58 protein-coding genes (2 of these 58 cut by a window edge) are annotated in these 56531 nt (G+C 64.8%); 35 read left to right on the forward strand and 23 right to left on the reverse strand.

What is annotated here, in order from left to right; all coding sequences use genetic code 11:
- The 12 genes from C8J46_RS08460 to C8J46_RS08515 all read left to right on the forward strand — a co-directional run.
- Positions 1-79, forward strand: the 3' end of a protein-coding gene (locus C8J46_RS08460) for an ATP-dependent Clp protease proteolytic subunit (protein ID WP_132737506.1). 503 nt of this gene lie to the left of the window's left edge; 79 of the gene's 582 nt are visible here — the last part of the coding sequence; its start codon lies off the left edge, out of view; the stop codon is at positions 77-79.
- Positions 80-212: 133 nt separating this feature from the next.
- The gene (locus tag C8J46_RS08465) at positions 213-995 is read left to right on the forward strand and encodes a succinate dehydrogenase iron-sulfur subunit (RefSeq protein WP_107952059.1); all 783 of its coding nucleotides are present in this window, start codon (positions 213-215) and stop codon (positions 993-995) included.
- A 177-nt stretch (positions 996-1172) separates the two neighbouring features.
- Positions 1173-1640: a PaaI family thioesterase gene (locus tag C8J46_RS08470; RefSeq protein ID WP_132737509.1), complete on the forward strand. Its 468-nt coding sequence runs from the start codon at positions 1173-1175 to the stop codon at positions 1638-1640.
- A 97-nt stretch (positions 1641-1737) separates the two neighbouring features.
- Positions 1738-2829, forward strand: a complete 1092-nt coding sequence (gene zapE, locus C8J46_RS08475) for a cell division protein ZapE (RefSeq protein ID WP_132737512.1) — start codon at positions 1738-1740, stop codon at positions 2827-2829.
- 263 nt (positions 2830-3092) lie between these two features.
- On the forward strand, positions 3093-4055 hold the full coding sequence (mdh, locus tag C8J46_RS08480) for a malate dehydrogenase (protein ID WP_132737515.1): 963 nt from the start codon (positions 3093-3095) through the stop codon (positions 4053-4055).
- 75 nt (positions 4056-4130) lie between these two features.
- The gene (locus C8J46_RS08485) at positions 4131-4427 is read left to right on the forward strand and encodes a GIY-YIG nuclease family protein (RefSeq protein WP_347812376.1); all 297 of its coding nucleotides are present in this window, start codon (positions 4131-4133) and stop codon (positions 4425-4427) included.
- Positions 4428-4481: 54 nt separating this feature from the next.
- Positions 4482-5366: a succinate--CoA ligase subunit alpha gene (gene sucD / locus C8J46_RS08490; RefSeq protein WP_056047458.1), complete on the forward strand. Its 885-nt coding sequence runs from the start codon at positions 4482-4484 to the stop codon at positions 5364-5366.
- Positions 5367-5525: 159 nt separating this feature from the next.
- On the forward strand, positions 5526-8462 hold the full coding sequence (locus tag C8J46_RS08495) for a 2-oxoglutarate dehydrogenase E1 component (RefSeq protein WP_132737518.1): 2937 nt from the start codon (positions 5526-5528) through the stop codon (positions 8460-8462).
- Between the two features lie 101 nt (positions 8463-8563).
- Positions 8564-9826, forward strand: coding sequence for a 2-oxoglutarate dehydrogenase complex dihydrolipoyllysine-residue succinyltransferase (gene odhB / locus C8J46_RS08500; protein WP_056060656.1), 1263 nt, complete (start codon positions 8564-8566; stop codon positions 9824-9826).
- A gap of 94 nt (positions 9827-9920) precedes the next feature.
- Positions 9921-10208, forward strand: a complete 288-nt coding sequence (locus C8J46_RS08505; RefSeq protein ID WP_279388894.1) for a GIY-YIG nuclease family protein — start codon at positions 9921-9923, stop codon at positions 10206-10208.
- Positions 10209-10305: 97 nt separating this feature from the next.
- The gene (lpdA, locus tag C8J46_RS08510) at positions 10306-11700 is read left to right on the forward strand and encodes a dihydrolipoyl dehydrogenase (protein ID WP_132737522.1); all 1395 of its coding nucleotides are present in this window, start codon (positions 10306-10308) and stop codon (positions 11698-11700) included.
- Positions 11701-12485: 785 nt separating this feature from the next.
- A complete protein-coding gene (locus C8J46_RS08515) occupies positions 12486-13631 on the forward strand; it encodes a GGDEF domain-containing protein (RefSeq protein ID WP_132737525.1) in 1146 nt (381 codons plus the stop codon).
- An 840-nt stretch (positions 13632-14471) separates the two neighbouring features.
- On the opposite strand, the gene C8J46_RS08520 is transcribed toward C8J46_RS08515, so the two are convergent.
- Entirely contained in the window at positions 14472-15767 is a 1296-nt protein-coding gene (locus C8J46_RS08520; protein WP_132737528.1) for a hypothetical protein, read from the reverse strand.
- A gap of 143 nt (positions 15768-15910) precedes the next feature.
- Positions 15911-16201, reverse strand: coding sequence for a hypothetical protein (locus C8J46_RS08525; RefSeq protein ID WP_132737531.1), 291 nt, complete (start codon positions 16199-16201; stop codon positions 15911-15913).
- Positions 16202-16482: 281 nt separating this feature from the next.
- Between C8J46_RS08525 and uvrA the strand changes: the two genes are divergently transcribed.
- The gene (uvrA, locus tag C8J46_RS08530) at positions 16483-19389 is read left to right on the forward strand and encodes an excinuclease ABC subunit UvrA (protein ID WP_132737534.1); all 2907 of its coding nucleotides are present in this window, start codon (positions 16483-16485) and stop codon (positions 19387-19389) included.
- A 681-nt stretch (positions 19390-20070) separates the two neighbouring features.
- Entirely contained in the window at positions 20071-20643 is a 573-nt protein-coding gene (locus C8J46_RS08540) for a hypothetical protein (RefSeq protein ID WP_132737537.1), read from the forward strand.
- Between the two features lie 132 nt (positions 20644-20775).
- Here the strand turns inward: C8J46_RS08540 and C8J46_RS08545 are convergent, their stop codons facing one another.
- Together C8J46_RS08545 and C8J46_RS08550 are read right to left on the reverse strand one after the other, a co-directional pair.
- Positions 20776-21105, reverse strand: a complete 330-nt coding sequence (locus C8J46_RS08545; RefSeq protein WP_132737540.1) for a BrnA antitoxin family protein — start codon at positions 21103-21105, stop codon at positions 20776-20778.
- A complete protein-coding gene (locus C8J46_RS08550) occupies positions 21065-21337 on the reverse strand; it encodes a BrnT family toxin (protein ID WP_132737543.1) in 273 nt (90 codons plus the stop codon). Before C8J46_RS08550 ends, C8J46_RS08545 begins: the two co-directional genes overlap by 41 nt.
- A gap of 170 nt (positions 21338-21507) precedes the next feature.
- Between C8J46_RS08550 and C8J46_RS08555 the strand changes: the two genes are divergently transcribed.
- The gene (locus tag C8J46_RS08555; RefSeq protein ID WP_132737545.1) at positions 21508-21837 is read left to right on the forward strand and encodes a hypothetical protein; all 330 of its coding nucleotides are present in this window, start codon (positions 21508-21510) and stop codon (positions 21835-21837) included.
- Positions 21838-22380: 543 nt separating this feature from the next.
- On the opposite strand, the gene C8J46_RS08560 is transcribed toward C8J46_RS08555, so the two are convergent.
- Positions 22381-23031, reverse strand: a complete 651-nt coding sequence (locus tag C8J46_RS08560) for a hypothetical protein (RefSeq protein ID WP_132737548.1) — start codon at positions 23029-23031, stop codon at positions 22381-22383.
- A 116-nt stretch (positions 23032-23147) separates the two neighbouring features.
- Here C8J46_RS08560 and C8J46_RS08565 point away from each other — a divergent pair, with 116 nt between their 5' ends.
- The 5 genes from C8J46_RS08565 to C8J46_RS08585 all read left to right on the forward strand — a co-directional run bounded on the left by C8J46_RS08565 (position 23148) and on the right by C8J46_RS08585 (position 25849).
- Positions 23148-24122, forward strand: coding sequence for a hypothetical protein (locus C8J46_RS08565; protein ID WP_132737550.1), 975 nt, complete (start codon positions 23148-23150; stop codon positions 24120-24122).
- The gene (locus C8J46_RS08570; RefSeq protein WP_132737553.1) at positions 24082-24531 is read left to right on the forward strand and encodes a DUF3597 domain-containing protein; all 450 of its coding nucleotides are present in this window, start codon (positions 24082-24084) and stop codon (positions 24529-24531) included. Before C8J46_RS08565 ends, C8J46_RS08570 begins: the two co-directional genes overlap by 41 nt.
- Positions 24532-24608: 77 nt before the next feature.
- Positions 24609-25022 carry a glycine zipper 2TM domain-containing protein gene (locus C8J46_RS08575; RefSeq protein ID WP_207894139.1) on the forward strand — a complete coding sequence of 138 codons (414 nt, stop codon included), beginning with the start codon at positions 24609-24611 and terminating at the stop codon, positions 25020-25022.
- Between the two features lie 278 nt (positions 25023-25300).
- A complete protein-coding gene (locus tag C8J46_RS08580) occupies positions 25301-25513 on the forward strand; it encodes a cold-shock protein (protein WP_031394996.1) in 213 nt (70 codons plus the stop codon).
- 105 nt (positions 25514-25618) lie between these two features.
- The gene (locus C8J46_RS08585; protein WP_056060610.1) at positions 25619-25849 is read left to right on the forward strand and encodes a hypothetical protein; all 231 of its coding nucleotides are present in this window, start codon (positions 25619-25621) and stop codon (positions 25847-25849) included.
- Between the two features lie 384 nt (positions 25850-26233).
- On the opposite strand, the gene C8J46_RS08590 is transcribed toward C8J46_RS08585, so the two are convergent.
- The 8 genes from C8J46_RS08590 to hemW form a co-directional block, all read right to left on the reverse strand.
- On the reverse strand, positions 26234-27208 hold the full coding sequence (locus C8J46_RS08590) for a cell wall hydrolase (RefSeq protein WP_132737555.1): 975 nt from the start codon (positions 27206-27208) through the stop codon (positions 26234-26236).
- A 201-nt stretch (positions 27209-27409) separates the two neighbouring features.
- Positions 27410-30235 carry a pitrilysin family protein gene (locus C8J46_RS08595; protein ID WP_132737558.1) on the reverse strand — a complete coding sequence of 942 codons (2826 nt, stop codon included), beginning with the start codon at positions 30233-30235 and terminating at the stop codon, positions 27410-27412.
- An 8-nt stretch (positions 30236-30243) separates the two neighbouring features.
- The gene (locus tag C8J46_RS08600; RefSeq protein WP_197978314.1) at positions 30244-30441 is read right to left on the reverse strand and encodes a hypothetical protein; all 198 of its coding nucleotides are present in this window, start codon (positions 30439-30441) and stop codon (positions 30244-30246) included.
- Entirely contained in the window at positions 30438-31589 is a 1152-nt protein-coding gene (gene tgt / locus C8J46_RS08605) for a tRNA guanosine(34) transglycosylase Tgt (protein WP_132737561.1), read from the reverse strand. The genes C8J46_RS08600 and tgt overlap by 4 nt, the downstream gene beginning before the upstream one ends.
- Position 31590: 1 nt before the next feature.
- Entirely contained in the window at positions 31591-32046 is a 456-nt protein-coding gene (locus C8J46_RS08610) for an EF-hand domain-containing protein (protein ID WP_243643286.1), read from the reverse strand.
- An 8-nt stretch (positions 32047-32054) separates the two neighbouring features.
- Entirely contained in the window at positions 32055-33080 is a 1026-nt protein-coding gene (gene queA / locus C8J46_RS08615; RefSeq protein ID WP_132737566.1) for a tRNA preQ1(34) S-adenosylmethionine ribosyltransferase-isomerase QueA, read from the reverse strand.
- A gap of 7 nt (positions 33081-33087) precedes the next feature.
- A complete protein-coding gene (locus C8J46_RS08620) occupies positions 33088-33828 on the reverse strand; it encodes a peptidylprolyl isomerase (RefSeq protein WP_132737569.1) in 741 nt (246 codons plus the stop codon).
- Positions 33829-33973: 145 nt separating this feature from the next.
- Positions 33974-35146 carry a radical SAM family heme chaperone HemW gene (hemW, locus tag C8J46_RS08625; RefSeq protein WP_132737572.1) on the reverse strand — a complete coding sequence of 391 codons (1173 nt, stop codon included), beginning with the start codon at positions 35144-35146 and terminating at the stop codon, positions 33974-33976.
- 43 nt (positions 35147-35189) lie between these two features.
- On the opposite strand from hemW, the gene C8J46_RS08630 reads away from it, so the two are divergent.
- Together C8J46_RS08630 and C8J46_RS08635 are read left to right on the forward strand one after the other, a co-directional pair.
- Positions 35190-35747, forward strand: a complete 558-nt coding sequence (locus C8J46_RS08630; RefSeq protein ID WP_132737574.1) for a CAP domain-containing protein — start codon at positions 35190-35192, stop codon at positions 35745-35747.
- A 150-nt stretch (positions 35748-35897) separates the two neighbouring features.
- Positions 35898-36608: an EAL domain-containing protein gene (locus C8J46_RS08635; RefSeq protein ID WP_132738242.1), complete on the forward strand. Its 711-nt coding sequence runs from the start codon at positions 35898-35900 to the stop codon at positions 36606-36608.
- A 125-nt stretch (positions 36609-36733) separates the two neighbouring features.
- Here C8J46_RS08635 and rdgB read toward each other — a convergent pair whose 3' ends face one another.
- Positions 36734-37369 (reverse strand): RdgB/HAM1 family non-canonical purine NTP pyrophosphatase, encoded by a 636-nt coding sequence (gene rdgB, locus C8J46_RS08640; protein ID WP_132737577.1) that lies wholly within the window; start codon positions 37367-37369, stop codon positions 36734-36736.
- Positions 37366-38082, reverse strand: coding sequence for a ribonuclease PH (gene rph, locus C8J46_RS08645; protein WP_056055360.1), 717 nt, complete (start codon positions 38080-38082; stop codon positions 37366-37368). The genes rdgB and rph overlap by 4 nt, the downstream gene beginning before the upstream one ends.
- A 190-nt stretch (positions 38083-38272) precedes the next feature.
- Between rph and hrcA the strand changes: the two genes are divergently transcribed.
- The 4 genes from hrcA to C8J46_RS08665 all read left to right on the forward strand — a co-directional run bounded on the left by hrcA (position 38273) and on the right by C8J46_RS08665 (position 41632).
- A complete protein-coding gene (gene hrcA / locus C8J46_RS08650; protein ID WP_132737580.1) occupies positions 38273-39316 on the forward strand; it encodes a heat-inducible transcriptional repressor HrcA in 1044 nt (347 codons plus the stop codon).
- Between the two features lie 25 nt (positions 39317-39341).
- Positions 39342-39881, forward strand: a complete 540-nt coding sequence (grpE, locus tag C8J46_RS08655; protein ID WP_132737582.1) for a nucleotide exchange factor GrpE — start codon at positions 39342-39344, stop codon at positions 39879-39881.
- Between the two features lie 180 nt (positions 39882-40061).
- Positions 40062-41285 carry a threonine synthase gene (locus tag C8J46_RS08660; protein WP_132737585.1) on the forward strand — a complete coding sequence of 408 codons (1224 nt, stop codon included), beginning with the start codon at positions 40062-40064 and terminating at the stop codon, positions 41283-41285.
- 107 nt (positions 41286-41392) lie between these two features.
- Complete coding sequence (locus C8J46_RS08665; RefSeq protein ID WP_132737588.1) at positions 41393-41632, forward strand: hypothetical protein; 240 nt, start codon at positions 41393-41395, stop codon at positions 41630-41632.
- A gap of 123 nt (positions 41633-41755) precedes the next feature.
- Here C8J46_RS08665 and C8J46_RS08670 read toward each other — a convergent pair whose 3' ends face one another.
- Positions 41756-42220: a vgr related protein gene (locus C8J46_RS08670; RefSeq protein WP_132737590.1), complete on the reverse strand. Its 465-nt coding sequence runs from the start codon at positions 42218-42220 to the stop codon at positions 41756-41758.
- Positions 42217-42654 carry a copper chaperone PCu(A)C gene (locus tag C8J46_RS08675; protein WP_207894140.1) on the reverse strand — a complete coding sequence of 146 codons (438 nt, stop codon included), beginning with the start codon at positions 42652-42654 and terminating at the stop codon, positions 42217-42219. Before C8J46_RS08675 ends, C8J46_RS08670 begins: the two co-directional genes overlap by 4 nt.
- 168 nt (positions 42655-42822) lie before the next feature.
- On the opposite strand from C8J46_RS08675, the gene dnaK reads away from it, so the two are divergent.
- The 3 genes from dnaK to C8J46_RS08690 all read left to right on the forward strand — a co-directional run bounded on the left by dnaK (position 42823) and on the right by C8J46_RS08690 (position 46769).
- Positions 42823-44730 (forward strand): molecular chaperone DnaK, encoded by a 1908-nt coding sequence (dnaK, locus tag C8J46_RS08680; RefSeq protein WP_056055380.1) that lies wholly within the window; start codon positions 42823-42825, stop codon positions 44728-44730.
- A 116-nt stretch (positions 44731-44846) separates the two neighbouring features.
- On the forward strand, positions 44847-45980 hold the full coding sequence (gene dnaJ, locus C8J46_RS08685) for a molecular chaperone DnaJ (RefSeq protein WP_056055383.1): 1134 nt from the start codon (positions 44847-44849) through the stop codon (positions 45978-45980).
- A gap of 333 nt (positions 45981-46313) precedes the next feature.
- On the forward strand, positions 46314-46769 hold the full coding sequence (locus C8J46_RS08690; RefSeq protein WP_132737593.1) for a TM2 domain-containing protein: 456 nt from the start codon (positions 46314-46316) through the stop codon (positions 46767-46769).
- A 172-nt stretch (positions 46770-46941) separates the two neighbouring features.
- Here C8J46_RS08690 and C8J46_RS08695 read toward each other — a convergent pair whose 3' ends face one another.
- From C8J46_RS08695 to purB, 3 genes are all read right to left on the reverse strand, one after another.
- On the reverse strand, positions 46942-47205 hold the full coding sequence (locus C8J46_RS08695) for a hypothetical protein (RefSeq protein ID WP_132737596.1): 264 nt from the start codon (positions 47203-47205) through the stop codon (positions 46942-46944).
- Between the two features lie 228 nt (positions 47206-47433).
- Positions 47434-47661: a hypothetical protein gene (locus C8J46_RS08700; protein ID WP_165886495.1), complete on the reverse strand. Its 228-nt coding sequence runs from the start codon at positions 47659-47661 to the stop codon at positions 47434-47436.
- A gap of 91 nt (positions 47662-47752) precedes the next feature.
- Positions 47753-49051: an adenylosuccinate lyase gene (gene purB, locus C8J46_RS08705; protein WP_132737601.1), complete on the reverse strand. Its 1299-nt coding sequence runs from the start codon at positions 49049-49051 to the stop codon at positions 47753-47755.
- Positions 49052-49270: 219 nt separating this feature from the next.
- Here purB and C8J46_RS08710 point away from each other — a divergent pair, with 219 nt between their 5' ends.
- Positions 49271-49711, forward strand: coding sequence for an EF-hand domain-containing protein (locus C8J46_RS08710; protein WP_132737603.1), 441 nt, complete (start codon positions 49271-49273; stop codon positions 49709-49711).
- 70 nt (positions 49712-49781) lie between these two features.
- On the opposite strand, the gene C8J46_RS21400 is transcribed toward C8J46_RS08710, so the two are convergent.
- The 3 genes from C8J46_RS21400 to radC all read right to left on the reverse strand — a co-directional run bounded on the left by C8J46_RS21400 (position 49782) and on the right by radC (position 51034).
- A complete protein-coding gene (locus tag C8J46_RS21400; protein WP_279388895.1) occupies positions 49782-49907 on the reverse strand; it encodes a hypothetical protein in 126 nt (41 codons plus the stop codon).
- A 149-nt stretch (positions 49908-50056) separates the two neighbouring features.
- Entirely contained in the window at positions 50057-50269 is a 213-nt protein-coding gene (locus C8J46_RS08715) for a hypothetical protein (protein WP_132737606.1), read from the reverse strand.
- A 72-nt stretch (positions 50270-50341) separates the two neighbouring features.
- Positions 50342-51034, reverse strand: a complete 693-nt coding sequence (gene radC / locus C8J46_RS08720; protein WP_132737608.1) for a DNA repair protein RadC — start codon at positions 51032-51034, stop codon at positions 50342-50344.
- An 86-nt stretch (positions 51035-51120) separates the two neighbouring features.
- Between radC and C8J46_RS08725 the strand changes: the two genes are divergently transcribed.
- From C8J46_RS08725 to C8J46_RS08745, 5 genes are all read left to right on the forward strand, one after another.
- Complete coding sequence (locus C8J46_RS08725) at positions 51121-54288, forward strand: YdbH domain-containing protein (RefSeq protein WP_243643287.1); 3168 nt, start codon at positions 51121-51123, stop codon at positions 54286-54288.
- A gap of 44 nt (positions 54289-54332) precedes the next feature.
- The gene (locus tag C8J46_RS08730; RefSeq protein WP_243643306.1) at positions 54333-54512 is read left to right on the forward strand and encodes a YnbE family lipoprotein; all 180 of its coding nucleotides are present in this window, start codon (positions 54333-54335) and stop codon (positions 54510-54512) included.
- A 1-nt stretch (position 54513) separates the two neighbouring features.
- Entirely contained in the window at positions 54514-54891 is a 378-nt protein-coding gene (locus C8J46_RS08735; RefSeq protein ID WP_132737610.1) for a YdbL family protein, read from the forward strand.
- Between the two features lie 575 nt (positions 54892-55466).
- Entirely contained in the window at positions 55467-55787 is a 321-nt protein-coding gene (locus C8J46_RS08740; protein WP_132737613.1) for an AtpZ/AtpI family protein, read from the forward strand.
- Positions 55788-55857: 70 nt separating this feature from the next.
- Positions 55858-56531: the 5' portion of a F0F1 ATP synthase subunit A gene (locus tag C8J46_RS08745; protein ID WP_132738253.1), read on the forward strand. 85 nt of this gene lie beyond the right edge of the window; 674 of the gene's 759 nt are visible here — the first part of the coding sequence; it begins with the start codon at positions 55858-55860; the stop codon falls past the right edge of the window.

The raw sequence follows: 56531 nt of genomic DNA on the forward strand, positions 1-56531 counted from the left end.
GAAGAAGAAGGCCCCCTCCAACTGGTACATCGAAGCCGAGGAAGCCCGCGACCTCGGGCTCGTCCTCGACATCATCTGACCGTCCGCGAGCAGGCAGCGCGACAGCGGGTGTGACGCATGTTGCACCCGCGAAGCTAAGGATTTGCGGGGAGGGCCCCTGTCATGTATCGGCTCTGACAACCTATAATCACACCACGGACGGACCGCTCGCAATGGCCGAATTCTCGCTCCCGAAAAACAGCGTCGTCAAGAAGGGCGTCAAGCACGCCTCGACCAGCGGGGGTAAGCGTCTCAAATCGTTCAAGGTCTACCGCTACGATCCCGATAGCGGCGAGAACCCGCGCTACGACACGTTCGCGCTCGATCTCGACGATACCGGCCCGATGGTGCTCGACGCGCTGATCAAGATGAAGAGCGAGCAGGATTCCTCGCTCACCTTCCGCCGCTCGTGCCGCGAGGGCATTTGCGGCTCGTGCTCGATGAACATCAACGGCAAGAACGGCCTCGCCTGCACCACCGCGATCGAGGATTGCAAGGGCGAGGTCCAGATCACGCCGCTGCCGCACATGGATGTGATCAAGGACCTGGTTCCCGACTTCACGCATTTCTATGCGCAATATTCGTCGATCAAGCCGTGGCTGCAGACCGTCACCCCGCCGCCCTCGGGCAAGGAGCGCCTCCAGTCGCCGGAAGACCGCTCGAAGCTCGACGGCCTGTACGAGTGCATCCTGTGCGCCTGCTGCTCGACCTCGTGCCCAAGCTATTGGTGGAACGCCGACAAGTTCCTCGGCCCCGCGATCCTGTTGCAGGCCTATCGCTGGCTTGCCGACAGCCGCGACGAGATGACCGGCGAGCGCCTCGACGAACTCGAGGATCCGTTCCGCCTGTACCGCTGCCACACCATCATGAACTGCGCGAACGCGTGCCCTAAGGGGTTGAACCCCGCCAAGGCGATCGCCGAGATCAAAAAGATGGAAGCCGAACGGATCGTCTGATCCGGTTGGTCGGGGAGGAACCTATCTTCCCCGACTTTGTGGGGGATAAGACCTGCCTTCCCCCACCCCGTTCGTGCCGAGTAGAGATCGAGCGTAGTCGAGAGCTCGTATCGAGGTACATGTCCTTCGATACGCCATCTCGACAAGCTCGATGTCTACTCGGGACGAACGGAAATTATGACGGATAAGCCCGCTTCCACCCCCCATTTCGTCGAAGCCGAAGACCCCGCCAACCCAGGCTGGCGCAGCTGGTCGCTCTCCGACCCCACACGCTTCAACACGCTGCTCGGCCCCATGCTCTACCGCGTCGACGGCCACACCGTCCGCGTCCGCATCACCCCCGAGCATCGCCACTCCAACCTCCAGAACAACGTCCACGGCGGTGCGCTCCTCGCGTTCATCGACGTCGCGCTGTTCGCAGCCGCCAGAGGCTTCGGCCTGATCACCGCCGGCACCGCGGTCACGCTCGATCTCAACACGCAGTTCATCGGCGGCGGTCGCGTCGGCGAGCCGATCGAGGCGCAGGTCGAGGTCCTCAAGGAAACCGGCCGCCTCTTGTTCCTCCGGGGTCTCGTGGTGCAAGGGGACGACGAAGCAAAGATCGCTGCCTTCTCAGCCACGATCCGCAAGCCGACTGCCAGATAGCACCGGCATTTCTCTGTTCTCCCGCGCACGCGGGAGTCCAGGAGCTACACATACAACGCCTGGGGGCCTGGGCCCCCGCTTGCGCGGGGGAACGGAAATGACGGTACTCAAGGCCTATGAGGCGCTCGTAGCCTCAGGCGAACTCCGTCCCGACCCCGAACAGGCCGCCGCCGCCGCGCGCCTGAACACTCTCGCGACCGAACTCGCCACCCCCAAGTCGACCGGCTTCTTCGCCCGCTTCTCCAAGAAACCCGACCCCCGCGGCGTCTACCTCTGGGGCGGCGTCGGCCGCGGCAAGTCGATGCTGATGGACCTGTTCTTCGCCAACGCGCTCGTCGAGAAGAAGCGCCGCGTGCATTTCGGCGAGTTCATGCTCGAGGTCCACGCGCGCATCGCCGCCGAACGTCGCAAGGAAGTCGGCGACCCGATCGTCCCCGTCGCCACCGCGATCGCCGACGAGACCCGCCTGCTCGCATTCGACGAGATGATGGTCACCAACAGCCCCGACGCGATGATCCTGTCGCGGCTGGTGACTTCGCTGCTCGATTCCGGCGTGACGATCGTCACCACCTCGAACCGCCCGCCTGCCGATCTCTACAAGAACGGCCTCAACCGCGAGCATTTCCTGCCCTTCATCGCGACCATCGAACAGCGCCTCGACGTCCTCCCGCTCAACGGCCCGGTCGACTATCGCCGCGACCGGCTCGGCAGCCAGGACACGTGGCTCGTCCCCAACGGTCCCGAGGCGACCGCGCAGCTCTCCGCCGCATTCTTCCGCCTCACCGACTTCTCGACCGACGACAGCGAGCACGTCCCCGCTGAAGACCTGATCGTCCAGGGTCGCACGCTCCGGGTGCCGAAATCGCTCAAGGGCGTCGCGGTGTTCAGCTTCAAGAAGCTTTGCGGCGAGGCGAGGGGAGTGGCCGACTACCTCGCCATCGCGCGGAAGTTCCACACCGTCATCCTCGTCGGCATCCCCAAGCTCGGCCCCGAGAACCGCAACGAAGCCGCACGCTTCGTCGCGCTGATCGACGCGCTCTACGAGCACAAGGTGAAGCTCCTAGCCGCCGCCGATGCGCAACCCAGCGACCTTTACGAAAGCGGCGATGGCAGGTTCGAGTTCGACCGCACGATAAGCCGCCTCGAAGAGATGCGCTCCGAGGAATACCTCGCAGAAGGCCACCTCTGACACACCCCGAATACCACCCCGGCGAAGGCCGGGGCCCAATTGGAAAGGTCGCAGTAACAGCGCGTGGTGCGTAGTTAGCAGCGTTCCCCAATTGGGCCCCGGCCTCCGCCGGGGTAGTTCCAATTGAGCGGCTACACCTTATTGCACATGCGAACTAGTTGCAATAACAACCCGCTTTTGCCTTTTTAGCGGTTGCCGTAGCGGGATAATGCGCGTAACCGGCGTCACCAATCACCCCGCACATCAGACGGAGACGGATTGGAATGGCTCGCAAGAAGATCGCGCTGATCGGCGCCGGTAACATCGGCGGTACGCTCGCGCACCTCGCAGCACTCAAGGGCCTTGGCGATATCGTCCTGTTCGACGTCGCCGAGGGCATCCCCCAGGGCAAGGCGCTCGACCTGTCGCAGTGCGGCCCGGTCGAAGGCTTCGACTCGCAGATCACCGGCTCGAACGACTATGCCGACATTGCCGGCGCGGACGTCATCATCGTCACCGCCGGTGTAGCCCGCAAGCCCGGCATGAGCCGTGACGACCTGCTCGGCATCAACCTCAAGGTCATGAAGGCCGTCGGCGAGGGCATCAAGGCCAACGCACCCGGCGCGTTCGTGATCTGCATCACCAACCCGCTCGACGCGATGGTGTGGGCGCTCCGCGAATTCTCGGGTCTGCCGCACCACATGGTCGTCGGCATGGCCGGCGTGCTCGACTCGGCACGCTTCAGCCACTTCCTCGCCGACGAGTTCAAGGTCTCGGTCAAGGACGTCACCAGCTTCGTGCTCGGCGGCCATGGCGACACGATGGTCCCGGTCATCAGCTATTCGACCGTGTCGGGCATCCCGGTTCCCGATCTCATCGCGATGGGCATGTCGAGCCAGGAAAAGATCGACGCGATCGTCAAGCGCACGCGCGGCGGCGGCGGCGAGATCGTCGCACTGCTGAAGACGGGTTCGGCATACTACGCGCCGGCGACCAGCGGCATCGCGATGTCCGAGGCGTATCTGTACGACCAGAAGCGCGTGCTGCCGGCCGCGGCGTATGTGTCGGGCGAGTACGGCCTTACCGATCTGTACGTCGGCGTGCCGGTAGTGATCGGTGCTGGCGGCGTCGAGAAGATCGTCGAGATCAAGCTTGATGATGAAGCGAAGCAGAACCTCACCGTGTCGGTCGACGCGGTGAAGGAACTGATCGTGGCCTGCAAGGGCATCGATGGTTCGCTGAACTGATTTGAGGTGAGGTAACGAACCAAAAGGAGTAACCACCACCCCGGCGAAGGCCGGGGTCCAGTTGGGAAAGCCGAAATGATGGAAGAACAAGCGTTCGTCTACATCATGGCCAACTTCCCCAACGGTGCGATCTACCTCGGTTCGACCGTAAACCTGCCGAAACGTGTGTGGGAGCACCGCAACGGTTTCGGCGGTTTCACCAAGCGTTACGGCTGCAAGATCCTCGTCTGGTACGAGGCTTGCGGCGAATGGGAAGCGGCACGGCAGCGCGAGCTGCAAATGAAGGAGTGGAAGCGGGCTTGGAAAGTGCGTGAGATCGAAGGGTTCAATCCTGCTTGGGATGACCTGTACGATCGTATCGCGTTACCATGACCGCCTCCCAACTGGACCCCGGCCTTCGCCGGGGCGGACCGGACTGGAGATAGAATGAGCATCCTCGTCGACAAGAACACCAAGGTCATCACGCAAGGCATGACCGGCGAAACCGGCAGCTTCCACACCAAGATGGCGCTGGAATACGGCACGCAGATGGTCGGCGGCGTCACGCCCGGCAAGGGCGGTACGACCCACCTCGACCTCCCCGTCTACAACACCGTCGCCGAAGCCAAGGCGATGACCGGCGCGACCGCGTCGGTCATCTACGTGCCGCCCCCCTTCGCCGCCGATTCGATCCTCGAGGCGATCGATGCCGAGATCGAGCTGATCGTCGCGATCACCGAGGGCATTCCCGTGCTCGACATGGTCAAGGTCAAGCGCGCGCTGTCGGGCTCCAAGTCGCGCCTGATCGGCCCGAACTGCCCCGGCGTGCTGACCCCCGGCGAGTGCAAGATCGGCATCATGCCGGGCTCGATCTTCAAAAAGGGCTCGGTCGGCGTTGTCAGCCGTTCAGGCACGCTGACCTATGAGGCGGTGTTCCAGACGTCGAACGCTGGCCTTGGTCAGACGACCGCGGTCGGCATCGGTGGCGATCCGGTCAACGGCACGAACTTCATCGATGTGCTCGAGCTGTTCCTCGCCGACGACGAGACCCAGTCGATCATCATGATCGGCGAAATCGGCGGCGACGCCGAGGAGCAGGCGGCACAGTTCCTCCGCGACGAAGCCAAGCGCGGTCGGTCGAAGCCGATGGCAGGCTTTATCGCCGGTCGTACGGCGCCTCCGGGCCGTCGCATGGGCCATGCCGGCGCGATCGTGTCGGGCGGCAAGGGCGACGCAGAGAGCAAGATCGCGGCGATGGAAGCTGCCGGGATCAAGGTCTCGGAAAGCCCCAGCCTGCTCGGCGAGACGCTGCTGAGCGTGCTGAAGGGTTGAGCTGACTACCCCTCTCCCTTCGGGGAGAGGGAAGGAGCTGCCTCTTGGCAGCGGAAGGGTGAGGGCACGTGACCGCCCGTGCCCTCACTCTCCCACCCGCAAGTGCGGGCGGGCCCCTCCTTCTCCCCCGCGGGGAGAAGGACACTGAGGACGAGAACGATGGGCTACGAAGGCCAGGATTTCAGCGATATCGCAGCCGGCGTCAGCCCGGCGTTCGTGGAGACGCTCTACGCCAAGTTCAACGCGGACCCGGCCTCGGTCGAATCCGGTTGGCGCGCGTTCTTCGAGGGTCTCGAAGGCTCCGCGCAGGGCCCGAGCTGGGAGAGCGCCCGCTGGCCGCTCACCACCACGGACGACCTGACCGCAGCGCTCGATCCGACACAGATGGAGCCCGCGCCCAAGCCCGCAAAGGGTGGCAAGCCCGCTCCCGCTGCAGCAGCGCCCGCGCCCGTCTCTAAGGAAGAGATCGCCAAGGCCGCCGCCGACGCGATCCGCGCGCAGCTGCTTGTCCGCACCTACCGCGTCCGTGGCCATCTCGCCGCCAACCTCGATCCGCTCGGCCTTTCGAAGCGCGAGATGCCCGAGGATCTGAAGACCGAATATCACGGCTTCTCCGACGCCGACATCGACCGGAAGGTCTATCTCGGCGGCACGATGGGCTTCGAATGGGTCTCGATCCGCGAGCTCGTCGACACGTTGCGCAAGAATTACTGCGGCAATGTCGGCCTCGAATACATGCACATCTCCGACGTCGAGGAGCGCCGCTTCCTCCAGGAGCGCATGGAGGGCCAGGACAAGGCGATCGAATTCTCCACCGACGGCAAGAAGGCGATCCTGACCAAGGTGATCCAGGCCGAGCAGTGGGAGAAATTCCTCGGCAAGAAGTATGTCGGCACGAAGCGCTTCGGGCTCGATGGCGGCGAATCGATGATCCCCGCGCTTGAGAGCGTCATCAAGTATGGCGGCCAGATGGGCGTGCGCGAGCTCGTCATCGGCATGGCGCATCGCGGTCGCCTCAACGTGCTCGCCAACGTGATGGCGAAGCCGTTGCGCGTGATCTTCCACGAATTCGCCGGCGGCTCGGCCAACCCCGATGACATCGGTGGTTCGGGCGACGTGAAGTATCACCTCGGCACCAGCACCGATCGTGAGTTCGACGGCCACAAGGTTCACATGAGCCTGGTCGCCAACCCATCGCATCTCGAAGCCGCCGACCCCGTCGTGCTCGGCAAGACCCGCGCGATTCAGACGCTCAATAACGATCTCAAGGATCACGTGGCGAGCTTGCCCGTGCTGATCCACGGCGACGCGGCGTTCGCGGGGCAGGGGATCGTCTGGGAGTGCCTCGGCTTCTCGGGCATCCGCGGCTACAACACCGGCGGCTGCGTCCACTTCATTATCAACAACCAGGTCGGCTTCACGACCTCGCCGCAGTTCGCGCGCTCGTCGCCTTACCCGTCGGACGTCGCAAAGGGCGTCCAGGCGCCGGTCTTCCACGTCAATGGCGACGATCCCGAAGCGGTCACCTTCGCGACCAAGATGGCGATGGAATTCCGCCAGAAGTTCCACCGCGACATCGTCATCGACATGTGGTGCTATCGCCGCTTCGGCCACAACGAGGGCGACGAGCCGTCCTTCACGCAGCCGCTGATGTACGACATCATCCGCAAGCACCCCGGCGTCTCGTCGGTGTACGGCGATCGCCTGATCAAGGAAGGCGTGATCGACCAGCCCTGGATCGACGAGAACGTGAAGCAGTTCACGCTCCGTCTCGAGGGTGAGTTCGAAGCCGGATCGTCGTACAAGCCCAACAAGGCCGACTGGTTCGGCGGTCGCTGGACCGGCCTCAGCGCGCCGACCGATGGCGGCTCCGCGCGTCGCAACGTCGAGACGGGTCTCAGCACGAAGTTGTTCGACTCGCTCGGCCGTACGCTGACGACGATCCCCGACAGCGTGAAGATCCACAAGACGCTGAACCGCGTGATCGATGCCAAGCGCGAGATGTTCAAGTCGGGCAAGGGTTTCGACTGGGCGACCGGCGAGGCGCTCGCATTCGGCGGCCTGCTCTCGGAAGGGTATGGCGTCCGCCTGTCCGGCCAGGATTCGGGCCGCGGCACGTTCTCGCAGCGTCACGCGGTCTGGGTCGACCAGACCGATGAGCACAAGTACGTGCCGCTGCAGGAGATCGAACACGGCAATTTCGAAGTGCTCGACAGCCCGCTGTCCGAATACGGCGTGCTCGGCTTCGAATATGGCTATGCGCTCGCCGACCCGAAGACGCTCGTCCTCTGGGAGGCGCAGTTCGGCGATTTCGTCAACGGCGCGCAGATCATGATCGATCAGTTCATCACGTCCGGCGAGTCGAAGTGGCTTCGTGCCAACGGCCTCGTGATGCTGCTTCCGCATGGTTACGAAGGGCAGGGGCCTGAGCACAGCTCTGCACGTCCCGAGCGCTTCCTCCAGTCGTGCGCGGACGACAACATCCAGGTCGCGAACTGCACCAGCCCGGCGAACTATTTCCACCTGCTCCGCCGGCAGATGCACCGCAACTTCCGCAAGCCGCTGATCGTGATGACGCCGAAGTCGTTGCTGCGGCACAAGCTGGCGGTGTCGAACGCCGAGGATTTCCAGGGCGACAGCCACTTCCGCCGCCTGTTGTCGGATACCAATCCGGCCGCCGACGTCGATACGAAGCGTCTGGTCCTGTGCACCGGCAAGGTCGCGTACGACCTGATCGAGGCACGCGATGCGGCGGGCGACACCGACACGCAGATCGTCCGCGTCGAACAGCTCTATCCCTTCCCCGGCAACCCGATCGCCGAGCGCGTCGCACGGATGCCGAACCTGGAAGAGATCGTCTGGGCGCAGGAAGAGCCGAAGAACAACGGCTATTGGTTCTTCGTCGAGCCGCTGATCGAGGAGGCGCTGGCAACGGTCGATTCCCGCGTGAAGCGCGCGCGCTACGCCGGCCGCAACGCCTCGGCGTCGCCCGCGACCGGCCTGATGAAGCGTCACCAGGCCGAACAGGGCGCGCTCGTCGCCGACGCGCTCGGCCACTCCGTCCGCGACGAAATCCGCCGCACCCGCGCAAACTGATTGAACCCGAACCTTGTTTTCCTGCGAAAGCAGGAACCCAGGGTCCGGCAGAGTAACCCTAGGCCCCTGCGTCCGCAGGAGCACAAAAGGTAGAAGCAAACATGGCAACCGAAGTCACCGTCCCCGTCCTGGGTGAATCGATCACCGAAGCCACCCTCGGCGAGTGGCTGAAGCAGCCCGGCGATCCCGTCGCGGTCGACGAGCCGATCGCCAGCCTCGAGACCGACAAGGTCTCGGTCGAGGTCCCGTCGCCGGTCGCCGGCGTCATGGGCCAGCACGCGGTCGCCGTCGGCGACACCGTGCAGGTCGGCGCGATGCTCGCCACGATCGACTCCGGTGACGGCGCCGCCGCTGCTCCGGCCCCCGCTACCGCAAAGGCTCCCGAGCCCGCCGCGACCGCAACGCCGTCCGCGCCCGCCAAGGACGAGTCCGGCGCAGGGTACGGCGACCAGCCCGGTGCCGGCACCAGCGATTCACCCGCCGCACTCTCCCCGTCGGTCCGCCGCGCGGTGCTCGAGCACGGCGTCGATCCCGGCACCGTCAAGGGCACCGGCCGCGACGGTCGCATCACCAAGGAAGACGTGACCGCCGCCGCGTCGAGCAAGCCAGCGCCTGCGCCCGCCGCAGCACCCGCTCCGGCCGCAGCGCCTGCCGCCGCATCGGGTCGTGGCGAAGAGCGCGTCCGCATGACGCGCCTCCGCCAGACGATCGCCAAGCGCCTCAAGGAAGCGCAGAACACGGCGGCCATGCTGACGACGTTCAACGACGTCGACATGACCGCGGTGATCGAGGCGCGCGCCAAGTACAAGGACCTGTTCGAGAAGAAGCACGGCGTCCGCCTCGGCTTCATGGGCTTCTTCGTGAAGGCCGCGACGATGGCGCTGCGCGACATCCCGTCGGTCAACGCGTCGATCGACGGCGACGACATCGTCTATCACGATTACGCCGACATCTCGGTCGCGGTCTCGTCGCCGGGCGGTCTCGTCGTCCCCGTGATCCGCGATGCCGACCAGATGTCGGTCGCGACGATCGAGAAGACGATCGGCGACTTCGGCAAGCGCGCCAAGGAAGGCGCGCTCAAGATGGACGAGATGAAGGGCGGCACCTTCACGATCTCGAACGGCGGCGTGTTCGGCTCGCTGATGTCGACCCCGATCATCAACCCGCCGCAGTCCGCGGTGCTCGGCCTCCACCGCATCGAGGAGCGCCCGGTCGTCGTCAACGGCCAGATCGTCATCCGCCCGATGATGTACCTCGCGCTCAGCTACGACCACCGCCTGATCGACGGCCGCGAAGCCGTGACGTTCCTGGTGGCGCTGAAAAATGCTATCGAGGATCCGACACGTATCCTGATCGACCTCTGACCCACAACGGCTCCTCGTTCTCCTGCGAACGCAGGAGCCCAGGGTCACGGACATCACCCTCCGTAACCCTGGATTCCTGCGTACGCAGGAAAACATGAGGCCCGGTTTTGTCTACCTCATGGCGAGCAGCCGCAACGGAACGCTCTACCTCGGCGTCACCAGCGACTTGCTCGCCAGAGCCTACCAACACCGCAACCGCCTGATCGACGGCTTCTCCAAGGAGCATGGCTGCATCCTCCTTGTGTGGTTCGAGGCGAGTGACGACATACAATCGGCACGGCAACGCGAGTTGCAGATGAAGAAATGGAAGCGGGCCTGGAAGATCGACCTGATCGAACAGACCAACCCGCACTGGAAGGATTTGTACGAGACGCTCTTCTGACTTCTGTTTTCCTGCGAACGCAGGAACCCAAGGTCACGAACGGCGCCTCCCGTAACCCTGGGCTCCTGCGTTCGCAGGAGAACGACGGAGATGAAGAATGGCTGACTACGACTATGACGTCCTCGTGATCGGTGCGGGCCCCGGCGGTTACGTCGCGGCGATCCGTGCAGCGCAGCTCGGCCTGCGCACCGCTTGTGCCGAGAGCCGCGAGACGCTTGGCGGCACTTGCCTCAACGTCGGCTGCATCCCGTCCAAGGCGCTGCTCCACGCTTCCGAGATCTACGAGGAGGCCAAGGGCGGCCACCTCACCAAGTTCGGCATCGATTTCCAGGGCGTCACGCTGAACCTCGACCAGATGCACGCCGAGAAGGCCAAGGCCGTCAAGGAGCTGACCGGCGGCGTCGAATTCCTGTTCAAGAAGAACAAGGTGACGTGGCTCAAGGGCAAGGCCGCGTTCCAGGACGCGCACACGGTCGACGTGGCGGGCCAGAAGGTTACCGCGAAGAACATCGTCATCGCCACCGGTTCGTCGGTCATGCCGCTCCCCGGCGTCGAGGTCGACCAGAAGACCGTCGTCGACAGCACCGGCGCGCTCGAGATCCCCAAGGTCCCCGAGCACATGGTCGTCATCGGCGGCGGCGTGATCGGTCTCGAACTCGGCAGCGTCTGGCGTCGTCTCGGTGCGAAGGTCACGGTCGTCGAGTTCGTCGACCAGATCCTCCCCGGCTTCGACGGCGAAGTCCGCCGCGAGACCGCCAAGCTCTTCAAGAAGCAGGGCATGGAGCTGAAGCTCTCGACCAAGGTCACCGGCGTGACCGTCGACAACGGCGTCGCGACCGTCACCGTCGAGCCCGCCGCGGGTGGCGCATCCGAGACGCTGACCGCCGATGCGGTGCTCGTCTCGATCGGGCGCAAGGCCAACGTCGACGGCCTCAACCTCGAAGCCATCGGCCTCGAACTCAACAAGCGCGGCCAGATCGAGACCGACCACAGCTTCCGCACCAAGGTCGACGGCGTCTGGGCGATCGGCGACTGCATCCCCGGCCTGATGCTCGCGCACAAGGCCGAGGACGAGGGCGTCGCGGTCGCGGAAAACATCGCCGGCCAGACCGGCATCGTCAACGAGGACGTCATCCCGAGCGTCGTCTACACGATGCCCGAGATCGCCGGCGTCGGCCTCACCGAAGAGGCCGCGAAGGAAAAGACCGAGATCAAGGTCGGCAAGTTCCCGTTCGCCGCGAACAGCCGCGCCAAGACCAACCGCGACACCGACGGCTTCGTGAAGATCATCGCCGACGCCAAGACCGACCGCGTCCTCGGCGTCTGGATCGTCTCGAGCCTCGCCGGCACGCTGATCGCCGAAGCTGCCATCGCGATGGAATTCGGCGCTACCAGCGAAGACATCGCCTACACCTGCCATGCGCATCCGACGCATGCCGAGGCGATCAAGGAAGCGGCGATGGCGGTGCAAGGCAAGCCCATCCATATTTAGCCGCTGGCTAAATATGGATCCAAAGGGCGTGCCCGGCCGGCGGCGCTCCAGCGCCGTCCGACGACAGGGGCTTTGCCCCTGTCCGGCCAAGCCAGGGCTAAGCTGAATTTTGAAAGGGCGTCGGTGGTAATCCACCGGCGCCCTTTCTGCGTCTACAGAGCAAGGGGATAAGGTGGGCACCGGATTGAACCGCAGTTTGCCCGAAGCCCCGTACGTTTCTCAAAACCCATCCGACACGCATCCCCCAATCCTTCATCCCGGCGAACGCTGGGACCCACGGTTACGGCGGACCCGGCGATACGTGCTGCCATGACCCTGTTCGCGACCATGGGTCTTGGCGTCCGCCGGGTTGACGGAAGGAGTGATGAATGGGGAAGCCCGATTAAAGGGGACGCGAACTCGGGTGGATAATGATGGGCCTGGCCCTATCACGACGCCCAGCGTCCCCCGTTGCGCCCTCCGATCCGTCATCTCGGCGAACGCTGGGAACCCCCGGTTACGGCGAACCTGGCGATACCGTGCTGCCAAGACCTGGTCCGCTACCATGGGTCCCGGCGTTCGCCGGGATGACGGGGGAGGAAAGCGCGGCGAAAGCGGAGGGCGTATGCCTGACGAGGCGCGTCGCGCTAACGACCTCTCGCCCAAGCAATACCGCGCGCGCACCCCGCGCACCCCCCGAACACTCCAACCCCCAATCTCTAAACGTCCGCCGTTCCACCCAACCCAAACGAATCCTTAGCAAAGCCAGCCTATTAGCCGCCTAACGAACGAACAAGCAGGTGTCCGTGGCGCTCGATCTCACTACCCTTTACGTGGTTGCCGCGCTTGGCATGCTGGTGGCGGGGTTCGTCCACCTCGTGCCGGTGGCGACGGGGCGGTTCGGCACATGGGCGCTGCTATGGGGCGCAGGCCATCTCGTCGTCGGGTTCGGCACGATGATGGCGGTCCTGAACGACAGTATCGGCATCGCCTGGGCGCCGAATACCGGCAATCCCGCCGCGGTGATCGGGTATGCGCTGATCGCCGGTGCCGTGCTCCGGTTCGCTCGGCCCGAGGCTCGCCTGACGCCGCTTTTGGGAATTGCCGCCATTTTGGCCGTACCCTTGGTGTTTAGTGACGATCCCGCACATTTTCACCTCCGCGTCGCCTATCTCAGCGTCGTTCGCGCGAGCTTCGACGTGGTCGTCGTCATTGCTGCATTCCACCTGGCGCGGCGTGAATCACTCCAGACCGGCTGGATCGTGGCGGCTCTGTTCGCGATCACCGTGCCGCTCTTTCTCGGTCGCGCCTGGCTCGCCTATCACGATCGGATCGGCACGCAACTGACCGGCATGCACGATGGTCTCGCTGCTTGGCTCGCCGCAGGCCAAATCGCCTTCATCATCTTCCGCACCTTCTCGCTGCTGATCCTGCAAGCAGAGCGCGGCCAGACCGCCCTGCGCGACCAGATGGAGCGCGATCAGCTTACGGGTGCACTCAATCGCGCAGGCCTCGACCGCGTTAGCCGGACATTTGACCCGCAGACACCGCTCGCAGTCATGATGTTGGATATCGATCGGTTTAAAGCATTGAACGATACGCTGGGCCATGCCGCAGGCGACGCGGCGTTGTGCACGTTGGCAGACATTGCGAGGGCGGCGCTCGGTCGGAACGGTCATCTGGTTCGATGGGGTGGCGACGAGTTCGTCTGCCTGCTGCCCTATGCCGCTGTCGATCAGGCCATCACGCTGGGCGATGCCATCGCCGCGGAGTTTGCCTTGGCCATGCAACGCGACGCACCGGCGGCGGGTGCGATCGGTGTCAGCATCGGTACCGTCGTCGACGTCTGGGCTGGCCAGATTGCCGATCTGATCTCACGCGCCGACGCCGCAATGTATCGTGCCAAACGCGCGGATCGTCGCACACCGTTCGGGTACGAGAAGGCTGCCTGACGACACTGCGGCTTGACCAAGCCGCAGTCTGATTGTGACTACGCCAGCAATATCGGGCCGCAGGATGGGCTAAGATCAACGGGAAGGCGGCGTTTCCCTGTCCGGCTTGGCGCCTGCCCGGCTTGCGAACCCGGCAAATAGCCGTTCGAGTCCACCAGCGACGCTGTCGAGGACCTTTGCCATCTCGGGCGACATCGCAGGTGCGTCGCCGCGGGGCGGTTCGGGGGTATCTCCCGCGAACGGACCGGATCCTGCATTTGGTTCGGCTGTTGCAGGCTCCGGGTCCGGCGAACCTTGCTTGACGGTATCAGCATGGCCCGATCCCTGCCCGGGAGAAGACTTGTCAGCATGGGATGCAGCGACGTCGTCGGTCGCCCCAGTTGCGTGTGCGGCAGAAGCGGGGGCGGGGGGCGACGATCCAGCCCGGGACGGCGATCCGCCTCCACATGCCTGGTCCGACCCTGGCGAAGCAGGCCGCTCTCCCGTCGATCGCGTACCCTTGCTGGCGATCGCCGCGGCCGCCGCCATGAGCCCAGCGGCGAGGACCTGACGCCCGGCGCCCTTTGCCAGCACGCCGAGAACGATGTCCCGTCCTACCGGACTAGCCATGCTTTCGATCAGCGTGTTTCCCGTCTTTCGAAGGTCTTTCGGGATCTTCACGCCGCCGATCCGCTTGGGAATCCTGGCTGTCTTCGTCTTTGCCATATCAGTCTCTCACGCTGTGTCTGATATAGATAAGACACCGGACCTAGAGTGCAACACACGCGCTCAGCGGATCGGCTCCGTCGATGCTCCTGCGATTGCGGGCGCAGGGCGTTCATTAGTAAATCCGATCGGGCGTTACGACCCGAACACGCTGAACGGGACGCCGACGAACAGGCCAAGCGTAAAATCGTCTTCGCGGCCACCGGTGCCGTCGCGACGGTTCAGATAGACACCGCGTACGCCGCCGCGCAGCTTGCCGGTGCCGTCGCCGACGAAATACACGGGCACGTCCAGCGAAAAGGCCTTGGACTTCAGATCGACGCTGACCTGCGGCGCGATCGCCAGCGTCGCGAACTGTCCGACCGCTGCGCCAAAGCCATGCCGCGCTTCGACTGCGACGATCGCCTTGTCCTTCCGCACCGGTGCGCCGTCCGCGTTCGTCAGGCATTGCGTCTGTGGTGTCGTGATCGGTTGGCAGAGCGTCACCGGATCGTTTTCGGCATAGCGGCGGCCATACGTGAAGGACCCGGTCAGCGCCGATTGGCCCAGTCCGAGTAGGACACCGCCAAACGCGGTGGCCTTGAAACCCAGCCTCGACTGGTCGCGGGTCGTGAATGCGGCGCGATCGAGATAGGTAAAATCGATCTGGCTCGCCGCCACTCGCACACCATAAAAATCGACGTTTCCGGGCAACGCGGCCTTGATCATCGAGCGCAGCCCTTGCGGATAATAGCGTAAGACAAACATCGATACGCCGGTCGGAAAGCTATAGGGATCGCACAGCTGGGCCACGTCGTCCTTGTCGCCATTCGCGTTCAGGCAACTCTCCCGCGCACGCTCGACCTCTGGCTTTTCCGTACCATTCAAGTCCGCCTCGGTTGAATAATGGATATAGGATAGGGCGATCTCGGTGCCGCCCGAAAACCCGTCCAAACCTAATATCTTCGCTTCATGGCTCGAATCGAGATCGCTCGCGGCGGTGATCGTCAGATGATCGGCTGCCAGCCGCTTCCCGGTCTGCACACCGCTGATGTCGAGCGTCCAGGACAGGCTCGCGATCTTGTCCTCGCTTGATGCGATGAATTGCAGATCGGGCGTTGGGCTGGATTTCAGGAAGCGGTCATTGGGCCCGTTTGCGGAGCCGGATTCGACCGCTTCCACAGCCAGAAGCCTGTTGTCCGCGATATGATCGACGATCATGTTTCCAATTGTCGATCGCTTGCCCTGCGCATTGGCTCCCGTGACGACGGGCGCATCGGCCCCCGGCACGACCTTACCCACGGCCCCAGACGTTACCGACGATGCATCGGCCGTCATGCCGCTGGCGATCAGGCGCAGGTCCCGCGCCGCCGCCTCGGCAGCCCCGGCGGCTCGCGTCGCCGCCTGCGCCGCGCGCTCAACTGCGGCGAGTGCGCGGTGGTAATCTGCCATCGTCGGCGCCGTGACAGGCTCTGCCGGTTTAGCGCCGGCCGCAGCGGGTGTGGGAGGCGAAGACTGTGCCCAGGCATCGCCATGTCCCGCCAGGCCAATGGCGAAAGCGAGAGCATTGATCGCACGCATCCGGACCGGCAGCATCAGCGCACGTCGATCAGGAAAGCATCATAGGCCTTCCCGAGTGGGGGCGGGATCGTCGATGCATCGCGGGTATAGATCGCCGCGCCGTTGCGCAGGATTTCGACCTTCATGGTGGCACCGGGATCACCGATCATCACCCATTCGAGCAATTTCTTGCGGTCAGGTACGGCCTTGAAGATACCTTTGCCGCCGCTCGTCGCGACGGGTTGCCCGTCGAAGGCAAAGCCATAATCGGCGATGCCGTTCAGATGCGACACTACGATTTCGAGGACTATGCGCAGATCAGCCATGAAAATACTGCCCCTGTAGGGCCGAACGGGCGAGGACCGCGTCGAGTGTGCGGTGGGTCGAGGGTCGGCCGGTAAAATACACGCGGCACGCTACGAACTGGACGCCCTGTGGAGCGTTGACCCGTGGATACCCTATTCACCGCCAATCACAGCGGCGAGATAGGTCCGTTTCGGGGATTTGGCATCGAACGCGTAACGGACGTGGTGCGCTGGCGGAATCCCGTTGCCGTTCCTATCTCCCGCACTGGCATCCGGCCAAGAACAGAAGTAGAACTCACCTTATGCTGACCAAGATTTCCGTACGCGGCGCGCGCGAGCACAACCTCAAGGACGTCGACATCGACATCCCCCGCGACACGCTGACGGTGATCACCGGGCTGTCGGGTTCCGGCAAGTCCTCACTCGCGTTCGACACGATCTACGCCGAGGGCCAGCGCCGCTACGTCGAATCGCTCTCCGCCTACGCCCGCCAGTTCCTCGAACTGATGCAGAAGCCCGACGTCGACCACATCGAGGGCCTCTCGCCCGCAATCTCGATCGAGCAGAAGACCACGTCGCGCAACCCGCGCTCGACCGTCGCCACCGTCACCGAAATCTACGACTACATGCGCCTGCTCTGGGCGCGCGTCGGCATCCCGTACTCGCCTGCCACCGGTGAGCCCATTGCCGCGCAGACCGTGTCGCAGATGGTCGACCGCGTCATGGCGCTCCCCGAAGGCACGCGCCTGTACCTGCTCGCCCCCGTCGTCCGCGGCCGGAAAGGCGAGTACCGCAAGGAACTCGCCGAGTGGCAGAAGGCGGGCTTCGCGCGCGTCCGGATCGACGGCACGATCCACGACATCGACGAAGCCCCCGCGCTCGACAAGAAGTACAAGCACGACATCGAAGTCGTCGTCGACCGCCTGGTAGTAGGCGGCGAGATCGCCACGCGCCTCGCAGAGTCGTTCGAAACCGCGCTGAAACTCGCCGACGGCCTAGCCTATGTCGACCCGGCCGACCCGGTCGAACCGCACACCCCCAAATCCGAAATCCTCGGCAACAACGCCCCAGACGGCCGCATCGTGTTCAGCGAGAAATTCGCCTGCCCGGTCAGCGGCTTCACCATCTCCGAGATCGAGCCACGCCTGTTCTCGTTCAACGCCCCCCAAGGCGCGTGCCCGGCCTGCGACGGCCTCGGCGAGAAACTGCTGTTCGACGAAGACCTGGTCGTCCCCAACCACATGCTCAGCATCAAGAAGGGCGCGGTCGTCCCCTGGGCGAAATCCAACCCGCCGTCACCTTACTACATGCAGGTCCTCGGCAGCCTCGCGCGCGAGTTCAAGTTCGACATCGAGACGCCCTGGTCCGACCTCCCGCCGGAGGTCCAGAGCGTCATCCTGCACGGCTCGAAGGGCAAGCCCGTCACGCTCACCTTCATCGACGGCAAGAAGAAATACGACGTCAGCAAGCCGTTCGAAGGCGTCATCGGCAACCTCAACCGCCGCATGCTCCAGACCGACTCCGCCTGGATGCGCGAGGAACTGAGCAAGTACCAGTCCGCCGCCCCCTGCGAAGTCTGCGGTGGCGCGCGCCTGAAACCCGAAGCGCTCGCGGTCAAGATCGCGATGAAGGACATCTCCTACGCCACGCATCTCTCGGTGGTCGACGCGCTGCAGTTCTTCACCGACATGCCACAGCACCTCGGCGACCAGCAGAACGCGATCGCCGAACGCATCCTGAAAGAGATCGTCGAGCGTCTGGGCTTCCTCAACAATGTCGGCCTCGACTACCTCAATCTCGACCGCACCAGCGGCACGCTCAGCGGCGGCGAAAGCCAGCGCATCCGCCTCGCGTCGCAGATCGGCAGCGGCCTGTCCGGCGTGCTCTACGTCCTCGACGAGCCCTCGATCGGCCTGCACCAGCGCGACAACGACATGCTCCTCAAGACGCTCCGCCGTCTGCGCGATCTCGGCAACACCGTGCTCGTCGTCGAGCATGACGAGGACGCGATCCGCACCGCCGATTACATCATCGACATGGGCCCCGGCGCCGGCGTCCGCGGCGGCCAGGTCGTCGCGCAGGGCACGCTGAAGCAGATCCTCAAGTCGAAGGGCAGCATCACCGCCGACTATCTCAACGGGACCCGCGAAGTCCCGGTCCCGGCCACGCGTCGGAAAGGCAACGGCAAGAAGCTCACCGTCCACAACGCGGTCGCCAACAATCTGCGGGGCGTCACCGCCAGCTTGCCGCTCGGCACCTTCACCTGCATCACCGGCGTCTCCGGCTCGGGCAAGTCGAGCTTCACGATCGACACGCTCTACGCCGCCGCCGCACGCGAACTGAACGGCGCGCGCATCGTCCAGGGCAAGCACGACAAGATCACCGGCCTCCAGTATCTCGACAAGGTCATCGACATCGACCAGTCGCCGATCGGCCGCACCCCGCGCAGCAACCCCGCCACCTACACCGGCAGCTTCACGCAGATCCGCGACTGGTTCGCCGGTCTGCCCGAATCGCAGGCGCGCGGCTACAAGCCCGGCCGCTTCAGCTTCAACGTCAAGGGCGGCCGCTGCGAGGCATGCCAGGGCGACGGCGTGCTCAAGATCGAGATGCACTTCCTCCCCGACGTCTACGTCACCTGCGACGTCTGCCACGGCGCGCGCTACAATCGCGAGACGCTCGAGGTGAAGTTCAAGGGCCATTCGATCGCCGACGTGCTCGACATGACGGTCGAGGACGCCGCCGAGTTCTTCAAGGCGGTCCCCCCGATCCGCGACAAGATGGCGATGCTGGTCGAGGTCGGCCTCGGCTACGTCAAGGTCGGCCAGCAGGCGACGACGCTCTCGGGCGGCGAAGCGCAACGCGTCAAGCTCGCCAAGGAACTCTCACGCCGCGCCACCGGCAACACGCTGTATATCCTAGACGAACCCACCACCGGCCTCCACTTCGAGGACGTGCGGAAATTGTTGGAAGTCCTCCACGCGCTGGTCGAGCAAGGCAACACGGTCGTCGTGATCGAACATAATCTCGACGTCATCAAGATCGCCGACTGGGTCCTCGACCTTGGCCCCGAAGGCGGCGTCAAGGGCGGCGAGATCGTCGCCGAAGGCACGCCGGAGAAGGTCGCGAAGGCCAAGGGCAGCTTCACGGGGAAGTATCTGGCGCCGTTGCTGGAGAAGCGGATGGTGGCCGCTACAAAAATAAATTAGATCGAAATGTCGTCAAATCGAGTCTTATGTCGACTATTGAACTGGTAGCCTTAAAGATAATGGCATCTCAGATTTTTTTAACGGGGGCGATGGCGTGGCAGGTCTAAGAGTTTTCGTATCGTCGACATGCGTTGATTTGGAAGCCTATAGATTCCAAATTAGAGGGCTTCTTGCTAGACTTGGCTACGAGCCTCTAATGAGTGACCATTCCGAGATTTTATACGACCCAGGCCTTCATACGCATGCAAGTTGTCTGCGCGATGTTCAGGGTGCTGATCTTGTAATACTATTGATAGGGTCGAGACTCGGGGGCACGACGGCTACACAGGCAATGCCTCTTATCGATTTCGACCAAGCAACACGGGGCTCTGGCAGTACTACGTTACTCAACGAAAAAAATAAAATATCGATTACTCAGGCCGAAGCAATTCAGGCTTCAAATAATGATATACCGATATTTACATTCGTCGACAGTAAAGTTTACGCTGATCACCATATATACCAAGCAAACAAGGATAACCCTTCACTTTCTCAGATAAAATTTCCATCAATCCAGAAGCAGGACTCTGCAAAAATATATTCGAATTCATAAATTATCTTTCGCATCGATCATTTAATAATTCCATTATAACCTTTCAATCTTTTGCGGAAATTGAGGATCATTTGCTAAAGCAGTGGTCATTGCTGTTCCAGCGTATACTTCAAGAGCGCAAAGAAAGGGCGGGGGATAATAAAAAATCTATCGATATCGTTGGCAGGATTGAGGAGCTAAAATCGGCCGTGTTGCAGGCGCTGCCGAAGGGCCGAGAGAGAGACGTTGCAAGAGCGGTCGTGCGATATCGAAGATTGGCGGATTTTATCACGCGTCTTGCAAGTGCAATTGGTTACAAAGGGATTGCGCAATTCTCGGGATCATATCGCGAATTATTGAATGAAATGGGCGTAGTCGATCTTGTGTGGGATGATGAAGCAAATTCCCCGTATTATATGATCGCTATTCTAACTGACGGGGGCTTTGTGGGTTGCCACGAATATCTGTATCCTGAAGTTGATGACTTCGCCCAAGTCTGGAAAAGCTTTGTCTCTTTAGAAGATAGTATAAGGGAGGCAGTAATCGACGCGGCTGGGGAAATGGCTAACGACGAAAGCGAGTTCGAGAAACGGACAGAAAGTCTGGCCGATTATCACAATACTATCAGAGAAGCGGATGCCGCTGAGTCGGTCGTGAGGCGACGAGTGCGGAGATTAGAGTAGGAGTAGAATAATGTTGTCCGGTATTCTGTAAATAGTCTCCTAATTTAAAGATGGAAGGATTTTAGTATTACCGTGCCGATGCGGTGTTTTCGCTAAATAATCGCCTCCCTAAGTGTAGAGAAACTTCTTAATTTAATCATATCTGCGACTCGAAGAAGGCTGCTTCAAGTTGAGCGCATCACGCAATGCCGCATTGATCCGCCCCTGCCACCCCGGCCCGCCCTCGCGAAACTTCGCCAGCACATCCGGGTCGAGCCGCAACGTCACCTGCTGCTTGGCCCGGTCGCGCAGTGGCGGGCGGCCCTTCACGACGCCGTTCGGCCCCAGATAGCCCGTCGCCGGCCGGATCACCTTCCCGCCGACCGCTAGCTCGGCGTGTTCGAACATCTCGTCCGTCCACTCCGGCGCGTCGTCGTTCGGATCAAGCGAGGTAGCGTTCAAATCGCGTGCGTTCTCGGGCATTGGCCTTCCTCATTGATATGACGCGCCGACCATCTTCGGCATCGACCCATATTACCACGACCATGCGATCTTCGAGCATGCCGATCGTCGAATAGCGCCGCTCGGGATACGCGACGCGCTCGTCCTCGAACTCGAACACCGTCCCCGCAAACACCTTGCCCGCATCGGCGAAGTCCAGACCTCGCTCCGCCAGCGTCCAAGCGCGCTTTACCGGGTCGAAGCTGATCTCCACATCCGGCCCTTTATGTAACTACAACAATGTGACCGTCAATGAGAGCATAGCGCGTCATCACACCCAGCAAGGGTAATCGCATCGGTAACGGACGCATCTAGGTCGCGGGTGCCCGGCGGAACCCCTGCCACCGACCGTCCGTTTCCGAGGCTGCATCAAAGGACATTCCCATGACCAAGCCTCACCCGCAGAAGCCAGCCCCCAGCCCCAAGCCAAACGCCAAGACGTTCGGCATCAACGCGCTGTCGATCGGGGCCGCGGCGATCGGTCTCGGGGGTGCGTTGCTGGCGGTGTTCCTGCGCTCGAAGGCCAACCCCGCAGAGCATGCCGCGCCCGATCTCGCGCTCGACAAGCCCCGCCCGGGTGCGACCGATCGCGCGCCGGACGCCTTCCGCCCCGATCCCACCGCGGTCCCCACCAAGGCCGAGCGCGAGTCGCTCCGCCCCGCCACCGGCCCGGCCCCGTCATTCGCCGCGGATCGCGGTTCGACGCTCGGCTGAGACGCCTTCCTGATCCTCCCCCGCTAGGGGGAGGTGGCTGGCGCTTGCCAGACGGAGGGGGAGGGGGCGATCACCTTCGTTGCGTGTCCTCCCCCTCCGTCACCTGCGGTGCCACCTCCCCCTGGCGGGGGAGGATCGGAATGGCCCGACGGCCTACGTCGGTTCTGACGCCAACCCTCGCGCCGTCACCCCGGACTGGTTCCGGGGTCCACGGTTCCCCGAACTCGATAGGGGCGACGTGCGGAACGGTGGAACTAGGCTCTCCTGAGCAAGGCTGAAGGGTCCGGCATGACGGGGAGGGCGTAACCCCCATCCTCGTTCTCCTGCGAAGGCAGGAGCCCAGGATCAAGCAGGGCAGCGATCGTGGCTCCTGGGCCCCCGCGTGCGCGGGGGAACAGATCGCAGTCCAGGCACCGAGCCATCCTGCACCCAACCCCCGAAACCGCTGTCCTACACACCCCGATCCGGCATACCTGATCGGTCCTCTCCGCAACGAGGATCGATCATGGCGAACGCACCCACCCCGGCCGACCCGCCCCCATGCTACATCGCAACGCGCGCCACGCCCGCACCCCGGCCCCGGTACGAACCCCCGATCCCCGACCATCTCCCCGACGCGGACCGCCACGTCATGGCTTGGCAAGCGCATGTCGACGCCGGCCGGATCGGCGCCCGCATCCCCGTATCGCCCGAGATCGCCGCCAACCGCGACCGCTGGATCGCGCTCGCCCGGACCATGCGCAAGTGACCGCCGCTCTCCAGGACCACGGCCTCGACCAAGCCACCGAGCAACCCGGCGAACCCGAAGCCCCCTCGCAAACCGCCCCCGATCACCCCGTACCCCCGCAAGCCGATCCCGCCACGCAAGCCGAGAACGCCCCGCGCGCCTACATCCCGGCAACCCCGACCCGCTACACCCAGCGCAGCGACGGCTGGACCCCGGATCGCCAGCGCGGCTTCCTCGAACGCATCGCCGAGGGCGCCACCGTCGACGAAGCCAGCGCCAGCGTCGGCCTCTCGCCCGGTGCCGCCTACACGCTGCGTCGCCGCGCGACGGGCGCTGCGTTCGCGCTCGGCTGGGACGCCGCCAAGCTCGTCGCGCGGCCGATCGTCGCCGAAACGCTGTTCCTCCGCGCGATCGCCGGCCAGACCGAGCGCGTCACCAGGCCCGACGGCGAAGTGATCGAGCGCCACCGCTACGACAACCGCCTCGCCATGTCCTTGCTCAACCGCCTCGATCGTCCCCTCGCTGCTCGCAGCGATACTGCGAATGGGCCGACGCCACCGAGACCGCCAACGCCGCCACTCGCATGGTCGCCGCCGAGTTCGACGCCTTCCTCGACATCATCGGGCGCGACGCCGGCCCCGCCCGCGCCGGCCTGTTCCTCGGCGAACGTCTCGACGCCGACGCCATACAGGCGGGGGCGGGGGCGGGGCCAGGAACGGGATCAGCCCCGAGCGCAGCCGAAGCGGCAATGGCGCCGATCCTCGCGCTCGCCCGCGCCGACCGCTGGCTGCGCAGCGCCGCCGGCGTCGCCTCCGGGATCGACGTCAGCGATCTCGATCCCGCCGCCCGCGCCGGCTGGACCGCCGCGCAATGGTCGCGCGCCGAAGCCGCCGGACTGCTGCAACTGGCGCCGGAACCCGCGCCCGAACCGGCACCCGATCCGGTGCTCGATCCGGACCTGAAGCCCGCTGTCGAAAACGCGCCAGCGTCTGCACTTCCTGTACTTCACTTTGACCAGGATGGTCGCGACGGCGTTCATCCGGTCTGGTTCGACTCGATTTCGCAGGGCTGGCGAACCTGTTTTCCGCCGCCGGATCCGTATTTCAACACCGAAGACGGCCTGTTCGGCGAAGACACGTACAGCCGCGAGTGTTTGGACGAAGAGGCGATCATCCTCGACGCGCCACGCGACCGCGAGATCGCCGAGCGGACGATCACCGAGGGCGTCGACCGCGATACATGGTTCGTCGCCTATGCGATCGGCGGCGGTCTCGTCGACGAAGCGGGCGCCGAGGCGGCCGGCGCCACCGATGCGGATCGCATCACCACGTTGGCGGCTAGCTTCGATCCTCTCGGCTGCGACGAACCGGTCGCACCGGCGCCCGGCGCGTGCGCGGGTCTCGATCCCGTCCAGTCGCAGCGCCCGGACGTTCCGTCGCCCCCGGTCGCGGCGCCTGCACCCAAATCCCCGATCGGGCGTTCTCCCGCCGTCAGACTCTTATACGACAGGGACCCCCATGAGCATCTTCAGCAAGATCAAGTCCGCAATCTTCGGTGAGAAGGGCCCGCTCGGCAGCGGCCATTTCGGTACGCCCAAGGCCGACGCGCCCGCACCAGCGCCTGCGCCGCAGACCACTGCCGCACAGCCCGCGCCGACGCCAACGCCCGCCGCCCCGACTCCGCAGGCCGCGCCCGCAGCGCCGGCCCAGGCTGTCGACGTCGAGGCCGTCCTCTCGGGCATCGCATCGAAGAAGGGTTCGGACCTCAACTGGCGCACCTCGATCGTCGACCTGATGAAGCTGCTCGATCTCGATTCGAGCCTCGACAACCGCAAGGAGCTCGCCACCGAGCTCGGCTATACCGGTGCGAAGGACGGCAGCGCCGAGATGAACATGTGGCTGATCAAGGCCGTGATGCGCGAGCTGGCAAAGAACGGCGGCACCGTGCCGGCCAATCTCAAGGATTGAGCCGCAATCGGCGCCGGCAACCAAACCCCGGCGCCGATCATTACGCCTTCAGTATCAACCCACTGAAAGGACACGAAATGCGCGTTGCGATGCTGGGCCTGCTGGCCGCCTCTACCCTGGTTGCCGGCTGCGTCGGCGACGGAGGCAGCCGCTACGGCGTCGACCCGCGCTATCGCTCCTACGACTATAACCGCGTCGACCCCGCGTACGGCGGCTACGATGCCGGTCGCTATTACCGTGACGATGCACGGTATCGCGAGCGCCGCCTGTCGCGCAACGACCGCGTCTATCGCGGCAATGACGGCCGCTATTATTGCCGCCGCAACGACGGCACCACCGGCCTGATCGTCGGCGGAGTCGCGGGCGGCGTGCTCGGTAACGTCATCGCTCCCGGCGGCTCGGGCCTGCTCGGTACCGTGCTCGGTGCAGCCGGCGGCGCGCTTGCCGGCCGTGCGGTGGATCGCTCCAGCAACGACACGCGTTGCCGTTAAATTCCTCGACCGGCGCCGAAATATCGGCGCCGGTCGTGCTAAATTCTCGCCGTTGATGGCGGCGCGCACGAAAATATTATCTGCGATAATCGACGCAGTTCTTGACCCATTTTACCGGCAAGATTTGCAATTCAGGCGGTCTTGGCCCATATAGCGATCAGCTACAGTCGCATATCGACGGTTCTTGGCGCTTTGCGGCACCTTTCTCCTTCTTTCCCTGCTCCGCGGCACGGGTCGCCCGAACGTCGGGTTACTCTCTACTAAGAAGGAGCCACTTCATGGCTATCACCGGAACCGTCAAGTTTTTTAACGCCGACAAGGGCTATGGCTTCATCGCGCCGGATGGCGGCGGCAACGATGCATTCGTGCACATCACCGCGGTTGAGCGCGCCGGCATGCCGACGCTGAACCAGAACCAGCGCGTCACCTACGAGCTCGAGCCCGACAAGCGTGGCAAGCAGTCGGCCGTGAACCTCCAGCCAGCCGATTGATCTCGCTGGCGGATTACGGTCCGCCAACCTGATCTCGGTTGCGATGCGGCGGCCATAACGGTCGCCGTATCACCCCTTTGAAATTTCCCGCAGGAGCGCACCAGCATGGCCGATAATCCAGAATTTTACCGGGCCCGCGCTGATGAAGAGCGTCGCAACGGCGATGCCGCCCTCCTCGACAACGTCCGCGATCGCTGCCGTCGCGCCGAAAAGGCTTGGGACGACATGGCCTCACGCGCCGAACGCACCCAAATCCTCCGCGCCGCTCGCGAAGCTGCCCCTCCCGGTGGCGAGCGCATGATGATCGGCACCCCGTCGATGGTCCCCGCTGAATAAGTGCGTACGGATCTCGGTTGAGGTAAATTGAACCCGGGTGCAGCGATGCGCTCGGGTTTTGCTTTGGTAGCTCGGAAGTAAAAAGCCAAAAATGGGTTCGCGCAGAGGCGCAGAGGCGCAGAGAGCGCGGAGGTTCCAGCCGAACCGGAGGTTCCCCAAACTCTGGTAACGCCAGCTCCATCACCCCGAGCGAACCACCTCAGCGTCCTCTGCGCCTCCGCGCGAACCAATCTTCTGTCAGACTGAGCGGCACTGCGGTGACCACCGGAAGCTGAACGAGCATTCTCCCTATCTCAACAGGGGGAGGAGCGCCCGCAGCGAAGTTCGGCAGCAAGGTTGGGGGGCGTTCAGAACGCCCTAGTCAGGTGAAGATCGACGCCGCCGCTATTTCAGCGGCTTACCGGAGTCTTTCCACCGGTCGAGGATTTGCGATTCAGGTGGCAGCATGTCAGCGGCAACGGCGGCAGTCGTCTTGGCGTAAGCGGGCTTGGCGTCGGCAACCACCACCGGTGCAGACGGTGCAGAGACCGTAACCGCCGCCGCCGTTGCCGCGGCGATCATTTGCGGCGTCGGCGTCGAGGGAGTGATCGGCTGCACCATCATGTGCGGTCCCGGCAGCGGTTCGCCCCCTGCATAGCGTTGGGTGAACGCCGCCGAGGTGCCCCAATACCCCTTCCAGCGATGGAAGAAATGCGCGCCGACCACGTCGGTCATCACCATGCTGCGGTTCCATGCCGGCGTCACCGCATAGGTATGGTAATGCGTTGCGAGCCCGACCGGCGCGTAGACATAGCCCGCGAGCGCCATGCCCGCCGCCCGCGCCGCGCGCAGCCACGCCGCCCGCGCCGGGATACGCGCCATCGCCCCGTCGCAGGCGAAGCTGAACTGGCAGCCGGCATGCTCGGAGCCTTGGTACACCACGCCGCATACCGTCCCTGGAAAGGCAGGATGGCGCGCGCGGTTGAGGATGACCTGCGCCACCGCCTGCTGCCCTGAATCGGGTTCGGAGGCGGCTTCGTAGTAGATTGCGGCGGTCAGGCACTGGATCGCGCGGTCGCGGTCGATCGCCGACGCGCCCGCCATCGAGAAGGGCCGCGCCGGGACCACGCCGGCATCGAGCGCCGCCCCGGCTGGAATCGGCAAGGCGGGCAGGTCGATCGTGCCGGTGACACCGCTCGCAGGTGCCGCGATTTCCTGATCGGGGGAGGGGGCCGAGACCGATACGGGCGTCGCCGTGGCGACCATCGCCCGGTCCCGCGCGGCATTCCGGGCAGAGATCCCGCGCAGCGCGGCGTGCGCAGACATGCCGGCGCCGATCACCAGCACCGTGGCGACCATCGCCAACCAGATGCGATGCATCGCCCGAACCGTCTGCACCCGAACGCGCACCGTGCTACCTCGAAATCTGCTCACGGGGGAAATGCCCCGACGAGCATGAAGATTCCGTGTAGCCGATATCGCGCGCAGGATCGCGCACCGATTCAGTCCGTCCCACCGCGGGACGATCGTCCCAATCGGCAGCGGGATGCTACACGAGGCGGTGCGTTCAGGCGGAGATCGTCAGCGCAAGTTTGCGGTATCGAGTTTCAAGGCAGCTTCGGGGATCACCTCGACGTTCGGATAGGCCTTGCGCAAGGGTTCGATGAACTGCTTGGCGTCGCCGACCACGACGATGCTGGCCGCTTTCGGGTCGAGCAACGCGACCGCAGCGGCCTGCACCGACGCCGGATCGACCGCACCGACCGCACCGGTATAGCGTTGCAGTTCGCCCAGCGGCACGCCGTTCTGGACATACGCCCCGAGGATCCCGGCAACCCCCGACGTCGTCTCGATTCCACGCCCGAAATTGCCGACCAGCACCGCCTTGCGCGTGTCGAGTTCAGCGGCAGGGACGGGGGCGGACCCCATTCGCGTCATCTCGGCGGCGATCAGCGTCACCACCTCGGCGGCGGTCGGGTTCTTGGTCTGCGTCCGCGCCGCGACGGTGCCCTGCGTCTTGCCCGCATCGAGCCCGCTGCCCGCGCCATAGGCCAGCCCGCGCTTGATCCGGATTTCCTGGTTCAACCGCGACGAGAAGCCCCCGCCAAGCACCGTGTTGCCGACCGCCAGAGGATAATAGCGCGGATCGTTCCGCGCGATTGCCGGCCGCGCCACCACGACGCCCGCCTGACCCGCTTCGGGCATGTCGACGACGATCACGCGAGGCTTCGGGTAGGTGACCTGGGGCGCCGCGGCCGCCACGACGCTGCCCGACGTCCACCCGCCGAACTGTGCCTCGGCAAGCGTCTTCGCCTGCGCCGCGGTGACGTCGCCGACCATGATCAGCGTCGCCTGACCCGGCTGGAAACTCCGTGCATACGCCGCAGTGATGTCATTTCGCGTGATCGCCTTGAGCGACAACGGTGTGCCTCCGTTCGGTGCGCCATAAGGCGACGCGCCGAGGACGGCCCGATCCGCGACGAGCCCCGCGACCTGCGCCGGGTCCTTCAACGCCAGTGTCACTGCGTCGATCTGTTGCGTCCGCGCACGCTCGATCTCCTCGGACGCAAACGCCGGGTTGATCGCGACATCCGCGAGGATCGCCATCGCCGGTGCGAGCTGGTCCGACTTCACCGTCACGTCGACCGCTGCGCCATCGCTGCCAGCCGAACTGCCGATTGAGCCGCCAAGCCCCTCGACCGCCCGCGCGATCTGCGTAGCCGAGCGCGTCTTCGTGCCCTTGGTGAGCAACTCCGCCGACAGACTGCTGACCCCTGCGCGGTTCGCCGGATCGGTCGCCGCGCCGCCCGCGGTCACCAGATAGGCGGTAACGATCGGCAGGTCGTGTCGCTCGACCGTCACCAGCCGCATGCCGTTCCTAAGCCGCGTCTCCACCGGCTGCGGGATCGTCGGCGATACCGGTGCGCTAGGTGCTGGCGGCCGGACGCGCTGGCCTTCGGACGCAGGCGTCACGATCTCGATATTCGCAGGCGCCTTCAGGTCGGCAACCTGCACGGTCGGCGCTATCGCGATCGTATCGGTAACGCCGGCCGCAGGCTTGGCGGCAAGCGGCATGTACCGGATCGTCGCCGACTGGCTCTCGCCCAGATATTTCCGCGCCACGCGCTGGATATCCGCCGCCGTTACCCGTGCAATCGCCGCAAGTTGCTTGTCCGCAGCTTGCGGATCACCGTCGACCAGCACCGCGGACGCCAGCGTGCTCGCCTTACCCTCGGCGGTCTCGCGCGACTGGATCGACTGGGTCAGAATCTCATTCTTGGCCTCGGCCAGTTCGGCGGCGGTCACCGGCGTATCGCGGAACCGCGCGATCTCGCGCTTCAACGCGGTTTCGCCCGCCTCGACCGTCTTGCCGCCCGCAAGGATGGCGTAGACGACCATGTTGCCGGTCGCCTGCTTGGTATCGAGGAACGCCTCGGCCGACTGCGCGAGCTGGTCACGGTACACGACGCTCTCGTACAGCCGCGAACTCTCGCCCGTCGCCAGCACGGCCTTCAGCACCATCAGCGCGGGAATGTCGGCGTCGCGATCCGGCGGCAGGTGATAGCTGACCAGCACCGCGGGCAACGGCGTGTTCGGTTCGTACACCGTCCGCGTGACGGCCTTGGTCCGCGCGGGCTCCGCTACCGTCACGCGCGGGATCGCTGCGGTCGGCTTCTTGATGCGCGCGAAATACTGGTCGACCCAGCCGTTGAGCTGCGCCGGATCGAAATTGCCGGACACGACGAGGATCGCATTGTCGGGTCGGTAATAGGTCGCATGGAACGCGCGGACGTCGTCGATCCCGGCCGCTTCCAAATTCTCGAGGCTGCCGATCCCCGGCCGTGCGTAGGGATGAACCTGATAGGCGAGCTCGGGATAGTAGATCGAGAACAGCTTGCCGTAAGGCTGTGCGAGTGTCCGCTGGCGCAGTTCCTCCTTCACCACGTCGCGCTCCGAGCCGAAGCTCTTCGGCTCGACGACGAGGCTCGCCATCCGGTCGGCTTCCGCGAACAGCAGCCGCTGGAGGTGGTTGGCGGGGATCACCTCATAGTAATTGGTGTAGTCGTCGTTGGTCGACGCGTTGTTGTAGCCGCCGACATCCTCGGTCAGTCGGTCCATCTGCTCCGACACGAGGTTGCGCGTCGACTTGAACATCAGATGTTCGAACATGTGCGCAAAGCCGGACTTGCCCTTGGGGTCGTCCTTCGAGCCGACGTCGTACCAGACCTGCACCGATACGTTCGGCGTGCCGGTATCGCGGATAGCATAGACACGCAGGCCATTCGGCAGCGTGCGCTCGGTATAGGCGATCGGCTTGACCGAAACCTGGGTGGGAGCGGTCTGCGCCACCGCCGCTACGGAGAAACATGCTGCGGTCAGCAGCAGCGCGGAGCGGAGGAGGCGCATCTGGATCCTTACTTGTTGCGGTTCGCGAACAATACGGCGCCCGCGATCGCCGCCGAGCCGATGCCGACGCCCAGACCGATCTTCGCGAGCGGCCAGCTCTTGGCCTTCTCCGCGGCGTTGTGCGCCGCGGCCTCGGCCTGCAGCTTCGCCTCCTTCGCGGCGGCGAGGATCTCGTTCGGGGTGTCGCTGTCGATCTTGATGGTCACTTGGGCTCTCCTTCACTCTTCCGGGCATACACGCCACGGAAATCATTCGCGAACTGCGTCAGCGCGCCCGAGGCGATCGCCGCCCGCAGATCCGCCATCAGCGTTTCGTAGAACCAGATGTTATGCTCCGTCATGAGCATTGCGCCAAGCATTTCGCCCGACCGGACGAGGTGATGCAGATACGCCCGACCCCAGGTCGCGCAGACCGGGCAGGGGCAGGCGGGGTCGAGCGGCCCCATGTCCTCGGCGAACTTCGCATTGCGGATGTTGATCGGCCCGGTCCGCGTGAACGCCTGGCCGGTCCGCCCGGACCTAGTCGGCATCACGCAGTCGAACATGTCGATCCCGCGCTCGACCGCACCGACGATGTCGTCGGGCTTGCCGACGCCCATCAGGTAGCGCGGTTTGTCCACCGGCAACTGGTCCGGCGCGAAGTCGAGGCACCCGAACATCGCCTCCTGGCCTTCGCCGACCGCCAGCCCGCCGACCGCATAGCCGTCGAAGCCGATATCGATCAGCGCATCCGCCGACGACTTCCGAAAGCCTTCGTTCAGCGCACCCTGTTGGATCCCGAAGATCGCGTTGTTCTCGGCATGCGCTTCGCCGCTATCGAACGCCGCGCGCGACCGCTTCGCCCAGCGCATCGATCGCTCCATCGCCGCCGCCTGCACCTCTCGCGTTGAGGTCGTCGGCACGAGTTCGTCGAACGCCATGACGATGTTCGAGCCGAGCAGCCGCTGGATCTCGATCGACCGCTCGGGGCTGAGCAAATGCCGCGTGCCGTCGAGATGCGACTTGAACGACACGCCCTCCTCGGAGCGCTTGGTCAGGTCGGCAAGGCTCATAACCTGATAGCCGCCGGAATCGGTCAGGATCGGTTTCGACCATCCCGAGAACGCGTGCAGCCCACCCAGCTGCGCAACCCGCTCCGCACCCGGCCGCAGCATCAGATGATAGGTGTTGCCGAGGATGATGTCCGCGCCTGCACCGACCACGTCGGCGGGCTTCATTCCCTTGACGGTCGCGGCGGTGCCGACCGGCATGAACGCCGGCGTGCGGATGTCGCCGCGCTGCATCGCGATGACGCCGGTGCGCGCCTTGCCGTCTGTGGCGGCAATGGTGAAGTCGAAGCGGGGACGGGTGGTCATATTACTTTTTCTTGCGGATGCCGTAGCGATCGCCGACCGGCGCGCCGCGGATGATGATGAGTTCGGCGCGAGTCAGCACGCCGTCCTTGTCGCGGTCGAACCGCGTGAAGAACTGCGCGAACCGCGCCTGGAGTTCGGCGAGCGTGATTCGGTTATCGCCGTCGCGATCGATTTCGAACGGGCTCGGTAACGCGTTGCGATCGCCTAGCCAAGCTTGTGCCCAATCCGCGTAGGCGATGTACCCAATAGAGCCGGTCGAAGCGCCCTCGGCAGTGGCGTAGCTGCGCGCGACGCACGCGGTCAGCTCGGCCTGCGTCACGCGGCCATCGCCATTCGCGTCGCACGCGGCGATGAACAGCGCGGCAGGCTCGGCGAAGATCGTCGCGGGCGGCTGCGGCGTGCCGGCGGGCGGCGGTGCGGCGACGATGGCCTGGAGCAGGGCGAAAGCAAGCAGCATGCCGCCCGTCATGGCAGCAGAAGCGAGGCGTCGCCATAGCTGTAGAAGCGATACTTTTCAGCGATCGCATGCGCATACGCCGCCTGCATCCGCTCGCGACCCATCAGTGCCGACACCAGCATGAACAACGTCGAGCGCGGCAAATGGAAATTGGTCATCAAGCCATCGATGCCGCGGAACCGATAGCCCGGCGTGATGAAGATCGCGGTGTCGCCGTCGAACGGCCGGATCACGTCGTCCTCGCCGGTCGCGCTCTCGATCAGCCGCAGCGACGTCGTCCCGACCGCGATCACACGACCACCGTTCGCGCGAACCGCGTTGAGCCGATCGGCGGTCGCGGCATCGATCCGACCCCATTCCGCGTGCATCTTGTGCTCAGTCGTGTCGGTCGCCTTGACCGGCAGGAACGTTCCCGCACCGACATGCAGCGTCAGCGTCGCATGCTCGATTCCCGCCGCCTCAAGCGCCGCCATCAGCTTCGGTGTGAAATGCAGCGCCGCCGTGGGCGCGGCGACCGCCCCCGGCTCGGACGCGAACATCGTCTGGTAATCGTCCGCATCGCGTTCGTCGGTCGGGCGTTTGCCGGCGATATACGGGGGCAGGGGCATATGGCCCGCGCGTTCCAGCAACAGCTCGACCGGCTCGTCACCCGCGAACACCAGCGCGTAGCTGCCATCGTCCTCGCGATCGACCGCCGCCGCGCTGACGTCGTTGCCAAAGTCGATCACGTCGCCGTCACGCAGCCGCCGCGCGTTGCGGATGAACGCGCGCCATCGCCGCGGCCCCTCGCGCTTGTGCAAGGTCGCGCCGATCTTCGCGTCGCCGCGCCGCCCGTCCAACTGCGCCGGGATCACGCGCGTATCGTTGAACACGAGCATGTCGCCGCGCCGCAACAGCGACGGCAGGTCGGACACGCCCGCATCCAGCGTGCGATCACCTTCGAGCACCAGCATCCGCGCAGCATCGCGCGGCGCCGCGGGGCGTAGCGCGATGTTGTCGGTCGGCAGGTCGAAGTCGAAAAGGTCGACGTTCAACGGAGTCTCACTTCTTGGCGGGGGCCTTCTTGGCCGCAGGCTTGGCAGTGGGCGCCTTGCGAGCAGCTGGCGCGAGCTTGGGCGCTGCCGCGTTCGGACCAGACGCCGTTCCCGGCAACGTCACCGGCGCACCCAGCGCAGGGGCGGGCGGGCCAGCGACATACGCCGGGGGATTGTCCGCCGCGATATACGCATGGACGATCCGCGACGGGTTCGCCGGCGGCTCGCCGCGCTGGATAGCGTCGACATACTGCATCCCGTCGATCACGCGACCGAACACGGTGTACTTCTTGTCGAGGCTCAGGCGCGGCTGGAAGACGATGAAGAACTGGCTGTTCGCACTGTCCTCCTTGTCCGACCGTGCCGCCGACACTGCGCCGCGGACATGCGGCAGGTAGTTGAACTCGGCCTTGAGATCGGGGAGCGTCGAGCCACCGGTGCCGTCGCCCTTGGGATCGCCGCCCTGCGCCATGAAGCCGTCGATCACGCGGTGAAACGCGAGGCCGTCATAGAAATGCTGGCGGGTCAGCGTCTTGATCCGCTCGACCATCAGCGGCGCGACATCGGGCCGCAGCCAGATCGTCACGCGCCCACCTGTCGACAGGTCGAGCAGCAGCAGATTCTGCGTATCCGTGGTCAGCGGCGGCGTCGCGCGAACGGCAGGCGCCACGACTTCCTTCTTCTGCGCCGCGACCGGCACCGTGACCAGGCACCCGAGCAACGCGAACATTCCGACGAAAAAGCGCATCAAATTCCCACTCGCAAGAGGCCCGGCGCAACCGGGCTGCCGCCACTTAGAGCAAATCCCCGCTTGCGCCAATCTGAACGTGACCGCGTCTCGGACGCCGACGAGGCAGGTTCGAAGGTGACGGGTCAGGTTTGAGGGCGACGGGTCAGGCGGTGACGATCTCGGGCAGGATCGCGTCGAGCAGCAACGCGCCCGCGTCGGTGACGCGCAGTCGACCGGGGGTATGCACGATCAAACCAAGAGCCTCGAGCCGTGCCACTGCGGCGATATCCACCGGCACGATGCTGTCGTTGAGCGCGGTGATGCGGTCGAGATCGACGCCTTCCGCGAGCCGCAATCCCATCAGCAAAGCCTCGGTAGCGCGCGTCGATGGCGTCAGTGGATCCTCGATTTCCATGCCGTGACCATTGCGCTCGATCGCGGCCAGCCAGTTCTCCGGCTTCTTGCGCCGCACCGTCGCCAGCCCGCCCCGCCGGCCATGCGCACCCGGCCCGATCCCGGCATAATCCTGGTAGCGCCAGTATGCGAGATTGTGGCGGCTCTCCGCTCCCAGTCGCGCATGGTTCGACGTCTCGTACGCGGGCAATCCGGCCGCTGCGGTATCGGCACGCGTTGCCTCGAACAGATCCGCCGCCGAGTCGCCGTCCGGGATCACGATCCGTCCCGCCAAAGCCTCGGTGGCGAACCGCGTGCCGGCTTCGATCGTCAGCTGGTACAGCGAGAGATGCTCCGTCCCCAGGCTGAGCGCGCGCGCCAGTTCAGCGCGCCAATCGTCGAGCCGCTGGCCGGGGAGCGCGTAGATCAGGTCGAAACTCACGCGCGGGAATACGCTCTGCGCGGTAGCGAGCGCGGCTTGGCCCTCGTTCACGTCATGCGCGCGGCCGAGGAATTTCAGCGCTTGGTCATCGAGTGATTGTAGCCCGAGAGACACTCGGTTCACGCCAGCGTGCGCCAGGTCCGCAAATCGCGCTGCCTCGACCGAAGATGGGTTTGCCTCCAGGGTGATCTCGATCCCGTCAGCGAATCCCCAAGCCTTCTCCGCTGCATTCAGCACGGCAGCCACGGTCGAGGGCGGCATCAGCGAGGGCGTGCCACCGCCGAAGAAGATCGACTGCAACTTGCGCCCCGGCAACACCCGCGTTTCATGCGCGAGGTCGGTGAGCAGCGCATCCCGCCAGGCTGCCTGGTCGACCTCTTCGCGGACATGGCTGTTGAAGTCGCAATACGGGCATTTCGACACGCAGAACGGCCAATGGACGTAGAGCGCGAGGTCGCCCGGGGAATCAGAGCGGGGGCTTGGTGTTTCGAAGACGGGCATTATCTCGCGCATATGGTCGCACGGAGCGGTCGAAGGAAGCGCAATGACGGCACGGATGGGTTTGGCGATCGTCGGGGCGTTGTTGCTGGCAGGCTGTGCGCAGGGACCCGAGCGAGTCGTCGAACCGCGCGAATCGATGGCGCCGGCATCGCGCGGGGCGAGCCTGCTCAAGACCGCGATGATGGACGGCCACAACGCCGCACGCGCTGCCGTCGGCGTGGCGCCGCTGACCTGGAGCGACACGCTGGCCACCACCGCCCGCGCCTATGCCGAGGAGATGGCGCGCACGCGGAAATTCGCGCACGCCCCGCAACCGCAGGGCATGACGCGCGAGGGCGAGAATTTGTGGACAGGTACGCGCTACGCCTATGCGTACACGGAGATGATGGGACACTGGGTCGCCGAGAAGCGTGATTTCATCAACATGCCTACGCCCGGATTCAGCCGCACCGGCAAATTCGAGGACGTCGCGCACTATACGCAGATCGTCTGGCGCGGCTCGACCCAGGTCGGCTGCGCGATGGCGAGCAACAAGACCGACGACTATCTGGTGTGCCGTTACTCCCCGCCCGGCAACGTGTTCGGCGAGCGCGCTTATTGATCTGAAGCAAGCTGGTAGTTCTGGAGCGGTGGTATTTTATTAAGTGGTTTCGGCTAACCTGCTTTAATGAAACCACTACCCCAACCCGATGTTCCCCGTATCGGTTGCGTCGGATGTCGTGATGGCGCTGGCCTGTCGTTCGCCTTCTCGATGGCGTTCCAACCGATCGTCGATGTCGAGACGGAGACGGTCTTCGCCTACGAGGCGCTGGTGCGCGGGCCCGAGGGGCAGTCGGCGGCGAGCGTCCTAGGCCAGGTCGACGGGCAGAACCTGTACGCGTTCGACCAGCAATGCCGGGTGCGCGCTATCGAGGCCTCGGTGAAGGCCGGGCTGCTCGACACGCCTGCACGGCTGTCGATCAATTTCCTGCCGAACGCGGTCTATTCGCCGGCGGCCTGTATCCAGTTGACGCTCAAGACCGCGGGCGCGGTTGGGATGCCGACCGATCGGCTGATCTTCGAGTTCACCGAGAACGAGGAGATGCTCGATCCCGCGCATGTCGCGAACATCATCGCGACCTATCAGAAAATGGGTTTTGGCACCGCGCTCGACGATTTCGGTGCGGGGCATGCGGGGCTCAACCTGCTCGCGCGGTTCCAGCCGGATATAATCAAGCTCGACATGGAACTGATCCGCGACATCGACACGAGCCTGCCGCGGCGGATGATCGTCGAGGGGATGCTGCGGATGTGCGCGGGGTTGGGGATTGCGGTGATTGCCGAGGGGGTCGAGACGCTTGGCGAGTACGACGCCCTGCGCGCATTGGGCGTGCGGTACATCCAAGGGTATCTGCTGGCGAAACCGGCGTTCGAGGCTTTGCCGGCGGTGAACTGGCCAGTGAAGCAGGCGATTGCAGTCTGAACCACACCCCTCCGTCATCCTGACGAAAGTCAGGACCCAGGGAAATCAAGGGCAACGCCCGTTACCCTGGGTCCTGACTTTCGTCAGGATGACGGGACGGCGAGGGGGCTCCCCCGCCGGGCCTCTCAGAACACCGCGGCTTCCAGCAGCTTGAACGCCTCGTTGCGGTGGCTGATCGCGTTCTTCGTCTCGTGCGGGAGTTCGGCATAGGTCTGGTCGTAGCCGAGCGGCACGAACACGGGATCGTAGCCGAACCCGACATTGCCGCGCGGTGGCCAGACGAGCGTACCCTCGGCTCGACCTTCGAACCATTCGACATGACCATCGGGCCACGCGAGCGCCAGCACGCTGACGAAGTGCGCGCCGCGGGTGACGTCGGGGCCCTTTGCAGCGACCGCGTCCTCGACCTTCTGCATCGCCATCATCCAGTCGCGACCGTTCGGGGTCTCCGCCCAATCCGCCGTGTAGACGCCCGGATCGCCGTTCAGCGCATCGACGCACAACCCGCTGTCGTCGGCGAGCGCGGGGTAGCCCGACAGGTCCGCCGCCGATCGTGCCTTCAGTTCGGCGTTCGCGAAGAAGGTCGTGCCCGTTTCGACGGGTTCCGGCAGGTCGAGTTCGGCCGCCGAAACGACCTCTAGCCCACGCCCTTCGAGCAGAGCGGCGATCTCGCGGACCTTGCCTTTGTTGTGGCTGGCGATGACCAGTTTGCCCGGCTGGAGCTTGCGGATCGCCTGCGGCTCTTTCCCCTCGCCGCTCACTTGGCGACGGCTTTCGCCTGTGCCGCGAAGATGTCGGTGCAGCCGATCCGTGCGAGACGCAGCAGGCGGAGCAGCGCCTCCTCGTCATAGGTCGCGCCCTCGGCGGTCGCCTGTGCCTCGGCGATGTTGCCGTTTTCGAGCAGGACGAAGTTCGCATCCGCATCCGCGCCCGAATCCTCGATATAGTCGAGGTCGAGCACCGGATTGCCCTGGTAGATCCCGCAGCTGATCGCCGCGACCTTCTGCGTCAGCGGGTCGGCGGTCAGCTTGCCGCTCGCGAGCAGACCGTCGATCGCGAGCCGGAGTGCAACCCAGCCGCCCGAGATCGATGCGGTGCGCGTGCCGCCATCGGCCTGGATCACGTCGCAATCGATCACGATCTGGCGCTCGCCGAGCAGCTTCAGGTCGACGACTGCGCGGAGCGAACGACCGATCAGCCGCTGGATTTCCTGCGTGCGGCCCGACTGCTTGCCCTTGGCGGCCTCGCGGTTGTTGCGCGTGTTGGTGGCGCGCGGGAGCATGCCGTATTCGGCGGTCACCCAGCCTTCGCCCTTGCCGCGCATGAACGGCGGCACCTTCTCCTCGACGCTGGCGGTGACGAGCACCTTGGTGTCGCCGAAGCCGATCAGGACGGAGCCCTCGGCATGCTTGGTGAAGCGCGGCTCGATCGTGATCGCACGCATCTGGTCTGGGGCGCGGCCGGATGGGCGCATAGTCTTATCCTAACGGGAGTGAGTGGTTGCCCGCTGCCTAGCCTTTCGTTTGGTCGCTCGCCAGCCTTCCCCGTCATCCTGACGAAAGAGCCCGTCATCCTGACGAAAGTCAGGATGACGGCGTGTGGGACGGGTGGTGGTGGCGCGCATTCCCCGTTGTAGGACGCGCGATCCGCCCTAGATCAAAGCGATGGCCACGCCCCCCGTCACCGAACTGACCGATCGCGCGCGCGACATTTTTCGTGCGGTGGTCGACAGCTATCTCGCCAGCGGTACGCCTGTCGGGTCGAAGACGATCGCGCAGCTTACCGGTCTCAGTCTCTCGCCCGCGTCGATTCGCGGCGTGATGGGCGAACTCGAAGGCCTCGGCCTGCTCGCCAGCCCGCATACCAGCGCCGGTCGCATGCCGACCGACCGGGGCTTGCGGCTGTTCGTCGACGGCATGATGCAGGCGATGGAGCCATCGTTCGAGGAGCGCCAGACGATCGAGGCGCGCGCCGGCGTCGGTGGTCCGGTCGAGGAGGCGCTCGCTGCGACCACGCTCGCGCTGTCGGGGCTGTCGGCCTGCGCCGGGCTGGTGATGGTGCCCAAGCGCGAACTGAAACTCCGCCAGATCGCCTTCGTCGCGCTGTCGCCCGAACAGGCGCTGGCGGTGCTGGTCAGCGAGGACGGCTCGGTGGAGAACCGCGTGATCGCGCTGCCCAAGGGCATGTCGCCGTCTGCGCTGGTCGAGGCGGGCAACTACATGTCGGCGACGCTCGGCGGGCTGACGCTCGCCGAGGCGCGGGGCCGGATCGAGCGCGAGCTGGCGGACGGGCAGGCGGCGCTCGACGGCGCGGCGCGGACGCTGGTCGAGCGCGGGATTGCGGTGTGGAGCGAGGATGCGGATCGGCGCCCGGTGCTGATCGTGCGCGGGCAGGGCCGGTTGATCGATGCCGCTGCCGCCGCCGATCTCGACCGGGTCCGCGACCTGCTCGACGATCTGGAGGGAAAGCAGGAAGTCGCATCGCTTTTGGACAGTGCGCGGGCCGGCGATTCGACACGGATTTTCATCGGCGCGGAGACCAAATTGTTCGCGTTATCAGGGTCTTCGGTCATCGCGCGACCGTTCCGCGGGCTGGACGGCCGGGTGGTCGGTGTGGTCGGTGTCATCGGCCCGACGCGGTTGAACTATGCGCGCGTCGTGCCCATGGTGGATTTCACGGCTGCAACGCTCGCCCGGTTGATGGGTTGAGCCGGCCCAATTTATAGGGAAAACCATGTCCGAGACCGATCAGAACACGCCTGCAGACCTGCGCGAAGAAACCGCCGAAGCCGCGCCTGAGGTGGCCTCGAACGACCGCGTCGCGGAGCTTGAGAACCAGCTCGCCGAGGCCAAGCAGAACGTCCTCTACGCGCAGGCTGAGATCCAGAACGTCCGCCGTCGTGCCGAGAAGGAAGCCCAGGACGCTCGGGCCTATGCCGCTACCGCGTTCGCGCGGGACGTGTTGTCGGTCGCCGACAACCTGTCGCGCGGGCTGTCGGCTATTCCGGCTGATCTGCGCGCGGACGACAAGATGAAGGGACTCGTCACCGGGCTCGAGGCGACGGGTCGCGAGCTGGAGAGCGTGTTCCAGCGCCACGGCATCACCAAGATCGCCGCTGAGGGCCAGATGCTCGATCCGAACAAGCACCAGGCGATGATGGAGATCCCGAGCGACCAGCCTGCGGGGACGATCGTCCAGGAGATGCAGGCTGGGTACATGATCAAGGACCGCCTGCTGCGCCCCGCAATGGTTGGCGTCGCCAAGGCGGGGTAATCCTCCCCGGAACGGGGAGGGGGACCGCCAACCGCTTGGTTGGTGGTGGAGGGGATTCACCTCCCGAGTACCATCTGCGGCCGGGGCGCGTTTACGTCGAGCGTTATGAACGCGGCACGCCCCCTCCACCAGCTGCGCTGGTCCACCTCCCCTTGCAGGGGAGGATTTGAAAGTTAGTTCATGAACCAGAACCTCACGACCGATCGCCAGACCTTCGTCACGCATCTCGAATGCTCGATTACCGGCGAGCGGTATGAGGCGGACCAGCTTCATGGGCTCTCGCGCGCCGGGCGACCGTTGCTCGTGCGCTATGACCTCGACGCGGTGAGGTCGTCGGTTTCGCGCGATACGATCGAGGCGCGGCCGACCGATCTGTGGCGGTGGCGCGAGTTGCTTCCCGTCCGCCACACGTCCAACATCGTCAGCCTTGGCGAGATCGAGACGCCGCTGGTGCCGCTGACCAAGTCCGGCGGCCCCAACGTTCTCGTGAAGGACGAAGGCCGCCTTCCGACCGGCAGCTTCAAGGCCCGCGGCCTCGTCATGGCGGTCGCGATGGCGAAGGAACTCGGCGTCACCAAGATCGCGATGCCGACCAACGGCAACGCTGGCGCGGCGCTCGCGGCGTATGCGACGCGGTGCGGGATCGAGACGATCGTGTTCTGCCCCGACGACACCCCCGAGATCAATGTCCGCGAGATCGCGATGCAGGGCGCGCGCGTCTGGCGGGTCAACGGCCTGATCGACGATTGCGGCGCGATCGTCGGCAAGGGCGCGGCGGAAGGGCGCTGGTTCGACTTTTCGACGCTCAAGGAGCCCTATCGGATCGAGGGCAAGAAGACGATGGGGCTCGAACTCGCCGCTCAGTTCGGCTGGAAACTTCCCGACGCGATCTTCTACCCGACCGGTGGCGGCACCGGCTTGATCGGGATGTGGAAGGCGTTCGACGAACTTGAGAAGCTCGGCTGGATCGGTTCCCAGCGTCCGAAGATGTTCGCGGTGCAGGCGAGCGGCTGCGCGCCGATCGTCCGCGCGTTCGAGGCGGGCGAGGAGCATGCCGAGCGTTGGGAGGATGCGAGCACCGTCGCAGCGGGCATTCGCGTGCCGAAAGCGGTCGGCGACTTTCTGATCCTTCGCGCGGTTCGCGAAAGCGGCGGGCAAGCGCTCGCAGTTGGCGATCCCGCAATCCTGAAGGCAGTCGATGCGGCGGCGAAGCAGGACGGGTTGCTGCTATGCCCCGAGGGCGGCGCGACGCTGGCGGCGTATCACCAGGCGTTGAACACCGGGTTGGTCGACGAGGAAGACAAGGTCGTACTTTTCAACTGCGCGACCGGGTTGAAATATCCGATGCCCGAAGCACCGCAAGCGCTTGATAGAACACGACCTATCGATTTCGACGCGCTGTAATCGGCGGATTTCTGCCGATAGGGTGGATCGCGATCTACCAGATCGGTGGTTGAAATTGATCCATGTTGGCTGCAACGGGGCGCCCTTATTTACAAAAGGGGTCTTCAATGCAGAAAATCGTCCAGGTCGTTTGCGTCGTGCTCATCGCGGCGGCGGTGATGTTCGGCGGGCGTTGGTACATGTACGTCGCGCAGGGCTCGAGCCCGTATGATGAGGTCGGTATCGCGTTGAACGGCTATGCGCCGGGGCCCATGCGGGCTTGGGGCTGTCACAAGATGCAGGCGCGGTTCCCGGGCCAGTTGCCGCCTTACGGGTGTGGTGGTCCGGATGGTCGTAACTGGCTGTAACAAGCGTCCGTCATCCCAGCGAAAGCTGGGATCTCCCCGTAATAGCGCGCACCCTTGCCGCTTGAGATCCCAGCTTTCGCTGGGATGACGGTGGGGGAGTGGACGGGGACGGGGTAGTGGGCGTCAGGCCGACACTAACGGCGTAAACGGCAACACTGTCTCGTATTGCTCAAGCGGCGGTGCGCCTGCCACCTTCGCTCCAGCACGCAGCAAGAAGGCATGCCGCACGATCTCGCACTGCTGCTCGATGCCATAGCGGTGCAGCGCCACCCCCGGCCGGAATGCATAATCGTACCGACACCAGGGATGTCGCGCCAACGGCAGGAACACGCCGCGCTGGTGTTGCCAGATGTGCGTCATCTCGTGAATGAACAGCCCCTGCAACGTCAGGTGCGCATGCGCGAAGTCGTCGCACCACAGGTCGCCCTTGGGGTGGAAGTGGATGCATCCGCGCGGTGCCATCACCGTGTCGCGCGGTTGGAAGAACGCCCATTTGGTGCGTGACAGGCTGACCTCGGAATACTCGATTGCGCCGCCGAACACAGATGCGGCCAGCGCCGTCTCCCCCTCGGTCAGCCAGCGCTTCACTTGCCCGCCGGCGTCCCCGCCGCGACCACGGTCGCATTGTTCAAGATCCGCGTCCCGTCCGCAAACGCGAACGTCAGCATCACGCGATCCGCGGGCTTGATCCCCGAGTTCATGTCGAACAGCATCACGTGCCGTCCCCCCGGCGCGAACGCCACATCGGTGTTCGCCGGAATGTCCACGCGCGCGAGCGGCGTCATCGAGGTTACGCCGTTCTTCGCCATCGTCTCGTGCATCTCGGACTTGATCGCGACGTCGGTCGTGACCGAGATCAGCGTCGTCGGCGTCGGCCCCCCATGCACCGTGAAATACGCCGCCGCAGGCCGCCCGGTGACCGCGCCGAGCCGAACCCAGGCGCCGTCGACCGACAGTTCCTTCGGCTGCGAGCACGACGCCAGTGCCATCGCGGCAACACCCAGTCCGAAAACGATACGCATAGGTTACTTTTCCCCGGGCCCTGCCTCTTGCGCATCCTATGATGGGTACAATCTTGCGGCAAGCGCGAGGCCACCTATATCGCGCCCATCATCAGAAAGGTTCCACTGCCGTAACGGGGTGGAACCGGTTTCGTATTTTCGTTTCAAGTGAGGGGCTAATCAGAACTCATGGCTAAAGTAATCGGTATCGATCTCGGCACGACCAACAGCTGCGTTTCCGTCATGGAAGGCGGCAAGCCCAAGGTCATCGAGAATTCCGAGGGCGCGCGCACTACGCCGTCGATCGTCGCCTTCGCCAAGGATGGCGAGCGACTGGTCGGCCAGCCGGCCAAGCGCCAGGCAGTGACGAACGGCGACAACACCATCTTCGCGGTGAAGCGCCTGATCGGCCGTCGTTTCGACGATCCGATCACCAAGAAGGACACCGAGCTGGTCCCGTACAAGATATCGCGCGGGCCGAACGGCGACGCCTGGGTCTCGGCGGGCGGCAAGGATTACTCGCCGTCGCAGATCTCGGCGTTCACGCTGCAGAAGATGAAGGAAACCGCTGAGTCGTATCTCGGCGAGACGGTCACGCAGGCGGTCATCACCGTTCCTGCGTACTTCAACGACGCACAGCGCCAGGCGACCAAGGACGCCGGCCAGATCGCCGGCCTCGAAGTGCTGCGCATCATCAACGAGCCGACCGCGGCGGCGCTGGCCTACGGCCTCGACAAGCAGGACGGCAAGACGATCGCGGTCTACGATCTCGGCGGCGGCACGTTCGACATCTCGGTGCTGGAAATCGGCGACGGCGTGTTCGAGGTGAAGGCCACCAATGGGGACACGTTCCTCGGTGGTGAGGATTTCGACAACAAGATCGTCCAGTACCTCGCCGACGAGTTCAAGAAGGCCGAGGGCATCGACCTCGCCAAGGACAAGCTCGCGCTGCAGCGTCTGAAGGAAGCCGCCGAGAAGGCGAAGATCGAGCTCAGCTCGGCGCAGTCTACCGAGGTCAACCTGCCGTTCATCACCGCGGACCAGAACGGTCCGAAGCATCTGGTGAAGTCGATCACCCGCGCCGACCTGGAGCGGATGGTCGAGGATCTGGTCAAGCGCACGCTCGAGCCTTGCCGCAAGGCGCTGGCCGATGGTGGCCTGAAGCCCGAGGACATCTCGGAAGTCGTGCTGGTCGGCGGCATGACGCGCATGCCGCGCGTCCGTGAAGTCGTGAAGCAGTTCTTCGGCAAGGAGCCGCACACCGGCGTCAACCCGGACGAGGTCGTCGCGATGGGCGCCGCGATCCAGGCCGGCGTGCTGCAGGGCGACGTCAAGGACGTGCTGCTGCTCGACGTGACGCCGCTGTCGCTCGGTATCGAGACGCTGGGTGGCGTGTTCACCCGGATGATCGATCGCAACACGACGATCCCGACCAAGAAGTCGCAGACCTATTCGACCGCCGACGACAACCAGGGCGCGGTGACGATCCGCGTGTTCCAGGGCGAGCGCGAGATGGCGGCCGACAACAAGATGCTCGGCAATTTCGATCTCGTCGGCATCCCGCCCGCACCGCGCGGCGTGCCGCAGATCGAGGTCACGTTCGACATCGATGCGAATGGTCTCGTCAGCGTTTCGGCCAAGGACAAGGGTACCGGCAAGGAGCAGCAGATCCGCATCCAGGCATCGGGTGGTCTTTCGGATAACGACATCGACCAGATGGTCCGCGATGCCGAGACCTTCGCCGAAGAGGACAAGAAGCGTCGTGCGGGCGCCGAGGCGAAGAACAACGCCGAGTCGCTGGTCCACACCACCGAGCGTCAGCTGGCCGACAATGGCGACAAGGTCGACGAGTCGCTGAAGACCGAGATCCAGGCCGCGATCGACGCGACCAAGGCTGCGGTCGAGAGTGGCGACGCGGACGCGATGACCGAGAAGAGCACCGCGCTCGCCCAGGTCGCGATGAAGCTCGGCCAGGCGATCTACGAGAAGCAGGCCCAGGCGGACGCTTCGCCGTCGGCGGATGGTGACGCGGCTAAGAAGGACGACGATGTCGTCGACGCCGAGTTCTCGGAAGTCGACGACAACCCGAAGGCGTAACCGACGTCCCCCTCTCCCCGTCGGGGAGAGGGTCGGGGTGAGGGGCAGTACCGAGAGGGGCCGCGTGTGGCGCCCCTCTCCCAACCCTCTCCCCGGAGGGGAGAGGGCTTGAGATCATGAGTACCCAGACAGATTATTACGAACTGCTCGAATGCGAGCGGACCGCGGATGCGGGGACGATCAAGTCGTCCTACCGCAAGCTCGCGATGAAGTATCACCCGGACAAGAATGCCGGCTGCAAGGATTCCGAGGCGCAGTTCAAGGCGGTCAGCGAGGCGTACGAGTGCCTCAAGGACCCGCAGAAGCGCGCGGCCTATGATCGCTTCGGCCATGCCGCGTTCCAGAACGGCGGCGGTGGCGGTCACGGTGGCGGCGCGCAGGATTTCGGTGGCTTCAGTGACATCTTCGAGAGCGTCTTCGGCGAATTCATGGGCGGCGCGCAGCGCGGCGGTGGCCGTTCGGCGGCACGGCGCGGCGCGGACCTGCGCTACGACATGGAAGTCAGCCTGGAGGAAGCCTTCCACGGCAAGACGACCGAGATCACGATCGACGTCTCCGCGCTCTGCGACACCTGCGACGGCTCGGGCGCCAAGGCCGGGACGCGCGCGAAGACCTGCCAGCATTGCGGTGGCCACGGTAAAGTCCGTGCACAGCAGGGCTTCTTCGTCGTCGAGCGCGCCTGCCCGGTCTGCAACGGCGCGGGCGAGGTCATCGCGGACCCGTGCCCCGATTGCCGCGGCGAAGGTCGTGTCGAGAAGACCAAGACTCTCTCGATCAACGTCCCCCCCGGCGTCGACGAAGGCACGCGCATCCGCATGTCGGGCGAAGGTGAGGCGGGTGCCCGCGGTGCGCCGTCCGGCGACCTCTACATCTTCCTCCACGTCACCAAGCACAATCTGTTCGAGCGCGAAGGCACGACATTGTTCGCGCGCGCACCGATCAGCTTCACGGTCGCGTCGCTCGGCGGATCGCTGTCGATCCCCGGCCTCGACGGTCGCACGCACGAAGTGAAGATCCCCGCCGGCATCCAGTCGGGCAAGCAGCTCCGCCAACGCGGCGCCGGCATGCCCGTCCTGCAAGGCCGCGGCCACGGCGACCTCGTCGTCCAGATCGACGTCGAAACCCCCACGCGTCTCAGCAACCGACAGAAGGAATTGCTCGAGATGTTCCGCGAGACGGAAACGGGCGACGAATGCCCTGCCAGCCAGGGCTTCTTCGCCAAGCTCAAGGGCGTGTTCGCGGGCGAGTGATACTACCACGGGCCGGCGATATGCCGGCCCGTACGGTACCGAGCCGCATGCCTAGCGCAGTTATCCCGCCTCTCTCGTCATCCCAGCGAAAGCTGGGATCTCACTGTTTGTGTTGTACCGCGTACCAACAGGAATACCCCAGTTTTCGCTGGGGTGACGGGCGTTGGGAGTTGTCCCGCGTCGAGTAATATGATGGCCGACTGTCACCAGCATGAGGGCACAGATCTCTGGCTTGGGATTGTCCTTGAGGCTCATGCCGGATGACACGCGTAAGTTCGAGCTTGCCTGATCCGCGGCATCCGCCAGAATGTAAAGCGAATATCGAGGAATGACATGCGCGGACAGGTTTTAGGCGTCGATCCCCGCACGGGCGAAGGCATCGTCGCGGGGCAGGACGGGCAACGCTACCGCTTCGCGCCGGAGGATTGGGCGCATCGCGGCGAACCGGCGATCGGCATCGAAGTCGATTTCGAAGCCGCCAACGATCGCGCGCTCAGTGTCTTCCCGATGCCGACCGAGCCTGGCCCGCGTCGCGCGGTGCCGCCAGCCGCTGTCGTCCCGGCAAACGACCGCAACAAATATGTCGCTGCGGTGATGGCGTTCGTGATCGGCACTCTAGGCATCCACCGCTTCTACCTTGGCAGGACGGGCTCGGGAATCATCATGCTTGTGCTGACGATCACCGTGGTCGGCCTCGTGATCAGTGCACCCTGGGCGCTGATCGACATGATCCGGTATCTGATGATGTCCGACGAGGAATTCGCGGCGCGGTATCCGCGCACGCGGTAGCCGCCGTCGATCTGGTGAATCAGACGCCGTCTGATCCTCCCCCGCCAGGGGGAGGTGGCCGGCTCTTGCCGGACGGAGGGGGAGGTAAGCGATAACCTCGGCTCCGTGTCCTCCCCCTCCGTCACCTTCGGCGACACCTCCCCCGTGCGGGGGAGGATCGATAGAGCCGCCATCACTTGGTGCGAATGACGACGCCGCGTGCGCTCCACTCGGACCGGGTCTCGCAGATCGTCTCGGGCAGCGTCTTGTCCGCCTTGCGACCCAGAATAGTGCGCGGCATGCAGACGCGGCTGGTGTCGTCCTTGAAGACGCTCGCGGGCATGGTGACGGAAATCGGCTTGTCACCGGCCGCGAATGCGGGAGCGGAGGCGCCACCTAGCATGACGATGCTCGCTACCAGAAGAGCGGCAGGGCGGAACGAGAGGGACTGGAACATGGAATGCCTTTCACAGAGAATGACGCCGAACTGCGCCATGACTGTGTCACTGCATTAATGATGCCAAACACCTAAGCGCCTGGGATTGCGTTATTTAATTGGAATAGTCAGATTTCTGACAAGGCTAGCGAGCCGAAATGCAGGGTAGGCCACCAGATATTAGCGGATCTCGCGCTGCTCCTCTGGCCTAGCCGCGCCCCCTTGGAAGGGGGCGGGCGGGCCGATGGATCAGAAGGCGGTGATGACCACCCCGACCACCAGCGCTTGAGCCGCGATCGCCAGCATGGTGCTGGTCACGGTTTCGAACATGCGCATGGGTAGGTCTCCGATGCCGGAAACATATCCGGCAAGGGCGATATGGCTATAGTTGCGCGTTGTCGCAATTTTGTAACACGTAATCGCAATTGCGTTGCGTGCATTCGGCGCAGTTTTTGACGGTCCACCGTCCAACTCCACTCGTCATCCTGACGAAAGTCAGGACCCAGAGCCAAGCAGGACGGCGTTTTGTTACTCTGAATCCTGACTTTCGTCAGGATGACGAGGGGAATCAGGCCGCGCCGAACACTCGCGCGAAGATTGTGTCGACGTGCTTCAGATGATAGCCGAGGTCGAACTTGTCCTCGAGTTCGGCATCCGACAGCGTTACTTCGGGATCCGCCTTCAGCAGTTCGAGCAGCGACAGCGCGCCATCCGAGTCCCACACCTTCATCGCGTTGCGCTGGACGAGGCGATACGCGTCCTCGCGGCTCACGCCCGCCTGCGTCAACGCCAGCAGCACACGCTGCGAATGGACGAGGCCGCCCATCTTGTTGAGATTCTTCAACATCCGCTCGGGATAGACGACCAGTTTGTCCATCACCCCGGTCAGCCGTGCGAGCGCGAAGTCGAGCGTGATCGTCGCGTCCGGCCCGATGTACCGCTCGACCGACGAGTGCGAGATGTCGCGCTCATGCCACAGGGCGACGTTCTCCAGCGCTGGGGTGACGTAGCCGCGCACCATCCGGGCGAGCCCGGTGAGGTTCTCGGTTAGCACCGGATTGCGCTTGTGCGGCATCGCCGACGAGCCCTTCTGGCCGGGCGAGAAGAACTCCTCCGCCTCGAGTACTTCGGTACGCTGCAGATGGCGCACTTCGGTCGCGAGCCGCTCGATCGAGCTGGCGATCACGCCCAGCGTCGCGAAGAACATCGCGTGGCGATCGCGCGGGATGACCTGCGTCGAGACGGGCTCGACCGACAGCCCGAGCTTGCCCGCGACATAGTCCTCGACGAACGGGTCGATGTTGGCGAACGTGCCGACCGCGCCCGAGATCGCACAGGTCGCGACGTCCTCGCGCGCCGCCACCAGCCGCGCCCGGTTGCGGGCGAACTCGGCATGCGCCTGCGCGAGCTTCAGCCCGAACGTCACCGGCTCGGCGTGGATGCCGTGGCTGCGACCGATCGTCGGCGTCATCTTGTGCTCGCGCGCGCGGCGTTCGAGTACTACCAGCAGCGCATCGAGATCGGCGATCAGGACGTCGCTCGCCTTCGCCAGCTGTACCGCGAGGCAGGTGTCGAGCACGTCCGACGAGGTCATGCCCTGGTGCATGAAGCGCGCTTCCGGGCCGACATGCTCGGCGACGTTGGTCAGGAAGGCGATGACGTCGTGCTTGGTCTCGCGCTCGATCTCGTCGATCCGGTCGACCTCGAACGCGCCCTTTTCCCAGATCGCGGCGGCGGCTTCCTTGGGCACGACGCGCAGTTCGGCGAGCGCGTCGGTGGCGTGCGCCTCGATCTCGAACCAGATCTTGAAGCGCGCTTCGGGCGTCCAGATCGCGACCATGTCGGGGCGGGAATAGCGGGGGACCATGGGTTTCCTCGGGGCTGGTGAATGGCACGGTTCGTCGCGTGCTCCCCTCGGGAGACGCCTGCGGAGCGCCTAGCAGGCCATCGACGGGGGTACAAACGGCAATGCGTTCGGCCTATATCCGTTGCTGGCGATCATCGTTTTGCAGCATTCGATCAGTATCGATGAGGATGTAGCGGTGATGATCGAGTAAAGATTTCGAAGTATCGATGGAGAATGGCAATGCTTAAATATGCTCTGCTCGCAGCGACGATGACGATTGCTGCACCAGCTCTCGCGCAAACCACCGCGACATCGCCGCAGACTGCGCCGACCGCCATGCCGGGCTCGGCCGATCCTTCGATGTCGCCCGCCCAGACCGCGCCGAGCCAAACTTCCGCACCCGCGCAAACCGCTGAGGCAACGCAGCCCGCGAGCGGCACTCAGGTCGCGCAGGTCGTCGACACGGAATTCCCGACCTACGACACGAATAAAGACGGCAAGCTCAGCACGGTTGAGTTCGCCGCATGGATGGTCGCGCTGAAGACCAAGACCGATCCGACCACCAAAGCGACCGCGCCCGAAACCAAGAAATGGGTCGCTGCCGCGTTCGCACAGGCCGATATCGACAAGAACAAGTCGCTGTCGAAGCCGGAACTGACCAGCTTCCTATCGCAGGGCTGATCGTCCGCTTCCGGATCTACGTCAAAGAAAAGGCCGCTGGGTTCGCCCGGCGGCCTTTCGCTTATCGGGCTCAGATCGCGCCGGTCCGCATGATCGACAGGAACCGCACGCGGACCTGATCCGAGGCGCGTGACATCAGACGCTGCATCCGGATATCGTAGACATCGACGGCATCGATCGTGCGCCGATGCGCCATCGACCAGCGGGCATCGGCTGATTGGACAAAAATCCCCACGCACGCCGACTGATATGGCCCTTGTTTGGCCTTGGACGAGGATGGCAGAGCGGATTGGATGTCGTAATTCAGTACGACATAGGACCGCTGGCCCGAAGATAACGCGACGGTCAGCCAGCCTTGCGCGCTGCATGTTCCTTGTCGGCCAGGGTCATCGTCAAAATCTGGCCCTGCGCTTCGACCGCCGCTTCGAGAAGCCGGTCGGATGTCTCGACTGCCGCATCGGGTGTCAACGACACCGCGACGCCGTCCGGCCCATCGACCAGGACCTGCCCGTGTTCCGCGGTCACGGTCGAGGGTTCGTCGTGTAACTTGTTGTCCACATAAAATTCCTTTGGGTGGACAACGAAGGCGCGGGGGAAACGTCCCGCCTTTCCCGAAACTATCTAGTTGCGTCAGATTAATCCCTGGGCACGCAGGCTGACATGGCCGCCGGTGCCCATCACGATATGGTCATGGACGGTGATGCCGAGCCGCTTGCCCGCCTCGGCAATGGTCCGCGTGATGTCGATGTCGGCGCGGCTGGGGGAGGGGGCTCCGCTCGGGTGGTTGTGGACGAGGATGATCGAGGCCGAGCCAAGGTCGATCGCGCGGCGGATGACTTCGCGGACATACACCGCGGCCTGGTCGATCGAGCCCTTGCTCATCACCTCGTCGCGGATCAGCATGTTCTTCGTGTTGAGATGCAGCACGCGGAACCGCTCGATCGCGTGGTGCGCCATGTCGGCGCGTAGATAGTCGAGCAGCGCCTGCCAGTTGGCGAGCACCGGGCGGTCGCTGACGTGCGATTGCAGCAGGCGGATCGCGGCGGCGTGCGCGATCTTGATCGCTGCGGTCGAGATGTCGCCCATGCCCTTTACCCGGCCGAGCGCCTCGGCATCCGCGGTGAGGACTCCGCCGATACCGCCAAACTCGCGCATCAAGGCCTTGGCGAGCGCCTTGGTGTCGCCGCGCGGAATCGCGATCGCGAGCAGATATTCGATGAGTTCGTGGTCGAGCAATGCGTCGCTACCGCCTTCGAACAGGCGTTTGCGGAGGCGGCCCCGATGGCCCTTCAGATCGTCGATCTCGTCGTCCGGTTCGGCCATATCGTGAAGCTAGCACATCCGCGCGCAATTGCATGACGCCCCCGCACCCGCCTATGCAGGGGGCCGGAGCGTGGCGGAGTGAGTAAGTGAGCGAGACGAGCGAGACGGGGGCTGACCCCGGGGCCGACCCTCGCCGCCCTGCGACGGCCCGCCGCGTTGCGCTGGTGATCGCGCTGCTCCTGCTCGCCGGACTGGTCGTGCTTTGGCTGGTGAGGAAGCCAATCGCCGAGGGGTTCATCGATCGTGAGCTCGCCAAGGCCGGCGTGCCTGCGCGCTATGACATCGCCGACCTCGCGCTGGGTGGCCAGCGGCTGACCAATGTCGTGATCGGCGATCCGGCGCATCCCGATCTGGTCGCCGACTGGGTCGAGACGCGGACTGGCGTCGGGTTGTCGGGACCGTATCTGGAGGGCGTGCGCGCGGGGAAGGTGCGGCTGCGCGGTCGGCTGATCGACGGTAAGGTCTCGCTCGGTGCGATCGACAAGTTGCTGCCGGCCTCGTCGGGGAAGCCGTTTTCGCTGCCCGCGCTCGACGTGTCGGTGGCCGACGGGCGGATGCGGCTGGAGACTCCGCAAGGTGTCGTCGGCTTGAAGCTGGCAGGCTCTGGCAAACTTGACGACGGGTTCCGCGGCACGCTGGCGGCGATCAGCGAGCGGCTCGATGTCGGTGGGTGTGTGATCGACCGGCTGGCGGCGACGGTGAAACTGCGAATCGACGCAGCCAAGCCAACGATAACCGGGCCGGTACGCGTGTCGCGGCTCGCCTGCGGCACGACGCAGGCGGCGCGGATCGTGGCCGATCTCGACGTCGGCCTCTCTGCCGCGCTCGATCGCTGGCAGGGCAAGGCTACGCTCGAGACTGGCGCGGTACGAACACCGGGTGCGACTTTGGCCGGTGTTGTGGGCACGATCGACTTCACCGGAACCGCGGCGGCGACCGGCGGCAAGGCGGACATCGCCGCCGATACGGTTCGCACCACCGAAGGCGGCGCGCGCCGGGTTACGCTTGCCGGCACCTACCGGATCGGCAAGCAGATCGCGTTCGACGGGCGTGTTCAGGCGAGCAGCGCCACAATGGCGCAGAAGCGACTCGCGGGACTGGCTGGGATCGGCGGTGCGGCCGCTGGGACCCCCGTAGCACCGTTGGCAACGGCGATCACGCAGGCGGTCCAGAAGGCCGGCCGCGGATTTGCTGCGGACACCGACCTGCACGTGCAGATCGACGGCGGACGCGGCAAGGCGGTGCTGTCCCGTCTCACGCTTGCGTCTGCCAGCGGTGCGCGCGTGGCGCTCAGCGGCGGGAGCGGGGTCGCGTTCGGCTGGCCGAATGACGGCGTACGGCTCGACACAGTTCTCGGGATGCGCGGCGGCGGCCTGCCCGAGGCGCGTATCTCGCTCGCGCAGGCGAAACCCGGCTCGGCGATCCGTGGCGTCGCCACCATCGCGCCTTATGCGGCGGGTGGCGCAAGTCTGGCGCTCACCCCCGTCACTTTCAGCGCGACGCCGGGCGGGGCGACCTCGATCGCGACGCGAGTCACGCTCGGGGGACCGATCGGTGCGGGCGGTTCCGCCAACCGGGTCGATGGTCTGTCGATACCGGTTGCGGCGCTTTGGGACGGTCGCGGGCGGCTGGTCGTCAACACCGGTTGCGTGCCTTTGGCAGTCCAGCGCTTTGCGATCTCCGGCCTTGTGCTCGATCCGGCGCGGCTGACCTTGTGCCCGCTTGATGGCGCGCTGGTGCAGATCAACGGCGCGCGGGTCAGCGGCGGCGCGAAGATCGCCGCGGCCAAGCTGGGTGGGCGACTCGGCACTACCCCGATCACGCTCGCGACGGCGGGAGCGACCATGCGGCTGGCGGATCGCGGCTTTGCGATCGACGGCGTTCAGACCCGCATCGGCGCGCCCGAACGCATCACGAAACTCGATTTCGCCACTGTCACGGGCCGCATGACCGGGCAGGGCGTGGCGGGCGCGTTCACGGGCGGCTCGGGTCAGATTGCCAACGTGCCGCTGCTGCTCGGGGAGGCCGCCGGCGACTGGACGCTCGTCAATGGCGCGCTCAACCTCACTGGCGCGATGGGCGTATCCGATGCCGCGCCGACGCCGCGGTTCAAGCCGCTCGCCGCGCGCACCGTGACGCTCGCGCTGGTCAACGGCACGATCACCGCGGCGGGCACGCTGTTCGAGCCGACCACCAACACCAAGGTCGCCGACGTCACGCTGACCCACGCTCTCGGCGCCGGGGCAGGCAAGGCGGACCTGAACGTGCCCGCGATCGCTTTCGCCAAGGACAAGCTGCAACCCGACGCACTCACCCCGCTGACGTTCGGCGTGATCGCCGACGTCAACGGATCGGTCAGCGGCGAGGGGCATATCGCCTGGAACCCCGCTGGCGTGACCAGTACCGGCGTGTTCCGCACCGCTGGCACCGATCTCGCCGCCGCATTCGGCCCGGTCACCGGCATCGCTACCGAGATCCGCTTCACCGACCTACTCAACCTCCAGAGCGCGTCGGGGCAGGTGGCGACGATCCGCACGCTCAATCCCGGCATCCCGGTCACCGACGGCACGATCCGCTACCAGACGCTGCCCGGTGCGCGCGTGCAGGTCGAGGGTGGCTCCTGGCCGTTCGCGGGCGGATCGCTGACGCTCGACCCGACTTTGCTCGACTTCTCTGCGCCGAAGGAGCGCCGGATGACATTCCACATCGCCAACATGGCCGCCGACCAGTTCCTGCAGCAGTTCGATTTCAAGAACTTCGACGCGACCGGGATCTTCGACGGGGTGCTGCCGATGATCTTCGACGAGAGCGGCGGCCGGATCGAAGGGGGCGACCTGCGCGTCCGGCCTGGTGGCGGCACGCTCGCCTATGTCGGCGACCTCAGCCAGAAGGATCTCGGCATCTGGGCGAATATCGCGTTCCAGGCGCTGAAGTCGCTGCGGTATCAGTCGTTGCGCGTCGGCATGAACGGGCCGCTCGCGGGCGAGATGGTCACCGACGTGCGCTTTGCCGGGATCAGTCAGGGTGAGGGGGCGAAGTCGAACTTCATCGTCCGGCGGCTGCAGAAACTCCCGTTCGTGTTCAATATCCGGATCAAGGCGCCGTTCCGCGGGCTGCTCGATTCGGCGCAGAGCTTCTACGATCCGAAGCGGCTGATCCAGCGCAACCTGCCGGCTTTGCTGCAACAGCACGCCGCGCCGCCACCTCCTAAACTTCCGACCATTCAGCCTCCCGCAAGCAGGATCGTGCCATGACCGAAACAGGATTGAAGAAGCTGGAGCAAAGGCCGATCTTGCGCATGATGACGAGGACGATCGCGATTATCGGGCTGTTGGCCGCCCTGCCGGGCTGCATCAACGTGTCGGCGCCTGACAAGCCGATCGAGATCAACCTCAACATCAACGTCACGCAGGAAGTGGTCTATCGTCTCGATGGCGAGGCGAAATCGTTGATCCAGCAGAATCCGGGGATATTTTGATATGAAGAAGGTCATTGCCATGATTGCCGCAGCCGCGGTTCTCGGCGGCCTTTCGGTGGCGGCGTCGGCGCAGCGCGATCCGGCCTATGCCGCGGCGCGTGCCGGTGGCGAAGTCGGCGAGCAGCCCGACGGCTATCTCGGCCTGGTCGGGGCGGCGAGCGGCGATCTGCGCGCGCTGGTCAACAACATCAATATCCAGCGCAAGTCGGCGTATACCCAGAAAGCGCAGGCGAGTGGTGCGACGGTCGAGCAGCTCGCGTTTACCAGCGGGTGCAACCTGATCGCCGCGACGAACCCTGGCGAGAAGTACAAGACGCCCAACGGCGTATGGAAGACGCGCACCGCCGGCGCCCCGGAACGCGATTCGCGCTGCGTTTGAGATAGTCCGTCATGCCGGGCTCGTTCCGGCATCCACCGTTCCGCACGCTCGATAGTCGTGAGAGCGCGGAACCGTGGACCCCGGAACAAGCCCGGGGTGACGAAGACGGGAGCGTCCTCCGCCCTTCACCGTCACCCCAGCGAAAGCTGGGGTCTCGTGCGGCAAGGGGGTGCTCCATTACGGGGATACCCCAGCTTTCGCTGGGGTGACGAGATTGGGTGGAAATACGAATAGCAGGTGTCCCCTCGCGGCGCGGGGTCCCGGCTTTCGCCGGGATGACGAAGAGCGTGGCCGTATCGAGGTTCAGCTCTAAAATCCTCCCCCGCCAGCGGGAGGTGTCTGGCGCTTGCCGGACGGCGGGGGAGGTAAGGAGAACCTCCGTTCCGTGTCCTCCCCCTCCGTCACCTGCGGTGCCACCTCCCCCTGACGGGGGAGGATTCAAACGCCCCATTAATGACGTCCGTGTCACACCGGTTGACTTGCACCCCCCCCTTTTCTAAACGGACCGCGCCTTGGCGGGATCGCTCGTCGCTGCTTGCTTCCTCCCCGATGCGAAATCAGGTGGAGGAACGTGCGTGGCGGAGATCGAACCCGGACAGGACCCCCAGGGTGTTGACGATCCGCGACTTTCCGCGCTCGATGAGCGATTGCGAGAGGCGCAGCATCGGGAAACGCTCGCAAAGGGGCAGAAGGGGGCGGATGCCGAGCGGGGTTACTCGCAAGGCAATCGCGTCATTTCCGCTCTCATCGGGAGTCTCGTTGGCAGTGCGCTGATCGGCTGGTTGATAGACCGCTGGTTCGGCACTGGCCCTTGGGGACTGATCGTGCTGCTGTTCCTCGGGATAGCGGTCGCGTTCAGGCAGATCATTCGAATTTCAGGCGAACGCCCGGAGTAACCGGGCGTTTGTCGTATCAAGACGGCAGGGATTCCACGTGGCGGCAGAACAGGGCGGCAAGATCGATCCGATGCACCAGTTCCTGATCGAGCCGGCGTTCGGCTCGCACTGGATCGTAGGTGGCTATGACCTGTCGTTCACCAACTCCGCATTGTGGATGGTGGTGACGCTGGTCGCGCTTTGGGCGTTCATGATCGGTGGCATGAAGCGCGAGCTCGTCCCCGGTCGGTGGCAGATGGCGGTCGAGGGCTTCACCGGCTTCATCTCGGGCATGCTCGAGCAGAATGTCGGCCCGGGCGGCAAGCGCTTCGTGCCCTATGTGTTCTCGCTGTTCATGTTCATCCTGTTCGCGAACATCATCGGGCTCCTGCCATTCGGCATCGTCCCCGGCGTGCACCCGTTCACCGTGACCAGCCACATGACCGTCACCGGCGTGTTGGCGCTGATCAGCTTCGCGATCGTCCTGCTCGTCGGTTTCGGCAAGCACGGCTTCCACTTCTTCTCGCTGTTCGTGCCAAGCGGCACGCCCGCACTGATGATCCCGCTGATCTTCGTGGTCGAGCTGATGTCGTTCCTGGTGCGTCCGTTCTCGCTCGGTCTGCGACTGTTCGTGGCGATGACCGCGGGGCATATCCTGCTCAAGGTGCTCGCCGCGTTCGTGATCAACGGTCTCAATCTGGGCGGCGTGTATATCGGTCTGGTGACCGCGCCGAGCATGCTGCTGATGATCGGCATCACGCTGCT

Origin of the sequence: Sphingomonas sp. PP-F2F-A104-K0414, assembly GCF_004340945.1 — a bacterium.
GTDB lineage: Bacteria > Pseudomonadota > Alphaproteobacteria > Sphingomonadales > Sphingomonadaceae > Sphingomonas.

Coding starts and splice junctions, on each gene's coding strand:
- C8J46_RS08465 (WP_107952059.1), top strand. CDS start 213: ATGGCCGAATTCTCGCTCCCGAAAAACAGCGTCGTCAAGAAGGGCGTC.
- C8J46_RS08470 (WP_132737509.1), top strand. CDS start 1,173: ATGACGGATAAGCCCGCTTCCACCCCCCATTTCGTCGAAGCCGAAGAC.
- zapE (WP_132737512.1), top strand. CDS start 1,738: ATGACGGTACTCAAGGCCTATGAGGCGCTCGTAGCCTCAGGCGAACTC.
- mdh (WP_132737515.1), top strand. CDS start 3,093: ATGGCTCGCAAGAAGATCGCGCTGATCGGCGCCGGTAACATCGGCGGT.
- C8J46_RS08485 (WP_347812376.1), top strand. CDS start 4,131: ATGATGGAAGAACAAGCGTTCGTCTACATCATGGCCAACTTCCCCAAC.
- sucD (WP_056047458.1), top strand. CDS start 4,482: ATGAGCATCCTCGTCGACAAGAACACCAAGGTCATCACGCAAGGCATG.
- C8J46_RS08495 (WP_132737518.1), top strand. CDS start 5,526: ATGGGCTACGAAGGCCAGGATTTCAGCGATATCGCAGCCGGCGTCAGC.
- odhB (WP_056060656.1), top strand. CDS start 8,564: ATGGCAACCGAAGTCACCGTCCCCGTCCTGGGTGAATCGATCACCGAA.
- C8J46_RS08505 (WP_279388894.1), top strand. CDS start 9,921: ATGAGGCCCGGTTTTGTCTACCTCATGGCGAGCAGCCGCAACGGAACG.
- lpdA (WP_132737522.1), top strand. CDS start 10,306: ATGGCTGACTACGACTATGACGTCCTCGTGATCGGTGCGGGCCCCGGC.
- C8J46_RS08520 (WP_132737528.1), bottom strand. CDS start 15,767: ATGGCAGATTACCACCGCGCACTCGCCGCAGTTGAGCGCGCGGCGCAG.
- C8J46_RS08525 (WP_132737531.1), bottom strand. CDS start 16,201: ATGGCTGATCTGCGCATAGTCCTCGAAATCGTAGTGTCGCATCTGAAC.
- uvrA (WP_132737534.1), top strand. CDS start 16,483: ATGCTGACCAAGATTTCCGTACGCGGCGCGCGCGAGCACAACCTCAAG.
- C8J46_RS08545 (WP_132737540.1), bottom strand. CDS start 21,105: ATGCCCGAGAACGCACGCGATTTGAACGCTACCTCGCTTGATCCGAAC.
- C8J46_RS08555 (WP_132737545.1), top strand. CDS start 21,508: ATGACCAAGCCTCACCCGCAGAAGCCAGCCCCCAGCCCCAAGCCAAAC.
- C8J46_RS08565 (WP_132737550.1), top strand. CDS start 23,148: ATGGTCGCCGCCGAGTTCGACGCCTTCCTCGACATCATCGGGCGCGAC.
- C8J46_RS08570 (WP_132737553.1), top strand. CDS start 24,082: ATGAGCATCTTCAGCAAGATCAAGTCCGCAATCTTCGGTGAGAAGGGC.
- C8J46_RS08575 (WP_207894139.1), top strand. CDS start 24,609: ATGCGCGTTGCGATGCTGGGCCTGCTGGCCGCCTCTACCCTGGTTGCC.
- C8J46_RS08580 (WP_031394996.1), top strand. CDS start 25,301: ATGGCTATCACCGGAACCGTCAAGTTTTTTAACGCCGACAAGGGCTAT.
- C8J46_RS08585 (WP_056060610.1), top strand. CDS start 25,619: ATGGCCGATAATCCAGAATTTTACCGGGCCCGCGCTGATGAAGAGCGT.
- C8J46_RS08590 (WP_132737555.1), bottom strand. CDS start 27,208: ATGCATCGCATCTGGTTGGCGATGGTCGCCACGGTGCTGGTGATCGGC.
- C8J46_RS08595 (WP_132737558.1), bottom strand. CDS start 30,235: ATGCGCCTCCTCCGCTCCGCGCTGCTGCTGACCGCAGCATGTTTCTCC.
- tgt (WP_132737561.1), bottom strand. CDS start 31,589: ATGACCACCCGTCCCCGCTTCGACTTCACCATTGCCGCCACAGACGGC.
- C8J46_RS08610 (WP_243643286.1), bottom strand. CDS start 32,046: ATGCTGCTTGCTTTCGCCCTGCTCCAGGCCATCGTCGCCGCACCGCCG.
- C8J46_RS08620 (WP_132737569.1), bottom strand. CDS start 33,828: ATGCGCTTTTTCGTCGGAATGTTCGCGTTGCTCGGGTGCCTGGTCACG.
- hemW (WP_132737572.1), bottom strand. CDS start 35,146: ATGCCCGTCTTCGAAACACCAAGCCCCCGCTCTGATTCCCCGGGCGAC.
- C8J46_RS08630 (WP_132737574.1), top strand. CDS start 35,190: ATGACGGCACGGATGGGTTTGGCGATCGTCGGGGCGTTGTTGCTGGCA.
- C8J46_RS08635 (WP_132738242.1), top strand. CDS start 35,898: ATGGCGTTCCAACCGATCGTCGATGTCGAGACGGAGACGGTCTTCGCC.
- rph (WP_056055360.1), bottom strand. CDS start 38,082: ATGCGCCCATCCGGCCGCGCCCCAGACCAGATGCGTGCGATCACGATC.
- hrcA (WP_132737580.1), top strand. CDS start 38,273: ATGGCCACGCCCCCCGTCACCGAACTGACCGATCGCGCGCGCGACATT.
- grpE (WP_132737582.1), top strand. CDS start 39,342: ATGTCCGAGACCGATCAGAACACGCCTGCAGACCTGCGCGAAGAAACC.
- C8J46_RS08660 (WP_132737585.1), top strand. CDS start 40,062: ATGAACCAGAACCTCACGACCGATCGCCAGACCTTCGTCACGCATCTC.
- C8J46_RS08665 (WP_132737588.1), top strand. CDS start 41,393: ATGCAGAAAATCGTCCAGGTCGTTTGCGTCGTGCTCATCGCGGCGGCG.
- C8J46_RS08675 (WP_207894140.1), bottom strand. CDS start 42,654: ATGCGTATCGTTTTCGGACTGGGTGTTGCCGCGATGGCACTGGCGTCG.
- dnaK (WP_056055380.1), top strand. CDS start 42,823: ATGGCTAAAGTAATCGGTATCGATCTCGGCACGACCAACAGCTGCGTT.
- dnaJ (WP_056055383.1), top strand. CDS start 44,847: ATGAGTACCCAGACAGATTATTACGAACTGCTCGAATGCGAGCGGACC.
- C8J46_RS08690 (WP_132737593.1), top strand. CDS start 46,314: ATGCGCGGACAGGTTTTAGGCGTCGATCCCCGCACGGGCGAAGGCATC.
- C8J46_RS08695 (WP_132737596.1), bottom strand. CDS start 47,205: ATGTTCCAGTCCCTCTCGTTCCGCCCTGCCGCTCTTCTGGTAGCGAGC.
- purB (WP_132737601.1), bottom strand. CDS start 49,051: ATGGTCCCCCGCTATTCCCGCCCCGACATGGTCGCGATCTGGACGCCC.
- C8J46_RS08710 (WP_132737603.1), top strand. CDS start 49,271: ATGCTTAAATATGCTCTGCTCGCAGCGACGATGACGATTGCTGCACCA.
- C8J46_RS21400 (WP_279388895.1), bottom strand. CDS start 49,907: ATGGCGCATCGGCGCACGATCGATGCCGTCGATGTCTACGATATCCGG.
- radC (WP_132737608.1), bottom strand. CDS start 51,034: ATGGCCGAACCGGACGACGAGATCGACGATCTGAAGGGCCATCGGGGC.
- C8J46_RS08730 (WP_243643306.1), top strand. CDS start 54,333: ATGATGACGAGGACGATCGCGATTATCGGGCTGTTGGCCGCCCTGCCG.
- C8J46_RS08735 (WP_132737610.1), top strand. CDS start 54,514: ATGAAGAAGGTCATTGCCATGATTGCCGCAGCCGCGGTTCTCGGCGGC.